The 55916-nt window shown below is 74.0% G+C and carries 52 protein-coding genes (2 of these 52 only partly in view); 17 read left to right on the forward strand and 35 right to left on the reverse strand.

Translation table 11 applies throughout. The annotated features are described in order from the left end of the window. The 6 genes from pheS to infC form a co-directional block, all read right to left on the reverse strand. Positions 1-542, reverse strand: the 5' portion of a protein-coding gene (pheS, locus tag ACZ6NC_RS13240) for a phenylalanine--tRNA ligase subunit alpha (protein WP_465732016.1). It extends 580 nt beyond the left edge of the window; only the first 542 of its 1122 coding nucleotides appear in the window; the start codon lies at positions 540-542; its stop codon lies off the left edge, out of view. 289 nt (positions 543-831) lie between these two features. After that, positions 832-1935: a sensor histidine kinase gene (locus tag ACZ6NC_RS13245; RefSeq protein ID WP_465732018.1), complete on the reverse strand. Its 1104-nt coding sequence runs from the start codon at positions 1933-1935 to the stop codon at positions 832-834. A 51-nt stretch (positions 1936-1986) separates the two neighbouring features. Beyond that, positions 1987-2862 (reverse strand): TrmH family RNA methyltransferase, encoded by an 876-nt coding sequence (locus ACZ6NC_RS13250; RefSeq protein ID WP_465732020.1) that lies wholly within the window; start codon positions 2860-2862, stop codon positions 1987-1989. Positions 2863-3005: 143 nt separating this feature from the next. Continuing rightward, positions 3006-3401: a 50S ribosomal protein L20 gene (rplT, locus tag ACZ6NC_RS13255; protein ID WP_030055649.1), complete on the reverse strand. Its 396-nt coding sequence runs from the start codon at positions 3399-3401 to the stop codon at positions 3006-3008. Positions 3402-3510: 109 nt separating this feature from the next. Then, complete coding sequence (gene rpmI / locus ACZ6NC_RS13260) at positions 3511-3705, reverse strand: 50S ribosomal protein L35 (RefSeq protein ID WP_148647646.1); 195 nt, start codon at positions 3703-3705, stop codon at positions 3511-3513. 140 nt (positions 3706-3845) lie between these two features. Then, positions 3846-4571: a translation initiation factor IF-3 gene (infC, locus tag ACZ6NC_RS13265; RefSeq protein WP_465732127.1), complete on the reverse strand. Its 726-nt coding sequence runs from the start codon at positions 4569-4571 to the stop codon at positions 3846-3848. A 480-nt stretch (positions 4572-5051) separates the two neighbouring features. On the opposite strand from infC, the gene ACZ6NC_RS13270 reads away from it, so the two are divergent. After that, entirely contained in the window at positions 5052-5429 is a 378-nt protein-coding gene (locus ACZ6NC_RS13270; protein WP_209415201.1) for a DUF1844 domain-containing protein, read from the forward strand. A gap of 58 nt (positions 5430-5487) precedes the next feature. On the opposite strand, the gene ACZ6NC_RS13275 is transcribed toward ACZ6NC_RS13270, so the two are convergent. Further along, positions 5488-6231: an SseB family protein gene (locus ACZ6NC_RS13275; RefSeq protein ID WP_465732022.1), complete on the reverse strand. Its 744-nt coding sequence runs from the start codon at positions 6229-6231 to the stop codon at positions 5488-5490. A 99-nt stretch (positions 6232-6330) separates the two neighbouring features. On the opposite strand from ACZ6NC_RS13275, the gene ACZ6NC_RS13280 reads away from it, so the two are divergent. The 3 genes from ACZ6NC_RS13280 (at position 6331) to ACZ6NC_RS13290 (ending at position 9268) form a co-directional block, all read left to right on the forward strand. Beyond that, a complete protein-coding gene (locus ACZ6NC_RS13280) occupies positions 6331-7563 on the forward strand; it encodes an amino acid deaminase/aldolase (protein WP_465732024.1) in 1233 nt (410 codons plus the stop codon). Positions 7564-7676: 113 nt separating this feature from the next. Continuing rightward, positions 7677-8099 (forward strand): hypothetical protein, encoded by a 423-nt coding sequence (locus ACZ6NC_RS13285; protein WP_465732026.1) that lies wholly within the window; start codon positions 7677-7679, stop codon positions 8097-8099. 251 nt (positions 8100-8350) lie between these two features. Then, positions 8351-9268, forward strand: a complete 918-nt coding sequence (locus ACZ6NC_RS13290; protein WP_465732028.1) for a lytic polysaccharide monooxygenase auxiliary activity family 9 protein — start codon at positions 8351-8353, stop codon at positions 9266-9268. A 179-nt stretch (positions 9269-9447) separates the two neighbouring features. Here the strand turns inward: ACZ6NC_RS13290 and ACZ6NC_RS13295 are convergent, their stop codons facing one another. The 4 genes from ACZ6NC_RS13295 to ACZ6NC_RS13310 all read right to left on the reverse strand — a co-directional run bounded on the left by ACZ6NC_RS13295 (position 9448) and on the right by ACZ6NC_RS13310 (position 14280). Further along, positions 9448-10572 (reverse strand): DUF2510 domain-containing protein, encoded by a 1125-nt coding sequence (locus tag ACZ6NC_RS13295; RefSeq protein ID WP_465732030.1) that lies wholly within the window; start codon positions 10570-10572, stop codon positions 9448-9450. A gap of 98 nt (positions 10573-10670) precedes the next feature. After that, positions 10671-11477: a 3-oxoacyl-ACP reductase gene (locus ACZ6NC_RS13300; RefSeq protein WP_465732032.1), complete on the reverse strand. Its 807-nt coding sequence runs from the start codon at positions 11475-11477 to the stop codon at positions 10671-10673. An 8-nt stretch (positions 11478-11485) separates the two neighbouring features. After that, a complete protein-coding gene (locus tag ACZ6NC_RS13305) occupies positions 11486-12877 on the reverse strand; it encodes an aldehyde dehydrogenase family protein (protein WP_465732034.1) in 1392 nt (463 codons plus the stop codon). Next, positions 12874-14280, reverse strand: coding sequence for a glutamine synthetase family protein (locus ACZ6NC_RS13310; RefSeq protein WP_465732036.1), 1407 nt, complete (start codon positions 14278-14280; stop codon positions 12874-12876). Before ACZ6NC_RS13310 ends, ACZ6NC_RS13305 begins: the two co-directional genes overlap by 4 nt. Before the next feature lie 196 nt (positions 14281-14476). Between ACZ6NC_RS13310 and ACZ6NC_RS13315 the strand changes: the two genes are divergently transcribed. Then, complete coding sequence (locus ACZ6NC_RS13315; RefSeq protein WP_465732038.1) at positions 14477-15223, forward strand: gamma-glutamyl-gamma-aminobutyrate hydrolase family protein; 747 nt, start codon at positions 14477-14479, stop codon at positions 15221-15223. 97 nt (positions 15224-15320) lie between these two features. Here the strand turns inward: ACZ6NC_RS13315 and ACZ6NC_RS13320 are convergent, their stop codons facing one another. The 7 genes from ACZ6NC_RS13320 to chrA form a co-directional block, all read right to left on the reverse strand. Then, entirely contained in the window at positions 15321-16142 is an 822-nt protein-coding gene (locus ACZ6NC_RS13320; protein WP_465732040.1) for an SGNH/GDSL hydrolase family protein, read from the reverse strand. Positions 16143-16266: 124 nt separating this feature from the next. Then, on the reverse strand, positions 16267-17490 hold the full coding sequence (locus ACZ6NC_RS13325) for a beta-ketoacyl-[acyl-carrier-protein] synthase family protein (RefSeq protein ID WP_465732042.1): 1224 nt from the start codon (positions 17488-17490) through the stop codon (positions 16267-16269). After that, positions 17487-17729 carry an acyl carrier protein gene (locus ACZ6NC_RS13330; RefSeq protein WP_465732044.1) on the reverse strand — a complete coding sequence of 81 codons (243 nt, stop codon included), beginning with the start codon at positions 17727-17729 and terminating at the stop codon, positions 17487-17489. The genes ACZ6NC_RS13325 and ACZ6NC_RS13330 overlap by 4 nt, the downstream gene beginning before the upstream one ends. A 49-nt stretch (positions 17730-17778) precedes the next feature. After that, positions 17779-19245, reverse strand: coding sequence for an MFS transporter (locus tag ACZ6NC_RS13335; protein WP_465732046.1), 1467 nt, complete (start codon positions 19243-19245; stop codon positions 17779-17781). 9 nt (positions 19246-19254) lie between these two features. Next, entirely contained in the window at positions 19255-20160 is a 906-nt protein-coding gene (locus ACZ6NC_RS13340) for a class I SAM-dependent methyltransferase (protein ID WP_465732048.1), read from the reverse strand. Positions 20161-20194: 34 nt separating this feature from the next. Further along, a complete protein-coding gene (locus ACZ6NC_RS13345) occupies positions 20195-21202 on the reverse strand; it encodes an acyl-ACP desaturase (RefSeq protein ID WP_465732050.1) in 1008 nt (335 codons plus the stop codon). Positions 21203-21403: 201 nt separating this feature from the next. Continuing rightward, entirely contained in the window at positions 21404-22585 is a 1182-nt protein-coding gene (chrA, locus tag ACZ6NC_RS13350) for a chromate efflux transporter (protein WP_465732052.1), read from the reverse strand. 173 nt (positions 22586-22758) lie between these two features. On the opposite strand from chrA, the gene ACZ6NC_RS13355 reads away from it, so the two are divergent. After that, positions 22759-23808, forward strand: a complete 1050-nt coding sequence (locus ACZ6NC_RS13355) for a cation diffusion facilitator family transporter (protein ID WP_465732054.1) — start codon at positions 22759-22761, stop codon at positions 23806-23808. A gap of 65 nt (positions 23809-23873) precedes the next feature. Then, positions 23874-24773, forward strand: coding sequence for a 5'-3' exonuclease (locus ACZ6NC_RS13360; protein ID WP_465732129.1), 900 nt, complete (start codon positions 23874-23876; stop codon positions 24771-24773). Between the two features lie 84 nt (positions 24774-24857). Here ACZ6NC_RS13360 and ACZ6NC_RS13365 read toward each other — a convergent pair whose 3' ends face one another. Further along, the gene (locus tag ACZ6NC_RS13365; RefSeq protein ID WP_465732131.1) at positions 24858-27713 is read right to left on the reverse strand and encodes a DEAD/DEAH box helicase; all 2856 of its coding nucleotides are present in this window, start codon (positions 27711-27713) and stop codon (positions 24858-24860) included. 269 nt (positions 27714-27982) lie between these two features. Between ACZ6NC_RS13365 and ACZ6NC_RS13370 the strand changes: the two genes are divergently transcribed. Continuing rightward, positions 27983-28357 (forward strand): hypothetical protein, encoded by a 375-nt coding sequence (locus ACZ6NC_RS13370; protein WP_465732056.1) that lies wholly within the window; start codon positions 27983-27985, stop codon positions 28355-28357. A 28-nt stretch (positions 28358-28385) separates the two neighbouring features. Beyond that, positions 28386-28718, forward strand: a complete 333-nt coding sequence (locus tag ACZ6NC_RS13375) for an ArsR/SmtB family transcription factor (protein ID WP_465732058.1) — start codon at positions 28386-28388, stop codon at positions 28716-28718. Between the two features lie 6 nt (positions 28719-28724). On the opposite strand, the gene ACZ6NC_RS13380 is transcribed toward ACZ6NC_RS13375, so the two are convergent. Beyond that, a complete protein-coding gene (locus ACZ6NC_RS13380) occupies positions 28725-29903 on the reverse strand; it encodes an aminotransferase class V-fold PLP-dependent enzyme (RefSeq protein ID WP_465732060.1) in 1179 nt (392 codons plus the stop codon). A 107-nt stretch (positions 29904-30010) separates the two neighbouring features. Between ACZ6NC_RS13380 and ACZ6NC_RS13385 the strand changes: the two genes are divergently transcribed. The 3 genes from ACZ6NC_RS13385 to ACZ6NC_RS13395 all read left to right on the forward strand — a co-directional run bounded on the left by ACZ6NC_RS13385 (position 30011) and on the right by ACZ6NC_RS13395 (position 35100). Continuing rightward, positions 30011-32080: a S9 family peptidase gene (locus ACZ6NC_RS13385; protein ID WP_465732062.1), complete on the forward strand. Its 2070-nt coding sequence runs from the start codon at positions 30011-30013 to the stop codon at positions 32078-32080. 88 nt (positions 32081-32168) lie between these two features. Next, complete coding sequence (locus ACZ6NC_RS13390) at positions 32169-32546, forward strand: YrdB family protein (RefSeq protein WP_465732064.1); 378 nt, start codon at positions 32169-32171, stop codon at positions 32544-32546. 181 nt (positions 32547-32727) lie between these two features. Then, positions 32728-35100: an immune inhibitor A domain-containing protein gene (locus ACZ6NC_RS13395; protein ID WP_465732066.1), complete on the forward strand. Its 2373-nt coding sequence runs from the start codon at positions 32728-32730 to the stop codon at positions 35098-35100. Positions 35101-35523: 423 nt separating this feature from the next. Here ACZ6NC_RS13395 and ACZ6NC_RS13400 read toward each other — a convergent pair whose 3' ends face one another. Genes ACZ6NC_RS13400 through ACZ6NC_RS13420 form a run of 5 tightly spaced genes read right to left on the reverse strand, consistent with a single transcriptional unit; the run spans position 35524 to position 41318 of the window. Further along, positions 35524-36534 (reverse strand): ABC transporter ATP-binding protein, encoded by a 1011-nt coding sequence (locus ACZ6NC_RS13400; RefSeq protein WP_465732068.1) that lies wholly within the window; start codon positions 36532-36534, stop codon positions 35524-35526. Beyond that, positions 36531-37607, reverse strand: coding sequence for an ABC transporter ATP-binding protein (locus ACZ6NC_RS13405; RefSeq protein ID WP_465732070.1), 1077 nt, complete (start codon positions 37605-37607; stop codon positions 36531-36533). The genes ACZ6NC_RS13400 and ACZ6NC_RS13405 overlap by 4 nt, the downstream gene beginning before the upstream one ends. Positions 37608-37610: 3 nt before the next feature. Then, positions 37611-38597, reverse strand: coding sequence for an ABC transporter permease (locus ACZ6NC_RS13410; protein ID WP_465732072.1), 987 nt, complete (start codon positions 38595-38597; stop codon positions 37611-37613). Continuing rightward, on the reverse strand, positions 38594-39553 hold the full coding sequence (locus ACZ6NC_RS13415) for an ABC transporter permease (protein ID WP_465732073.1): 960 nt from the start codon (positions 39551-39553) through the stop codon (positions 38594-38596). Before ACZ6NC_RS13415 ends, ACZ6NC_RS13410 begins: the two co-directional genes overlap by 4 nt. A 13-nt stretch (positions 39554-39566) precedes the next feature. Then, on the reverse strand, positions 39567-41318 hold the full coding sequence (locus ACZ6NC_RS13420) for an ABC transporter substrate-binding protein (protein ID WP_465732075.1): 1752 nt from the start codon (positions 41316-41318) through the stop codon (positions 39567-39569). Between the two features lie 214 nt (positions 41319-41532). Here ACZ6NC_RS13420 and ACZ6NC_RS13425 point away from each other — a divergent pair, with 214 nt between their 5' ends. Together ACZ6NC_RS13425 and ACZ6NC_RS13430 are read left to right on the forward strand one after the other, a co-directional pair. Then, the gene (locus ACZ6NC_RS13425) at positions 41533-43011 is read left to right on the forward strand and encodes an aminopeptidase P family protein (protein ID WP_465732077.1); all 1479 of its coding nucleotides are present in this window, start codon (positions 41533-41535) and stop codon (positions 43009-43011) included. Positions 43012-43185: 174 nt separating this feature from the next. Continuing rightward, the gene (locus ACZ6NC_RS13430) at positions 43186-43587 is read left to right on the forward strand and encodes a MerR family transcriptional regulator (protein WP_465732079.1); all 402 of its coding nucleotides are present in this window, start codon (positions 43186-43188) and stop codon (positions 43585-43587) included. Here the strand turns inward: ACZ6NC_RS13430 and ACZ6NC_RS13435 are convergent. The 3 genes from ACZ6NC_RS13435 to ACZ6NC_RS13445 form a co-directional block, all read right to left on the reverse strand. After that, positions 43556-44596 carry a nitronate monooxygenase gene (locus tag ACZ6NC_RS13435; RefSeq protein WP_465732081.1) on the reverse strand — a complete coding sequence of 347 codons (1041 nt, stop codon included), beginning with the start codon at positions 44594-44596 and terminating at the stop codon, positions 43556-43558. The two genes, ACZ6NC_RS13430 and ACZ6NC_RS13435, sit on opposite strands and share 32 nt — an antisense overlap. Before the next feature lie 61 nt (positions 44597-44657). Further along, positions 44658-45308 carry a response regulator transcription factor gene (locus ACZ6NC_RS13440; protein ID WP_465732083.1) on the reverse strand — a complete coding sequence of 217 codons (651 nt, stop codon included), beginning with the start codon at positions 45306-45308 and terminating at the stop codon, positions 44658-44660. Positions 45309-45321: 13 nt separating this feature from the next. After that, positions 45322-46584, reverse strand: a complete 1263-nt coding sequence (locus ACZ6NC_RS13445; RefSeq protein ID WP_465732085.1) for a sensor histidine kinase — start codon at positions 46582-46584, stop codon at positions 45322-45324. Positions 46585-46750: 166 nt separating this feature from the next. Here ACZ6NC_RS13445 and ACZ6NC_RS13450 point away from each other — a divergent pair, with 166 nt between their 5' ends. Both ACZ6NC_RS13450 and ACZ6NC_RS13455 read left to right on the forward strand, forming a co-directional pair. After that, complete coding sequence (locus ACZ6NC_RS13450) at positions 46751-47827, forward strand: ABC transporter permease (protein WP_465732087.1); 1077 nt, start codon at positions 46751-46753, stop codon at positions 47825-47827. Beyond that, entirely contained in the window at positions 47824-48504 is a 681-nt protein-coding gene (locus ACZ6NC_RS13455) for an ABC transporter ATP-binding protein (protein WP_465732089.1), read from the forward strand. Before ACZ6NC_RS13450 ends, ACZ6NC_RS13455 begins: the two co-directional genes overlap by 4 nt. A gap of 1 nt (position 48505) precedes the next feature. On the opposite strand, the gene ACZ6NC_RS13460 is transcribed toward ACZ6NC_RS13455, so the two are convergent. The 3 genes from ACZ6NC_RS13460 to ACZ6NC_RS13470 form a co-directional block, all read right to left on the reverse strand. Continuing rightward, positions 48506-48643 carry a hypothetical protein gene (locus ACZ6NC_RS13460; protein ID WP_465732091.1) on the reverse strand — a complete coding sequence of 46 codons (138 nt, stop codon included), beginning with the start codon at positions 48641-48643 and terminating at the stop codon, positions 48506-48508. Between the two features lie 312 nt (positions 48644-48955). Further along, positions 48956-49669 carry a GntR family transcriptional regulator gene (locus ACZ6NC_RS13465; RefSeq protein WP_465732093.1) on the reverse strand — a complete coding sequence of 238 codons (714 nt, stop codon included), beginning with the start codon at positions 49667-49669 and terminating at the stop codon, positions 48956-48958. 175 nt (positions 49670-49844) lie between these two features. Next, positions 49845-50729 carry an NAD(P)-dependent oxidoreductase gene (locus ACZ6NC_RS13470; protein ID WP_465732095.1) on the reverse strand — a complete coding sequence of 295 codons (885 nt, stop codon included), beginning with the start codon at positions 50727-50729 and terminating at the stop codon, positions 49845-49847. A gap of 100 nt (positions 50730-50829) precedes the next feature. On the opposite strand from ACZ6NC_RS13470, the gene ACZ6NC_RS13475 reads away from it, so the two are divergent. Next, a complete protein-coding gene (locus tag ACZ6NC_RS13475; protein WP_465732097.1) occupies positions 50830-51408 on the forward strand; it encodes a TetR/AcrR family transcriptional regulator in 579 nt (192 codons plus the stop codon). Positions 51409-51478: 70 nt separating this feature from the next. On the opposite strand, the gene ACZ6NC_RS13480 is transcribed toward ACZ6NC_RS13475, so the two are convergent. The 4 genes from ACZ6NC_RS13480 to ACZ6NC_RS13495 all read right to left on the reverse strand — a co-directional run. Continuing rightward, positions 51479-52396 carry an ornithine cyclodeaminase family protein gene (locus ACZ6NC_RS13480; RefSeq protein WP_465732133.1) on the reverse strand — a complete coding sequence of 306 codons (918 nt, stop codon included), beginning with the start codon at positions 52394-52396 and terminating at the stop codon, positions 51479-51481. A gap of 140 nt (positions 52397-52536) precedes the next feature. Next, positions 52537-53565 (reverse strand): proline racemase family protein, encoded by a 1029-nt coding sequence (locus ACZ6NC_RS13485; protein WP_465732099.1) that lies wholly within the window; start codon positions 53563-53565, stop codon positions 52537-52539. Next, the gene (locus tag ACZ6NC_RS13490) at positions 53565-54929 is read right to left on the reverse strand and encodes an aldehyde dehydrogenase family protein (protein ID WP_465732101.1); all 1365 of its coding nucleotides are present in this window, start codon (positions 54927-54929) and stop codon (positions 53565-53567) included. The genes ACZ6NC_RS13485 and ACZ6NC_RS13490 overlap by 1 nt, the downstream gene beginning before the upstream one ends. Before the next feature lie 44 nt (positions 54930-54973). Next, on the reverse strand, positions 54974-55916 hold the 3' portion of the coding sequence (locus tag ACZ6NC_RS13495) for a proline racemase family protein (RefSeq protein ID WP_465732103.1). The gene runs 62 nt beyond the window's last position; only the last 943 of its 1005 coding nucleotides appear in the window; the start codon falls outside the window, past its right edge; the stop codon is at positions 54974-54976.

Consider the following 55916-nt stretch of genomic DNA (forward strand, 5'->3'; position numbering starts at 1 on the left):
TCCGGGGCCTGGACGAAGAAGGTGTCCTGCATCGAGCGGGCGGGGTGGTCCGGGCCCAGGTTGAGGGCGTCGAAGTTGAGCCACTCGGCCTCGACCTCGGGGCCCTCGGCGACCTCGTAGCCCATGGCGACGAAGGTGTCCTCGATGCGCTCGGCCAGCGTGGTCAGCGGGTGCCGGGCGCCGCGCGGCGCGCGGTCGTAGGGCAGCGTGACGTCCACCGCCTCCTCGACCAGCACGCGGGCGTCGCGCTCAGCCTCCAGCTCGGCCTGGCGCTTGGCGAGCGCCTGGTTGACGGCGCCGCGGGCCTGCCCGATCAGCTTGCCGGCGGCGGCCTTGGCGTGCGGGGGCAGGGCGCCGATCTCGCGGTTGGCGAGGGAGAGCGCGGAGCGGTCGCCGGTGTGGGCGACCTTGGCCTGCTTCAGCTCGTCGAGGGAGGTGGCGGCGGCGAAGGCCTGGACGGCCTCGTCCCGGGCCTGCTCCACCACCTCGGGCTTGAGGGCCTCGACCTCGACCGGGTCGTACGACTTGTTGGGTGCCGACATCTCTATCTTTCCCGTGCTCCTGCTCGTCCGTGCTCAGGTAAGGGGGGCTCGCTCCCTCCGTGCCCGCCAACGGGCCGGAGGGGCCCAGCGCGTCACCCGGCGTGGCCGGGGCGCGGGCAGCCCCCGCCTCGGTACTCGGGGAGGTTGTCCGCGGCACGGCCGCGCAGGGCGTTGCGCAACGCCAAAGGTCGAGTGTAGTCGCAGCGCGTAGCGCGACCGTCGTGAAGCCCGCCCGGGGGCCGCCTCACGGCATGCTCGGAGCATGCCGTGCTTTTCGTCCATGGTCTTTTCAGAGCATGAAGTCGGGCACCCCGGCGGGCAGGATAAATCGGAACCGGGCGCCGCCGCCGGGCGCGCGGTCGACGCGGATCGAGCCGCCATGGGCCTCCACGATGCCCTTGACGATATAGAGGCCCAGGCCCGTGCCGCCGCGCTTGGAGCCGCGCCAGAAGCGGGTGAAGACGCGCGGCATCGACTCCTCGGGGATGCCTGTTCCTTCGTCGCTCACGGTGACTGCGGTGCCTTCCACGGTGCGGGGCGGGGTGCCGGAGCGCTCCCAGACGGGTGCCTCGACGACCTCCTTGGCCGGTGCCACCTCGATCGTGACAGTTCCCTCGCCGTGACGCACCGCATTTTCCAGCAGGTTGGCCAGCACCTGGTCGACCTTGTCCGGGTCGGCCCAGAGCACGGTGAGCGACTCGCTGATCCGGATGTCGAAGCGGTCCTCGGGGATGCCGGTGGCGACCTTGCGCTCCACGTGCCGGCGCACCGCCGCGGCCAGGTCGACGACCTGCTTGCGCAGCTCCAGCCGGCCGGCGTCGATGCGGGAGATGTCCAGCAGCTCGGCGATCAGCCGGGTGACCCGGTCGGCGTCCGCGTCCACGGTCTCCAGCATCAGCCGCTTCTGCCCGTCGGTGAACCGCTCCCACTTGGCCAGCAGGGTCGCGGTGAACCCCTTGACGCTGGTGAGCGGTGAGCGCAGCTCGTGCGCGACGGTGGCGATCAGCTCGGCGTGGCTGCGCTCCGTGCGGCGGCGGGCCTCGGTGCCGCGCAGGGCGATCACCAGCCGCTGGAGCGGCCCCTGCGGGCGCTCCCGCACGTACCGGGCGGAGACCAGCACCTCACGGCCGCCGGGCAGCAGCAGGTTGCGCTCCGGCTGGCTGGTGCGGACCACCAGGCCGCCGTACGGGTCGGTCAGCTGCCACCAGCGGCGGCCGTCGAGGTCCTCCAGCGGGAGGGCGTCCTCCAACGGGCTGCCGAGCGCGGCCTCCGGGCGGATGCCGGTCAGCCGGGCGGCGGCCCGGTTGAAGCAGACCACCCGGCCCAGCGCGTCGGCGACCACCAGGCCGTCCGGAAGGTCGTCCGGATCGAGCTCTGGCCCGCTGCCGACCATGGGTGTCCTCCCCGATTACCCACCGTGTCTTTCCCCCCACCGAGGCAGACCCTAGCGCTCCTGGCCCTGTGCGCGACACCCTCCGGGCGAGCGCTGCGCCCGCGCGGAGGCATAGAGGCAGACGGCGGCGGCCGTGGCCAGGTTGAGGCTCTCGGCGTGTCCGTGGATCGGTACGCGCACCACTTCGTCGGTGAGTGCGCGGGTCTCCTCCGGGAGCCCCCACGCCTCGTTGCCGAACACCCACGCGCCGGGCGCGCCCAGGGTGCCCTCGTCCAGCTCCTGGTCGAGGTCGCGCTCCCCCGCGCCGTCGGCGGCGAGCACCCGCACGCCGGCCTCCCGCAGCCTGCCGACCGCCTCCTCGACCGGCACACCGACGGCGACCGGGAGGTGGAACAGGCTGCCGACGGAGGCCCGGACGGCCTTCGGGTTGTACAGGTCCACCGAGGCGTCGGTGAGCACCACGGCGTCCGCGCCGGCCGCGTCGGCGGTGCGCAGCACGGTGCCGGCGTTGCCGGGGTCGCGGACGTGGGCGAGCACCGCGACCAGCTTCGGGCGGGCCTTGAGCACCTCGGCGAACGGGGTGTCGATGAAGCGGCAGAGCGCCACGATGCCCTGCGGGGTCACGGTGTCGCAGATCTCCGCGATGACCTCGTCGGTGGCGGTGAGCACCGGCAGGCCCTCGGCCAGGGTGGCCTCGACGATGCCGGCGTGCCGCTCGGCGGCCTCCGGGGTGACGTACACCTCGACCACGGCGTGCTCGGCCGTGCCCGGCAGCTTCCCGAAGGCGACGGCCTCGCGGACGGCCTGCGGGCCCTCGGCGAGGAAGCGACGCTCCTTGGTGCGCTGGTTCCGCTTGGCGAGCCGGCGGGCGGCGACGACGCGCGGCGAGCGCAGGGAGGTGAGCAGGGGGGTGTCGGTGGTCGGCATGGTCTCGTCTCTGTGGCGGGGAGCCGGTGGCGTGCGGGGTGCCCGGGGGTTGACGACGGGGGGCAGAACGACGGAGAACGCAAAACCGGACCCGCAGGAGGTGCCTGCGGGTCCGGTCGGTGCGACTGCCGATCCAGGAGGGATCAGGCGGCGTCGGCGGCGGCCTTCGGGGCGTTCACGTCGGCCGGCAGCGCCTTCTGCGCGACCTCGACCAGCGACGCGAAGGCGCCCGGGTCGTTCACCGCGAGGTCGGCCAGCATCTTGCGGTCGATCTCGACGCTGGCGGCCTTCAGGCCCTGCACGAAGCGGTTGTAGGTGATGCCGTTGGCACGGGCCGCAGCGTTGATGCGCTGGATCCACAGCTGACGGAAGTCGCCCTTGCGCTTCTTGCGGTCGTTGAAGTTGTAGACCAGCGAGTGGGTGACCTGCTCCTTGGCCTTGCGGTACAGGCGCGAGCGCTGGCCACGGTAGCCGCTGGCGCGCTCCAGGATGACCCGGCGCTTCTTGTGGGCGTTGACTGCCCGCTTGACGCGTGCCACTTGATTACTCCTTGGGTTGGACCACGGACTACTTCACGCGGTCCGTCATTCGAATGGGTCGGGAAGGATCAGCTGCCCCGCTCACGGCTCGCGCCGGGCGGGAGAGCGATCACTTGCCGAGAAGCTTCTTGATCTTCTTGGCGTCAGCGGGGGCCAGCACGACGGTCCCGGCCAGCTTGCGGGTCAGCGTCGAGGGCTTGTGCTCCAGGAGGTGGCGGCGGCCGGCGCGCTCGCGCAGCACCTTGCCAGAGCCACTGATCTTGAAGCGCTTGCTGGCGCCACTGTGCGTCTTCTGCTTCGGCATTTCGCCGTATCTCCTCGTCGGTCCGTCCACGCCCGCGCGGTGTTGGCCGCGCGGGCGTGAAGGATGGATCTGCGGTGACCGGGCGGGACGCCCAGTCACCCTTGGTGGCCGGTCTCCCGGGCCGCCCTGGCCGTTCAGGCTCAGGCGTCCTGGGAGGCCTCGGCCGGCTGCTCGACCTCGGCGGCGTCCTCGACGTCGGCCTCGTCGGCCTCCGCCTCGGCCTCGGCCGCGGCGTTCTCGGCCTCAAGCGCTGCGTCCTCGTCGACCTCGGCGTCGTCGGGGCCGGTGGTCCGGCCCTGACGCTCGGCCTTGCGGGCGTCGGCGAGCGCGCGGGCCTCGGCCATCGCCTCGGTCTTCTTCTTGTGCGGGCCGAGAACCATGATCATGTTCCGGCCGTCCTGCTTGGCCGAGGACTCCACGAAGCCCAGGTCCTGGACGTCGTTCGCCAGCCGCTGCAGCAGTCGGAAGCCCAGCTCGGGGCGGGACTGCTCACGACCGCGGAACATGATCGTGATCTTGACCTTGTCGCCCTGCTTGAGGAACCGGACGACGTGACCCTTCTTGGTGTCATAGTCGTGCGGGTCGATCTTCGGCCGGAGCTTCATCTCCTTGATGACCGTGTGCGCCTGGTTCTTGCGCGCCTCACGGGCCTTCATGGCCGACTCGTACTTGAACTTGCCGTAGTCCATGAGCTTGCACACCGGCGGCCGGGCGGTCGCCGCGACCTCGACCAGGTCGAGGTCGTACTCCTGCGCGAGCTCCAGCGCCTTGGCAAGCGGCACGATGCCGACCTGCTCGCCGCTGGGACCGACGAGTCGCACCTCGGGGACGCGAATCCGGTCGTTGATGCGGGGCTCGGTGCTGATGGGGCCTCCTCGGTTGCACCTTCTGCGATGCGGCCGTCGGACGGCGGTCGCACGTAGTGGACTCGACCACTGGGCGGGGCTTCATTCGTGCTGCGCTGCCTGACTTGCTGGTAGGCACTGCATGCACCGCGACACGAAAAAAGCCCCGCTCGGTACAAGCGGGGCTCCACACAACCGGGGGCGGCATCCGGTGAGGGACGCTGCGGGCGACTCGGCGCCTGGGCGCCGAACGCGGACCGGACCCGTCGACCGCGAGGCCGATCAGGTGGGAGACTTTCGCGGTTGCCCTCTCGGGCCTCCTGGGTGGAGCCTCCTCTTGCTGGCCGGGCGCCCTCAAGGGCTCCTGGCCGGTCAGTCTGGAAGCTTACCAGGTTGTCCCCTCCGAGGAGACATCCGCCTGCCGACGGGCGACAGGCCGGCTCCTGGCCGCCCCTTGTACGCTCCCTCTGTACGGACACCGGCACGACGGAAGAGCCCCCCTTGAGCAGCGAGCCCACCCAGAACCCCGCCGCGGACGACGAGGCGATCGGTTTCGACGACCTCACCCGGGACATCGCCGAGGTCCCGGCCGTCGAGGTGATCACCACCGTCGCGGTGCACCTGATGAGCGCCGCCGCCGTGAAGTGCGGACTGGCCGAGGGCGGCGAGGCGGACAAGGACCTCGACGAGGCACGCAAGCTGATCACCGCGCTGGCCGGGCTGGTCACCGCCGGCGCCCCCGAGATCAGCAACTTCCACGCCGCCCCGCTGCGCGACGGCCTCAAGTCGCTCCAGCTGGCCTTCCGCGAGGCGTCCCTCGTCCCGGACGCGCCGGGCGCGGGCCCGGGCGAGAAGTTCACCGGGCCGGTCTACGCCTGAGCCCCCCGGACACGGCGGTGCCCCCTCGGATCACGGATCCGGGGGGGCACCTGCGCGTTCAGCGCCGGTGGAGCGGCTCGCCCGGCAGCTCGGCGTCGGCGGGCAGCACCGCCAGGCTCAGGCCCCGGTCGAGCCGGACCCGGAGCACCGGGTCGGCGGCCACGGCCTGCCCCACCCGCTGCGCGGCCGCCTGCACGCCCGCCTCGTCCAGCTCCGGGTCGAACACCACCGCGAGCAGCCCGTCGCCGTCCTGGTAAGGCGCCAGCAGACCGCTCACCACCTGCGGCTCGGCCGCCAGCAGCGCCCGGACCGCCTCCCGCACCTCGGGGTCGCGCACCGGCGGCAGGTACGGCCGGTTCTCGGCCAGCGCGCGCAGCCGGGCACCGGACAGCTGGAACGTCACCGGGCCGGCCGGGTCGACCAGCAGGGTGTCGGCCCGCTCCGAGAAGGCGACCATCGCGGCCTGCGGCGCGGCGACGGGCGCCGGTCGGGCGTCGGCGCGCCAGCGGGCCATCGTCTCCATCGAGGTGAAGGCCGGCAGGGCGCGGCGGCCGTCGGCGGCCTCGATGACCGGGACGGCCATGTCGCTGGTCTTCTCGTGCTTGTGCCCGTGCTCGTCCACCTCCACCTCGCCGAGGACGGCAACGATCGGGACCATCAGCCGGGTCGGCGCCAGCGCCGCGAGCACCTCCGGTTCGGCCGTGCGGTCCTGCGACCAGCGCGCGAGCGCCGCGGCGAGCGCGGGGTCGGCGGTGCCGTCGTCGGCGGCGAATCCTGGGTTCGGGATGTTCTTGCGGTCCACCCGGCCGACCCTATGCCACCTCACACCCGCCGCCCGTCCCGGCAATCGGGAACGTCGCGCCCCTACCCGCCGGTAGTGGCGGTGTGGCAAGGTGCGGCCATGGCCACGCTCGAAGCTGCTGCCCGTACCGCGCCCGCCCCCTCGCCGGCGGCCGACCGCGCCCGGTACGACCGGGCCACCGCCCACCTCGACGGCCCGGTGGCCGTCGTCGACCTGGCGGCCTTCGACGCCAACGCCGCCGACCTGGTGCGCCGCGCGGCCGGCAAGCCGGTCCGGGTGGCCAGCAAGTCGGTACGCTGCCGGGCCCTGCTGGAGCGGGTGCTGGCCACGGACGGCTTCGCCGGGGTGATGAGCTACACCCTCGCCGAGTCGCTCTGGCTGGCCCGCGCCGGAGTGCGCGACGTCCTGCTCGCCTACCCCTCCGCCGACCGGGCCGGCTTCGCCGAGCTGACCGCCGACCCGGAGCTGGCCGCCACCGTCACCGTGCTGCTGGACGACCCGGCCCAGCTGGACCTGATCGACGCGGCCCGGGGCGGCTCCGCCGAGGTGCGGGTCTGCCTGGAGCTGGACACCGCGCTGCACCTGCTCGGCGGGCGGGTCCGGGTCGGCGCCCGGCGCTCGCCGCTGCGCACGCCGGAGGCCCTGGGCGCCTTCGCCGAACTGGTCCAGCACCGCCGGGGGTTCCGGGTGGTCGGGCTGATGGCCTACGAGGGACACATCGCCGGCGTCGCCGACGACGTGCCGGGCAGGCCGGTGCGGTCGCGGGTGATCCGGCTGCTGCAGGCCAAGGCCCGGACCGAGCTGGCCGAGCGCCGCGCCGAGACGGTCCGGCGGCTGCGGCGGGTCGCCGACCTGGAGTTCGTCAACGGCGGCGGCACCGGCAGCGTCGAGTCGACCGTCGCCGAGCGGGCGGTCACCGAGGTGGCGGCCGGCTCCGGGCTGTACGTGCCGCGGCTGTTCGACCACTACCGCTCGTTCCAGGGCCGGCCGGCCGCGCTGTTCGGCCAACCGGTGGTGCGCAGGCCCGGGGTCGGCGTGGTGACGGTGCTCGGCGGCGGCTACCCGGCCTCCGGGGTGGCCGGACCGGACCGCTCGCCGGTCCCGTACCTGCCGCAGGGGCTGCGCTACGACCCGATGGAGGGCGCCGGCGAGGTGCAGACCCCGCTGCTCGGCTCCGCCGCCGACGACCTGCTGATCGGCGACCGGGTCTGGTTCCGGCACGCCAAGGCGGGCGAGCTGTGCGAGCGCTTCGCCGAACTGCACCTGATCGAGGGCGACGCGGTGGTGCGGACCGTCCCGACCTACCGGGGCGAGGCGAAGACGTTCCTCTGACTCCTCCGGCCCTTCACCCGCCGGGCGTGACCTGCGCGTTCCTCCCGCACCCGGGCGACCGTTGCTCTAGCGTGGTGCCCGGCAGGATCCGGAGCGAAGCAGAGGGGGCGGCGGTGGAGGCGGAGATCGCGCAGTTGGTGACGTCGGGGGCCGGCACGCTGGTGGGGCTGATGGCCACCGAGGCCTGGACGCAGGCCCGTTCGCGCCTGGTGGCGCTGTTCGGGCGGGGCCGGGACTCCCAGGAGGTGGCCGCCGAACTGGAGGAGATCCGGATCGAGGTGGTGCGGGCCGACGGAGACGCCGAGCTGGTCGCCGACCACGCCGCCGAGCTGCGCGGTCGGATCCGCCGCCTGGTCCGCCAGGATCCCGGGGCGGCGGCCGAACTCCGGGCCATCCTGGACGAGTTCCAGCCGCAGCTGCCCGCGCAGGCGCAGGGCAACCTGCACAACGAGATCAGCGGAGGATCACATGGCAACGTGGTGCTGGGGTACACGGTGAACGCGACCATCCACCAGCACGGCCGGCCACAGGACTGACCCCTGCCCCTCCCTTTCCCGAACCTTAAGAAGGCCCGATGGGATGCCTAACTCCGGCTTCCCGTCGGGCCTTTGGGCTGCTTGGAAGGCTACAGTCCGTCAAAAAGTGGGCCACAACGGGCTATTGCCAGCTGGTCTAGTCCAATCATACGCTCTGGCCAGGGGCCTGCGCGCCGGGTCGGCGGCCCCCGGGCAGACGTGTCCATCCCCCACACGATCGACCCGGAACACGGTCAAGGAGTCCCCACCCCATGTCCATCAAGCGAAGTGCCCTGTCCGTCGGCGTGATCGGCGCCGCGGTCCTCGCCGTGTCGGCCACCGCCACCGGCACCGCCGGCGCCCACGGCACGATGACCGGACCGGTCAGCCGGGTCGCCGCCTGCTACGCCGAAGGCCCGGAGACCCCCAAGTCCCAGATCTGCAAGGACCTCGTGGCGATGAGCGGCACCCAGCCGCTGTACGACTGGAACGAGGTCAACATCGCCAACGCGGACGGCCATCACCAGGCGCTGATCCCGGACGGCAAGCTCTGCTCGGCCAACCGGGACAAGTACAAGGCGCTCGACCTGCCGCGCGCCGACTGGCCCGCCACCCCGGTGAGTTCCGGCAAGCTCGACTTCAAGTTCCGCGTCACCGCGCCGCACCTCGGCACCCAGACCGTCTACATCACCAAGCAGAGCTGGGACCCGACCCAGCCGCTGAAGTGGTCCGACCTCGACCCGGCCCCGGTCGCGGTGGTGCCGACCAGCCGGACCGCGGCGGACAGCTACTACAACTACAGCGGCACGCTGCCGCAGCGCACCGGCCGCCAGCTGCTCTACATGGTCTGGCAGCGCAGCGACAGCCCCGAGGCCTTCTACAGCTGCTCCGACGTCGACTTCGGCAAGGCCGCCGCAGGGCAGCCGGTCTCGGCCCTGGCCGCGCAGGCGCCCGCCGCGCCGAGCGAGGACCAGATCGCCGCGGGCCAGTCCAAGTCCACCGTCGCCCACCACGGGCACGGCGGCAACGCCAACGAGCCGGCCGGCGCTGTCGTTCCGACCGCCAGCGCCGCCGTCGGCGGCTCGGCCACCGGCCCGCTGCTGCTCGCCGGGGCCGCGGCGATCGGCGTCGGCTGGGCCGGCATGGTGCTCCGGCGCCGTCGCTTCGAGGCTGTTCGACGCGACTCCTGACCGCCGGAAGCCGGCCCCGGACCGCCCACCAACCCCCCTCGCGGTCCGGGGCCGGCGATCCCCCTCGGCGGTCCGCCCCGTGCGGGCTGAACACGGCGCGGACCGAACTCGGGGGCGGACCGGACACGGCCCACCCGGAGGGTCCGGGCGGGCCGCCGTGCGTGAGCGGAGCAGCGCGGTCAGGTGGTACCGGTGCCGGTCCCGTCGTCCGGGCCGGCGCCGCCGCCCGGGAAGGCGGGCATCTTGCCGGTATAGTCGGCGATGCCCTTGACGATGGTGTCCATCACAGCGACGTCCGGTGCCTTGTCGGCGATGTCGAAGCCCAGGTGGACGGAGACCAGTGACTTGCCGTCGGCCGACGGGAAGACCACGGTCTCCACGTAGCCGTCGTTGCCCTTGACCGCGTCGACCTTCCAGCGGACCAGGTAGCCGTCCCGGCCGCCGACCTTGACCGCCTCCGACTTCAGCTCCTCATGGGAGTTGAGGTCGTTGTAGGAGTCCTTGGCCGCCTTCTCGATGTCGGCCTTGGCGGCCGCCTGGACGTCGGTGCCACCGCCGCTGATCCGGCCGGTGTTGGCGCCGCCGAGCGAGCAGGTGCCGCCGCCCTCGCAGGTGTACGAGCCCACGCTCAGCGCGGCGTAGCCGTCCTTGGTGGTGCCGCCCTCCCAGCCGGCGGGGACGGGCAGGGTGACCCGGTTCACCAGGTCGGCGGCGGTGCCGCTGCCCTTGCCGTTCCCCTTGCCGCCGTTCCCGTTGTTGCCGTTCCCGTTCCCGCCGCCCTTGCCGTCCCCGCTGCCGCCGCCGTTCCCCCCGCCGTTGCCGCCGGGGCCGCCGAAGTCGGGCAGGCCGCCCCAGGGGCCGTCCTCGCCGTACGGCGCCGGCCGCGCGGTGCGGTGCGAGGCCCGCTTCTCACCGTGGTCGTCCATCGCCAGGTAGGTGATGCCGGAGCCGGCGGCCAGCCCGAGCAGCGCGGCCACGGCCGTCGCGAGCACCAGCTTGGACGGCCTGCGCAGACGCTTCGGCGCCGGCGGCACGGGCGCGCCGTAGGCGGTGCCGAAGGGGGGCGGCTCGGGGTAGCGGACCGTCGGCCCGCTCCCCAGCACCTCCCCCTCCAGCACCTGGGTCCCGGCGGTCTCGTCCGGCCCCGGAGCCTGCGCCGCCGGGGGCTCCGGCGGCGGGGCGTCCGAGGGTGCGGGCCGGGTGCTGGCCGTCCAGCCCGTGCCGTCCCACCAGCGCTGCGGCCTCGGATCGCTGGTGATGTCCTTCGGGTCCGGGTACCACCCGGCGGGGATCTGCTCACTCACGACAGAGAATCTAAAGGCAGCCGGATAAACGCGATATCAGGGCGACCGCGAATTCCCGGCATTTTCGATGAGATTCCGGTGAGAACCCCGAGAACGGTCTACAGCGGCGTGACGTACGCCCCGGAGATCCCGCCGTCGACCAGGAACTCGCTCGCCGTGATGAAGGAGGAGTCGTCGCTGGCCAGGAAGGCGACCGCGGCGGCGATCTCCTCCGGGCGGGCGAACCGGCCGAGCGGGATGTGCACCAGCCGGCGGGCCGCCCGCTCCGGGTCCTTGGCGAACAGCTCCCGCAGCAGCGGGGTGTCCACGGGCCCGGGCGAGAGCGCGTTGACCCGGATGCCCTCGCGGGCGAACTGCACGCCCAGCTCCCGCGACATCGCCAGCACCCCGCCCTTGGAGGCGGTGTAGGAGATCTGCGAGGTGGCCGCGCCCATCCGGGCCACGAAGCTGGCGGTGTTGATGATCGAGCCGCGCCCGTGCCGCCGCATGTACGGCAGCGCCGCCTTGCAGCAGAGGTAGACGGAGGTCAGGTTGACCTCCTGGACCTTGCGCCAGGCGTCCAGCCCGGTGGTCAGGATGGAGTCGTCCTCCGGCGGCGAGATGCCCGCGTTGTTGAAGGCGACGTCCACGCTGCCGTACGTCTCGTAGGCCTCGTCGAAGAGCGCCTCGACCATGTACGGGTCGGTGACGTCGGTGTGCACGAAGAGACCGCCGACGTCCTTGGCGGCCGCCTTGCCGGTCGCCTCGTCGAGGTCGGCGCAGACCACCTTCGCGCCCTCCGAGGAGAGCCGGCGGGCGGCGGCCAGGCCGATGCCGCTGCCCGCGCCGGTGACCACGGCGGTACGGCCGGCCAGGCGGCGGCAGACCGGGCCGGCCTGCTCCGGCTTCGGGGCCTTCTCGGTCATGACGGCTCCTACTCCTCGCTCCGGATGAAGACGTTCTTGGTCTCGGTGAAGTGCCTCAGCGCGTCCGGCCCCAGCTCGCGGCCGATCCCGGACTCGCCGAAGCCCCCGAACGGCGTCCAGTACCGCACCGAGGAGTGCGAGTTGACCGACAGGTTGCCCGCCGCGACGCCCCGGGCCAGCCGCAGCGCCCGGCCGAGGTCGCGGGTCCAGATGGAGCCGGAGAGGCCGTAGCGGGTGGCGTTGGCCAGGCGCAGGGCGTCCGCCTCGCCGTCGAAGGGCAGCACCACGGCGACCGGGCCGAAGATCTCCTCGGTCACGACCGGTGCGTCGGCCTCCGCGGGCGCCAGCACCGTCGGCGGGTACCAGAAGCCGGGGCCGTCGGGCACCGGGCCGCGGGCCAGCACCGGCAGGTCGGGGGTGACGTAGGAGGCGACCCGGCGGACCTGGGCGGCGGAGATCAGCGGGCCGAGCTCTGTCCGCGGATCGGCCGGATCGCCGGTGCGGACGGCCTCGACGGCGGGCAGCAGGTGAGCCAGGAAGTCGTCGTAGGCCTCGCGCTGGACCAGGATCCGGCTGCGGGCGCAGCAGTCCTGGCCGCTGTTGTCGAGGAAGGACATCGGGTCGGCGGCACCGGCGAGGTCGGCGTCGGCGAAGACGATGTTGGGGCTCTTGCCGCCGAGTTCGAGGGTGACCCGCTTGGCGCGGGCGGCGCAGCGGGCGGCCACCTCCTTGCCGACCACGGTGGAGCCGGTGAAGACGATCTTGCGGACGGCGGGGTGGTCGACCAGGGCCCGTCCGGTGGTGCCGCCGGCGCCGGGGACGACCTGGAACAGGCCCTCGGGCAGCCCTGCGGCGAGGGCGAGTTCGGCCAGCCGCAGCGCGGTGAGCGGGGTGGCCTCGGCGGGTTTGAGCAGCACCGCGTTGCCCGCGGCGAGGGCGGGGGCGAAGCCCCAGGCGGCGACCGGCATCGGGAAGTTCCACGGGGCGATCACGCCGACGACGCCGACCGGCTCGTGGAAGGTGACGTCCAGGCCGCCGGCCACCGGGATCTGCCGGCCGGTCAGCCGCTCCACTCCCCCGGCGGCGTACTCCAGCAGGTCGCGGACGTTGCCGGCCTCCCAGCGGGCGTTGCCGACGGTGTGGCCGGCCTCGGTCACCTCCAGGGCGGCGAGCTCGTGCACGTGCGCGTCGACCTGGTCGGCGAACCGCCGCAGCAGCCGGGCCCGTTCGCCCGGGGCGAGGGCGGCCCAGCCCTGCTGGGCCTTGACCGCGCGCTGGACGGCGGCGTCGAGCCGCTCGGGGGTGGTGTCGGGGACGTCGGCGATCGGCTCGCCGGTGGCGGGGTTGCGGACGGTGCTGGTGGCGGGCTCGCCGGTGCCGGTCGTGTGCACGGTGGTCACATCCGCTCGAAGGATCGGTAGCGTTCCCAGTCGGTGACGGCGCCGTCGTAGGCGGCCTGCTCGACCCGGGCCATGTGCAGGTAGTGCTCGACCACGTCGGGGCCGAAGGCCTCCCGGGCGAGCTCGCTCTCCGCCCAGAGGTCGGCGGCCTCGCGCAGCGAGCCGGGCACCCGGGCGTACTCGTCGACGGAGTAGGCGTTGCCGAGGCAGGGCGCGGGCAGGTCGAGCTTCTGCTGCAGGCCGTGCAGGCCGGCGGCGATCATGCCGGCCACCGCGAGGTACGGGTTGACGTCGCCGCCGGGCACCCGGTTCTCCATCCGCAGCCCCGGACCGCGCCCCACCACCCGGTACGCGCAGGTGCGGTTGTCCCGGCCCCAGGCGACGGCGGTCGGGGCGAACGAGCCGGGGCGGTACCGCTTGTAGGAGTTGATGTTGGGCGCGTAGAGCAGGCTGAACTCGCGCAGCGCGGTGAGCTGCCCGGCGAGGAAGTGCCGCATGGTGTCGGTCATCCGCCCGTCGCGCTCGGCGAAGGCCGGGACGCCGCCCGGGCCGGCCGAGGAGTCCCGCAGGTCGCGCAGCGAGAGGTGGATGTGGCAGCTGTTGCCCTCGCGCTCGTTGTACTTGGCCATGAAGGTGAGCGCGCAGCCCTGCTGGGCGGCGATCTCCTTGGCGCCCGTCTTGTAGACGCTGTGCTGGTCGCAGGTGGTGAGGGCGTCGGCGTAGCGGAAGGCGATCTCGTGCTGGCCGAGGTTGGCCTCGCCCTTGGCGGACTCCACGACGAGGCCGGCGCCGGCCATCTCCAGCCGGATCCGGGAGAGCAGCGGCTCGACCCGGGCCGTGCCGAGCATGGAGTAGTCGACGTTGTACTGGTTGGCCGGGGTCAGGCCGCGGTAGCCGCCCAGCCAGGCCTGTTCGTAGGTGTCGCGGAAGACCAGGAACTCCAGCTCGGTGCCGATGTCGGCGGCCAGCCCGTACTCGGCGAGCCGCTCGATCTGGCGGCGCAGCAGCTGCCGCGGCGCGGCGTCGACCGGGTGGCCGCCGTGCCGGGCGAGGTCGGCGGTGGCCTGGGCGGTGCCGGGCTGCCACGGGGTGAGCCGGAGGGTGGAGAGGTCGGGGCGCATCGCGAAGTCGCCGTAGCCGGTCTCCCAGGAGGAGAGGGCGTAACCGTCGACGGTGTTGAGGTCGACGTCGACGGCGAGCAGGTAGTCGCAGGCCTCGGCGCCCTGCTCGGCGACCTCGTCGAGGAAGAACCGGGCGGCGAAGCGTTTGCCCTGCAACCGGCCCTGCATGTCGGTGAAGGCGAGCGCGACGGTGTGGATCTCGCCGGCGTCGACCAGCGTGCGCAGCTCCTCAAGGGTGAGCGGCGCGCGCCGGGGCGCACCCGCGGCGGCGTTGTCAGGCATGCCGGAAACCTCCTGTTCGATCACTCAGCGAGAGCAAGCGGTCACAGCGAACCGTACGGCCTGCCATGGACGGGGCGAAAGAGGGCGGGCGGGTGTGGCGCGCCGAGAGAGGGCGTGTCTCGTGGGTCAGGCCGGATCCACGAGACACGCCCCTGATTGACGGGTTATCAGGAGTGACGGGAGGAGAATGCGCGCCATGGATCGCAGGCCTTTCATCGGCGTCAGCACCTATCTGGTGGACGCGAGTTGGAGCGACTGGCGGGACCGCCGGGTGGCGTTGGTGCCCGAACGGTACACCGCGTACGTACGGGATTCGGGCGGGGTCGCGGTGCTGCTGCCGCCGGACGCCTCCGAGCGCGCCCCGGAGGTGCTCGCCCGGCTGGACGCCCTCGTCATCGCGGGCGGGCCGGACATCGACCCGGGGTACTACGGGCAGCCGCGGCACCCCCTGACCGACGTGGACTCGCCGGAGCGCGACGTCTGGGAGTCGGCGCTGCTCCGGGCGGCGCTGGCGGCCGGCATGCCGCTGCTGGGGATCTGCCGGGGCATGCAGGTGCTGAACGTGGTCTGCGGCGGCACGCTGGTCCAGCACCTGCCGGACGTGGTCTGCCCGGACGTCCACGCCGGCACGCCCGGCAGGTACGGCGAGCACAGAATCCGGCCGGTGCCCGGCACGCTCCTCGGCGGGCTGCTGCCGGAGAGCGAGCTGACCGTGCCGACCTTCCACCACCAGGCCGTCGACCGGCTCGGCGACGGCCTGCGGGTGAGCGCGCACGCGCCCGACGGCACCGTGGAGGCGCTGGAGGGGCCGGGTTTCACGCTGGGTGTGCAGTGGCACCCCGAACAGGGCGAGGACCTGCGGGTGATGCAGGCCCTCGTCCGGGCGGCGACGGCGGCCCGCACGGTGCCGCTGGAGGCGGTCGGCGCGGCCGCGCTGGGCTGACGGGGCCGCGAGCTGCCCGGCGCGGCCCTCCCCCGCACGAGCCCCGTGCCTGGGGCGGGGGTGGAGCGTGCGGGCGGGCGACGGCGCCCGGTGCCGCTCAGGCGGTGACGGGGTCGGTCCGGCCCAGCCGGTGAGCCGCCGTCACCAGGCTGGGAAGCATCCGGGCGGCGTGTTCGGCATAGCCCTGCGGCGACGGGTGGACGCCGTCGGGGCCGAGGAGTTCGTCGGCGCGGTCGCGGAACCCGGCACCGGAGGACGGCGCCGGCACCGCGCCCACCCGCTCGGCGGCGCGGCTCTGCAGACGGGCCAGCCGACGCGACCTTCGGCCGCCCGCCCAGCGGGCCGGGGCCCGGAAGCCGGGCCCGTGGCCGGGGTCGGGGCAGGGCACCACGACCGGCTGCCAGCCGGACTCGCCCAGCGCCCGCAGCAGGTGTGCGAACCGGCGGGCGGAGCGGCCCAGCGGCAGCGGGAGCAGGACGTCGTTGCCGCCGACGATCAGGACCGCGATCCCGGGGCCGAGCCGCGCGGCCCGGGCCACCTGCCGCCGGACGTCCGTCGTGGTGGCGCCCACCCGGGCGAGGACACGCAGGTCCACCGGCCGGTCGAGGTGCTCGCCGAGCGCCTGGGCGAGCCGGGCGCCGAGGGTCTCCTCGCCGCGGCCGGCGCCGAGGCTCTGGGCCAGCGAGTCGCCGAGCATCAGGAGGGTGAGCGGCCGGTCGTCGGCGGGCGCGGTGGGCGCGTACCGGCCGTCGGCGGGCGGGACGGACCAGTCGGTGGGCGGGCGGTGCATCAGCAGGCGGCTGTAGAGCCGGGCGGCGGCGAGCCGGGCCCGGCCGAGCGGCCCGCCGGGGCGGCGCGGGCGGGCGGCGCCGGTGGCACGGGTTCCGGGAGGGGCGGTCGGGGCGGAGCCGGTGGGCATGGCGGTACTCCTGGTCGGGGGCGGGGCGGGGGGACAGCGGGCAGCGGGCAACGGCCGCCCCGCGGCCGGGCACGAGCCCGCGGGGCGGCCGGTCGGCCGGCGGCCGGACGGCGGTCAGGCGGCGTCAGGCGGCGGTCAGGACGACCGCCGCGTTCTGGCCGCCGAAGCCGCAGGAGACCGAGACCGCCGCCTGGAGGGCGGCCGGCCGGGGCAGCTTGGTGACCACGTCGAGGTCGATCCGCTCGTCCGGCCGGTCGAGGTTGGCGGTCGGCGGGATCAGCCCGTGCTGCAGGGCCAGGACGGTCAGCGCCGCCTCGATCGCGCCGGCCGCACCCATGGTGTGGCCGATCACGCTCTTGTTGGCGGTGACCGGCGGCGGGTGGTGGAAGACCCGCCGCAGCGCCGCCGCCTCGGCCGGGTCGTTCAGTGCGGTGCCGGTGCCGTGCGCGTTGACGTGCCCGATCTCGTACGGCGCCAGCCCGGCGTCGGCGAGCGCGGTGTCGAGCGCGCGGGCGAGACCGTCGCCCTCCGGGTGGGGGGCGGTGAAGTGGTAGGCGTCGGTGGCGGAGCCGTGACCCGCCAGGTAGGCGCGCGGGCGGACTCCGCGCGCCCGGGCGTGGTCCACGCGCTCCAGGACCAGGACGCCCGCGCCCTCGCCGAGCACGAAGCCGTCCCGGTCGGCGTCGAACGGGCGGGAGGCGCCGGCCGGGTCGTGCCGGCGCCGCGAGAGGGCGCCCAGCCGGTCGAAGGCCGTCGCCACGATCGGGAAGCGCGGGCTGTCCGTGCCGCCGGCCAGCACGAGGTCGCAGGTGCCGGCCCGGATCAGGTCGCAGGCCAGGGCGAGGGCGGTGGTCCCGGAGGCGCAGGCGGTACTGGTGACCAGGCTGGGGCCGCGCGCCCCGAGGTCCAGGCTGACCTCGCCGGCCGCCATGTTGGGGATGCTGCGCGGCACCATCAGCGGGGAGACCCGGTCGGCCCGGCCCTGCTCCAGCCGGGCGTACTCCGTCCGGTGGGTCTGCACGCTGGTGGCGCTCACCCCGAGGACGACGCCGACCCGGCCGCCGTCCCACCCGGCCGGATCGAGCCGGGCGTCGGCGACCGCCTCGCGGGCGGCTAGGACGGCCAGTTGGGCGAAACGGTCGAGCCGGCGGGCCAGCCGGCCGCCGAGCAGCCCGGAGGCGTTGTACTCGTCCACCGGGCAGGAGAAGTCGACGTTCAGCCCGGCGAGCCAGGGGTCGGGCCGGGCGGTCGGCTCGCCGCCGAGGAAGTGCTCCCAGGTGGCCGGCGCCCCGAACCCGGCCGGGGTGACCAGCCCGAGCCCGCTGACGGCCACCGCGCGTCCGCTCAACTGACCGCACCCGCCGCAAGGTTGGCGTCGGCGAAGGCGGCCAGCCCACCCAGGGTGCCGTCCGGCCGGATGTCGGTGACGGTGACGCCGATCCGCTCCTCCACCAGCAGCGACAGCTCGACCAGGGCGAGACTGTCGAGCTGGAGCTCGGCCAGGGTGGCGTCGGGGCGGACGAGGTCGGCGGGGACGTCGAACTCCTCGACCAGGCAGTCGCGGAGGGTCTCGTAGCTGGCAGACATGTGGGGAATCCTTTCGGGGCGGAACGACAGGAGGGGAGGCGACGGCCGGTCAGCCGTCCAGATCCGGCACCAGAGCCGGGACGGTGAGCGCCGCGGGCGACGCGGCGACGGCGACGGGCACGCGCCCGGGCAGCCGGAGCCAGGCCAGCAGGACGCCGAGCAGCGCGACGGCCCCGCCGGCCCAGGAGGCGTCGGCCAGCCCGTCGGTGAAGGCGGCACGTGGGTCCGGACCGGGGTGCGCGTCGCCCACCGCGGTGGCCAGGACGGAGCCGAGCACGGCCACTCCGAGCGTCGAACCGACCTGCCGGGTGGCGTCGTTGAGGGCGGAGCCGACCCCGGCCATGGCCGCCGGCACCGCGCTCATCACCAGTTCGGTGGCGACCGGCGCCAGCAGCCCGGCGCCGAGGCCGGAGACGCCCTCGAAGGCCAGCACCGGCGCGTCCGCCGCCCCGGGGCCCAGCCGGCCCAGTTGGACGAAGCCGGCGGCGATCAGCAGCAGCCCGCCGGCCACCGGGACGCGGGCGCCCAGCCGGCGGGCGACCATCGGGCCGAGCACCGCGCCCACGGCGAGGCCGAGCGAGAGCGGGACCATCCGCTGCCCGGCCTCCCAGGCGGAGAAGCCGCGCACCTGCTGGAGGTAGAGGGTGAGCAGGAACATCGCGCCGAACATGGCGAAGGACATCATCGCCAGGCAGAGCGTGGCCGGCCAGACCGGTCCGCCGCGCAGCAGCCGCACCGGCACCATCGGCGCCGCGCAGCGCAGTTGCCACACCGTGAACCCGGTGAGCAGCAGCGCCGCCACCGCGAAGGCGGCGAGCACCCCGGCGCTGGTCCAGCCGCGCCCGGGCGCCTCGATGAAGGCCCAGACCAGCGCCAGCAGCCCGCCGCAGGAGAGCAGGGCGCCGGGGCGGTCCAGCCGCCGCGGGTCGGGGTCGCGGGACTCCGGCAGCACCGGGACGGCCGCCAGGATCGCGGCCACCACCGGGACGTTGAGCCAGAACGCGGCCTGCCAGCCGTACTGCTCGACCAGCCGGCCGCCGGCGACCGGGCCGAACAGCGCGCCGACGCCGGCCACCGCCGCCCAGACGCCGATCGCCCGCCGCCGGTCGGCCCGGTCGGGCAGGACGTGCACGATGGTGGAGAGCGTGGCGGGCATGAAGAGCGCCGCGCCCAGCCCCATCACGCAGCGGGCGGCGACCAGCCGGGCGGGCCCGTCGCCGGTGGCGCCGGCCACCGAGGCGAGCGCGCAGAGCGCCAGGCCGGCGGCGAACGCCCGGCGGCGGCCGTAGCGGTCGCCGAGTGCGCCCGCGGCGAGCACGCAGCCGCCGAGCGCGAGCGCGTAGCCGTCGACGATCCACTGGGTCTCGGCCAGGGTCGGGCCGAGTTCGGCCCGCAGGCCGGGGACGGCCACGTTGAGGACGGTGAAGTCCAGTCCGAGCAGGAAGAGCGCGGCGCAGACGACGGCCACCGCCGCCCATGCCCGCCGCCTGGTCACCGGTGCGGCTTCGTGCTGCACGCGCCGGCCTCAGACCGGCAGCCGCAGCGGCTCGTCACGCCGCACGAAGCCGAACCGGTACAGGGTGGCCGCGCCGCGCAGGAACGTCACTTCGCAGGCCCGGAGGTAGCGGCGGTAGCGGCGGAAACCGTCCTCTCCGACCAGGCGCTCGGCCTCCGCCCGGGCCCGCAGCAGCCGGGCCGACCAGGCGGCGAGGGTGCGGGCGTAGTCCTCGGCCGAGGCGCGGACCACGGCGACGGAGAAGTACGGGTCACAGGCGGTGGCGATCTCGTCCAGCCTGGGCAGTACCGCGCCGGGGAAGATGTCGGCGGCCACGAAGGAGCCGACCGGGCCGTCCCCGCCGGCCACGCCGTCGTAGGCGATGGTCTGCAGCGACATCCGGGCGGCGGGGCGCAGCCAGTCATGGCAGCGCTCGAAGTAGGCGCGGTAGGCGGCGACCCGCCCGTCGCGGCTCATGCCGGCGGTGGCGAAGTGCTCGAACGCGCCGACCGAGACGATGCCGTCGTACGGCCGCTCGGGGCGGTGGCCGTCCCAGCTCTCCAGCCGGACGTCGACGCCGGGCAGGCCGAGGCCCGCGACGTGGGCGTGCTGGGCTCGGGAGAGGGTGAGCCCGGTGCCCTCGGCCACCCGCCGCTCGCCGGCCGCGTGCGCCAGCAGGCCGCCCCAGCCGCAGCCGACGTCCAGCAGGCGCAGGCCCGCGCCGGGGGCGGCGCCGGCCAGGTCGAGGTGGAGGTCGAGCTTGGCCCGCTGAGCCCGGGGCAGCGCGGTGGTGTCGGGCTCGTCGCGGTCGATGCCGTCCCAGACGGCCGCCGAGTAGCTCAGCGTCTCGTCCAGCCAGAGCGCGTAGAAGTCGTTGCCGAGGTCGTAGTGGAACTCGATGTCGGCGGCGCTGGTGCCGGTGGTGGTGAGGGTCATGCTGCTCCTGTGGTCGGCCGGTCGGGGGTGCGGCTTACGCATGCTCGGGGGCGGTGCCGGGGGCAGGGGCGGGAGCGGGTTCGGGGGTGCCCGCCGGGGTGTGCCCGGCCCGGCGGGCACGGACGGCGAGCGCCTGGGCGCGGCGTTCGACGAACCGGGCGGCGCGGGTGTCCAGCCCGGCCAGGTGGACGGCGAGCCGGTCCCGGGCCTGCTCGCCGGCGGGCCCGAGGCCGGTCAGCTCGAAGACCTTCAGCGAGCGCAGCAACGGCACCAGCACCTCGTCGTGGTGGACCCGCAGGTCGTAGACGCCGGCCACCGCGACCTCGGCCGCCATCCGGGTGAAGCCGGGCATGCCCTGGCCGGGCATCGCAAAGTCGCGGACGGCGGCGTCGAGCACGGTGAGGACGGGGTCGGGGTCGATCTCCAGGGCGGCGCGCAGCAGTTCGCGGTAGAAGACCATGTGCAGGTTCTCGTCCTGGGCGACCCGGGCGAGCAGCCGTTCGCAGACCGGGTCGCCGCTGAGCCGCCCGGTGTTGCGGTGGCTCACCCGGGTGGCCAGCTCCTGCACGGAGACGTAGGCGACCAGCTCGAGCACGCCGGCGGGCTGCGGGACGGCGCCGGTGCCGACCTGCGCCATCCTGGCGCGCTCCAGCGCGACCGGGTCGACGGCGCGGGCGGCGTGCAGGTAGGCGCGGATGGAGGCGGCGTGCCGGTCCTCCTCGGCGGTCCAGCGGTGCAGCCAGGCACCCCAGGCGCCGTCGCGGGAGGTCCGCGCGGCGATCGTCCAGTGGTAGCCGGGCAGGTTGTCCTCGGTGAGCAGGTTGACCACCAGGGCGGAGCGCACGGCGGGGCTCAGCGCGGACTGCCCGGGCCGCCACGGCTCGCCGCCGAGCGGGCCGTCGAAGTCCCGGCCGAGGCTCCACGGCACGTACTGGTGCGGGAACCACTCGCGCGCCGCATTGATGTGACGATTCATCAAGTCTTCGGCGGTCGACTCGAGTTCGGCGAGCCAGCGGACGGCTTCCGCCGTGGCGATCTTCACGGATGGTGATCATTGCGGGACCGTGAGCGATCATGCAAGCCGGCATCACCCGATCGGGGCAGGCGCACCGCCGAGCTGACGCCGACCGGCCGTATGCAGAGGGCGGCGCGCCCACGACAGGGTGCACCCACGACAGGGCGGCGCCCGGACGGCGGCGGAGCGGCGTCAGGCCGGCGGCGGAGCGACGCCCGGACGGCGGCGTCAGGCCGGCGGCAGGCCCGCCAGGGTGGCGAGCGCGCCGGCCGCGCCGGCCGCGAGCAGGGCGGGCACCACGCCCCGGCGGGCGACGGCCAGCCAGAGCAGCGCGACCGCCAGCACCCCCCACTGCCAGCCGTACCCGAGCGCGGCGGCGAGCGGCACGGCGGAGCCGGCGATGGCGCCGATCACCGCCGGCCCGGCGCCGGTGAGGAAGTCCTGCACCCGCTGGTCGGCCCGGAGCCGGTCGAAGTGCCGACCGCCGAGGATCACGAAGAGGAAGGACGGCGCGAAGGCGACGGCCGCCGCCAGCAGCCCGCCGCCGACCCCGGCGGCCGCGTAGCCGACGACCGCGACGGTCTGCACGACCGGGCCGGGGGTGACCTGGCCGAGGGCGACGGCGTTGAGGAACTGTCCGTCCGTCATCCAGTGGTAGCGGTGGACCGCGTCGTCCTGCATCAACGGGATGATCACGAAGCCGCCCCCGTAGGAGAGCGCCCCCACCTTGAACGCCACCCAGGCCAGTGCACCGAGCCCGCCGAGCGCGGGCAGGACGGGCAGCACGGCGGCCACCGGCAGCGCGGCGCGGCGGCCGTGGCGCCGGTCGCGCTCGCGGCCGCCCGTTCCGGCGCGGACGGCGATCTCGGTCAGCCCGGCGGCGACCAGCACCAGCACCAGCCACGGCCCGGTGAGGATCGCGGCGGCCGCGCCCGCCAGCGCGTACCCGGCCCAGCGGGCCCGGGCGGCCCGCCCCCGGCCGGCCCGGGTGAAGCTGCCGGGGACCAGCGAGGTGGCGGCCTGCACCGCGACCGCCGGGACGGCCGCACCGGCGCCCGCCGCCGCGCCGAGCACCCAGAGCGGCGGGTCGCCGGCCAGGAAGAGCACCGAGAGGGCGAGGATCAGCGCCAGCCCGGGCGCGATGAAGCAGGCGCCGCCGACCAGCGCGCCGGGCGTGCCGCGCAGCCGCCACGCGGTGAGGATCGCCAGCTGGGTGGAGGCCGGGCCGGGCAGCAGGTTGGTGGCCGCGATGGCGTCCTCGAACTCGTCCGGCTCCAGCCACCTGCGCTGCTCCACACAGAGCCGGCGCAGCAGCAGGATGTGCGCGGGCGGCCCGCCGAAGCCGAGCGCCCCGATCCGGCCCCACTCCCTGGCGATCGCCCCGAGGCCGACCGGTCCGGTCCGTTCCATGCTGCGTCTCCCCTGCTCAGTGGCGGCGCGACGATACCGGACGGGGGTTACCGCGCGGCAATGACAACGGCTTCCAGTGCAGCCTTTGGATCTTCGTCCGATCTGAGGTTCACTTCGGGTGCAGGGCGGTCGCACCCCTGCCCCCACCCCCGTATGTCCAGGAGAGGACTTCGATGGCCGGGCACGAGCACTCCCACGATGATCATGCGCATGACCACGGGCACTCCCACCGAGGCGGTGGCCACGGCCACGGCGGCCACTCGCACGGCGTCGCCGCCGACGCCGACCGCCGCTGGCTGGTGAGCGCGCTCGCGCTGATCGTGGTGTTCATGGCCGGCGAGGTCGTGGTCGGCTTCGCCGCCCAGTCGCTGGCGCTGATCTCCGACGCCGCGCACATGCTCACCGACGCCGCCTCGATCGTCCTCGCCCTGGTCGCGATGCGGCTGGCCGCCCGGCCCGCCCGCGGCGGATACACCTACGGGCTCAAGCGGGCCGAGATCCTCTCCGCGCAGGCCAACGGCGTCACGCTGCTGGTGCTGTCGGCCTGGCTCGGCTACGAGGCGATCGCCCGGCTGCTCGACCCGCCGGAGGTGACCGGCTCACTGGTACTGGTCACCGCGCTGGCCGGGATCGTGGTCAACCTGGCCGCCGCCTGGTGCATGTCCAAGGCCAACCGCAGCTCGCTCAACGTCGAGGGCGCCTTCCAGCACGTGGTCACCGACCTGTACGCGTTCATCGCCACCGCCGTCGCCGGTGCGATCATGCTGACCACCGGCTTCGTCCAGGCCGACGCGATCGCCTCGCTGATCGTCGTGGCGCTGATGCTGAAGGCCGGCATCGGCCTGGTCCGGGACTCCGGGCGGATCTTCCTGGAGGCCGCCCCGGCCGGCATCGACCCGGACGCGGTCGCGGACCAGCTGGTCGCCCAGCCGCTGGTCGAGGAGATCCACGACCTGCACATCTGGGAGATCACCTCGGGCCAGCCGGCCCTGTCGGCGCACATCCTGGTCACCCCCGGCGGCGACTGCCACGCCGTCCGCCGCGAGCTCCAGCGCCGGCTGGCCGACGAGTACGCGATCACCCACAGCACGCTCCAGGTCGACCACGTCGGCGAGGACGAGGCGGGTGCGCTGCTCCAGATCACCACCCCGGGCGATCTGACCCCGGAGCACTGCGCCGACGCCCACGGCCCGGTCCACCGCGCCGGTCCGCACGAGCACTGAGGCGGACGTTCCGCCCGGCTGTCGGCCCCGTACGGCATGATCGGAGGGTGACCGCACCGCGACTGATGCTGCTCGACTCCGCCAGCCTGTACTTCCGGGCCTACTACGGCGTACCGGACTCCCTGCGTTCCCCGCAGGGCGAGCCGGTCAACGCCGTCCGCGGCCTGCTGGACTTCATCGCCCGGCTGGTCCAGGACCACCGGCCCGACCAGTTGGTCGCCTGCATGGACGCCGACTGGCGCCCGCAGTGGCGGGTGGACCTCGTCCCCTCCTACAAGACGCATCGGGTCGCCGAGGCGGCCGAGGACGGCGAGGAGGAGGTGCCGGACACGCTGGCCCCGCAGGTCCCGGTGATCGAGCAGGTGCTGGACGCGCTCGGCATCGCCCGGGTCGGCTCCCCCGGCTACGAGGCGGACGACGTGATCGGCACCCTCACCGCGCGGGCGAAGGGCCCGGTGCAGATCGTCACCGGCGACCGCGACCTCTTCCAGCTGGTCGACGACGCCCGCGGGATCACCGTGCTCTACCCCGTCAAGGGCATGGGCAACCTCCAGGTCACCGACGACGCGCTGCTGCTGGAGAAGTACGGCGTGCGCGGCGCCCAGTACGCCGACATGGCCGCCCTGCGCGGGGACCCGAGCGACGGCCTGCCCGGCGTCAAGGGCATCGGCGAGAAGACCGCGGCCCAGCTGATCAACGAGTACGGGGACCTCGCGGCGATCCGGGCCGCCGCGCTCGACATCGCCTCGAAGCTCACCCCGGCCCGCCGGCGCAACATCGTCGAGGGCGCCGCCTACCTGGACGTGGCGCCGACCGTGGTGCGGGTCGCCCCCGACGCGCCGATGCCGGAGTTCGACCCGGCGCTGCCGCACGAGCCGCTGGATCCGATGACCCTGGAGGAGCTCTCCACCCGCTGGGGCCTCGGCACCTCGCTGGACCGGGTGCTCGCCGTCCTCGCCGGCTGAGACACGCGCGGAAGGGCCCGCCCGGGCGATCCCGGGCGGGCCCTTCGTCCGTACGGCTACGTCCGTACGACCACGTCCGTACGGCTAGCCGACCGAGGAGTAGGCGATGATGCCGCGGCGCAGCCCGTCCACCGCCTTGCGGGCGGTCTTGCGCAGCTCGACGTCCTCGCCGGCCGCGTCCTGGATCTGGCCGAGCACGTCGATCAGCTGCTTCGTCCAGCGGACGAAGTCACCGGCCGGCATGTCGGCGTCGCGCAGCACCTGGTCCAGGCTGTGGCCGAGCGCCCAGCGGTAGGCGGCCCAGGCGAAGCCGAGGTCGGGCTCGCGCTGGCCGACGCCCTCGGCGGTGTTGATCCGGTGCTGCTCCTCCAGGGCGTCCAGGTGGCCCCAGATCCGCACCATCTGGCCGAGCGCGTCCTTGGCGGCGCCCTCGGGCACCCGGGGGGCGGCGGCGTCGTCGGACTGCCGGGCCTCGTAGACCAGCGCCGAGGCGCAGGCGGCCAGCTCGGCGGCGGCCAGGCCGCTCCAGACGCCTTCGCGGATGCACTCGGAGGCGAGCAGGTCCAGCTCGCCGTAGAGCCGGCCGAGCCGCTTGCCGTCGGCGGTGACGGTGTCGCCGCTCAGGTAGCCGAGGTCGGTGAGCAGACCGCAGACCCGGTCGAAGGTGCGGGCGATGGTGTGGGTGCGGGAGCGCATCCGGCGCTCCAGCTGCTCGGTGTCGCGGTGCAGCCGGTGGTAGCGCTCGGCCCAGCGGGCGTGGTCCTCGCGCTCGTCGCAGCCGTGGCAGGGGTGCTGGCGCAGGGTGGCGCGCAGCCGGGTGATCTCGGGGTCGTCGGCGGCGGCCGCCCGGCCCTTGCGGAACCGCTCGGGCTCCAGGTGGCCGGCCTTGGTGCGCAGCGCGGAGGCGAGGTCGCGGCGGGACTGCGGGCTGCGCGGGTTGAAGGACTTGGGGATGCGCAGCCGCTCGATCGCGGCGACCGGGTGCGGGAAGTCGATCATCGCGAGCCGCTTGACCTGCCGCTCGGCGGTGAGCACCACCGGGCGCGGGCCGTCCTGGAAGTCCGGGTGGCGGGTGGCGCCCCGGCCGTTGCGGCTGACTGGCGGCAGGCCCGGGTCGAGGACGAGGGCGAGGCCGGCGAACTTGCCGGTGGGAACGTGGATGACGTCGCCCGGCTTGAGGTGCTCGATGGACTCGACGGCTGCGGCCCGGCGCTGGCTGGTGCCCTCGCGGGCGAGCTCGTTCTCGCGGTCCTTGAGCTCGCGGCGCAGGTTCATGTACTCGTCGAAGTCGCCGAGGTGGCAGGTCATCGACTCGCGGTAGCCCTCCAGCCCCTCTTCGTTGCGCTGGACCTGGCGGGCGATGCCGACCACCGAGCGGTCCGCCTGGAACTGCGCGAACGACGTCTCCAGCAGTTCGCGGGAGCGGTGCCGGCCGAACTGGGAGACCAGGTTGACGGCCATGTTGTAGGACGGCCGGAACGAGGACTTCAGCGGGTAGGTGCGGGTGCCGGCCAGGCCGGCCAGCGCCTCCGGGTCGAGGCCGCGCTGCCAGAGCACCACGGCGTGGCCCTCGATGTCGATGCCGCGCCGCCCGGCCCGGCCGGTGAGCTGGGTGTACTCGCCGGGGGTGATGTCGGCGTGCTGCTCGCCGTTCCACTTGACCAGCTTCTCCATGACCACCGAGCGGGCGGGCATGTTGATGCCGAGCGCCAGGGTCTCGGTCGCGAAGACGGCCTTGACGAGGCCCTTCACGAAGAGCTCCTCGACCACCTCCTTGAACCGGGGCAGCATCCCCGCGTGGTGGGCGGCGATGCCGCGCTCCAGCCCGTCCAGCCACTCGAAGTAGCCGAGGACGTGGAGGTCCTCGTCGGGGATGTCGGCGCAGCGCTCCTGGACGATGTCGCGTACCCGGGCGCGGTCCTCCTCCTTGTTGAGCCGCAGGCCGGAGGAGAGGCACTGCTGGACGGCGGCCTCGCAGCCGGCCCGGCTGAAGATGAAGGTGATCGCGGGCAGCAGGCCCTCGGAGTCGAGGCGGTCGATGACGTCGACGCGGCCCGGCGTCCAGACCCGGCCGGGGCGGCCGTTGGGCATGGAACGGCCGCGGCCGCGGCCGAACTTGTCCCGCGGGTTGCGGTCCAGCTCGGAGCGGGCGAGGCGGACCAGTTCGGGGTTGACCGCCTTGGCCGGGTTGCGCGGGGCGTCCTTGGGGCGGCCGTCGCGGTCCGGGTTGGCGAACAGGTCGTACATCCGGTTGCCGGCCATCACGTGCTGCCAGAGCGGCACGGGGCGGTTCTCGGAGACGATCACGCGGGTGCCGCCGCGCACGGTGTCCAGCCAGTCGCCGAACTCCTCGGCGTTGGAGACGGTGGCGGAGAGCGAGACCAGGGTGACGGACTCGGGGAGGTGGATGATGACCTCCTCCCAGACGGCGCCGCGGAAGCGGTCGGCGAGGTAGTGCACCTCGTCCATGACCACGTAGCCGAGGCCGTCCAGGGTGCTGGAGCCCGCGTAGAGCATGTTGCGCAGCACCTCGGTGGTCATCACCACCACGGGCGCGTCGCCGTTGACCGTGTTGTCGCCGGTGAGCAGGCCGACCTTGGCGGCGCCGTAGCGCTTGACCAGGTCCCCGTACTTCTGGTTGGAGAGCGCCTTGATCGGCGTCGTGTAGAAGCACTTCCGCCCGGCCTGGAGGGCGAGGTGGACGGCGAACTCGCCGACGATCGTCTTGCCGGAGCCGGTGGGCGCGGCGACCAGGACGCCTTCACCGGCCTCCAGGGCCTGGCAGGCCTCCAGCTGGAAGTCGTCCAGCGGGAAGTCGTAGAGCTGCTGGAAGCCGTACAGGGCCGTGGCCTGCTCCTTGGCCCGGCGGCGGAAGGCCGCGTACGCCTCGGCGGGGTTGAGCTCCCGGTCTTCGGGGTGCTCGGGCAGAGGGGTGTTCATCGCCGTCCGGGTGTGGTTGGTGTGATCTCGCATCTCAGCGAGAGGTTACCCGGGAGGACTGACATCGATAGCACCGTTTTTCCACGGGCCCGAATCAGTTCTCTCTCACATCCATAGTTGCAAATGTCTTCAAGTAGCCGCGAAGTGGTCACACAGCGTCCTGATTCGAACATCTCCGGTCATCTGCGGTGGAACCCGGCCTGGCCTCCCTACATTCGCTTCCACAGCCACCACTCACGGGAGTCCCCCGGCTACAGGAGGAGAAGACGATGGCGAACCTGGAGACCTCGCTCAAGGAGGCCATGGCCATCGACGGTGCGATCGGCATCGCCCTGGTCGACTACGGCAGCGGCATGGCGCTCGGCACCCTCGGCGACGGCGGCGAGCTGGACCTCAACGTCGCCGCCGCCGGCAACACCGACGTGGTCCGGGCCAAGATGCGGGCCATGGAGCTGCTCAACCTCCACGACAACGACATCGAGGACATCCTGGTCACCCTGACCAGCCAGTACCACCTGCTCCGGCCGCTCACCATGCCGAACGGCCGGGGGCTCTTCCTCTTTCTCGCGCTCAACCGCGGCCGCGCCAACCTGGCGATGGCCAGGCACCAGCTGAAGCGGATCGAGGTCGCGCTGGAGATCTGAACAGACCGGTACCAGAGAAGGGGGCGCTGTGGGGGTCGCGCTGTACCAGGCCAAGGCCGAGTTCTTCCGGATGCTCGGCCACCCGGTCCGGATCCGGGTCCTGGAGCTGCTGCAGGCCGGGCCGACGCCCGTCCGGGACCTGCTGGCCGAGCTGGAGATCGAACCGTCCAACCTCTCCCAACAGCTCGCCGTCCTGCGCCGGTCCGGCATCGTCACCGCCAGCCGCGAGGGCAGCACGGTGGTCTACGCACTGGCCGGCGCCGAGGTCGCCGACCTGCTCAGGACCGCCCGGCGGATCCTGACCGGGCTGATCGACGACCGGAACGTGCTCCTCGCCGAACTGCGCGCCGCCTCCGACTGACCGCGCTCACCCCCCTCGCGACAGCAGCTCCGCCAGGCCCGCCGCCAGCGTCCCGTACTCGTGCGGCCGGTTGTACACCTGCGCGCTGATCCGCAGCACCCCGCCACCCGGCCAGGGGCGCACCACCGTCCGGACGGCGTGCCGCCGCCACAGCTGCGCCATCACCGCCACCGCCGCCTCGTCGGTCTCGCCCCGACCCGGGGGCAGGCGCAGCGCGCGCATCGCCACGCCCGCGGTGGCCGGCAGCGGTTCCAGGCCGAGGCGGTCGGCCAGTACGGCCCCGCCGTGGGCGGCGAGTTCCTCGTTGTGCCGGCGCACCTGCCCGACGCCGAGCTCGCGCAGCAGCCCGAAGCCTGCCGGGGCGGCCAGCCAGGGCGTGTAGTCGTAGGTGCCGCGCCATTCGACGCCGGCCGGGAAGCCGCGGTGGTGCTCCCAGGAGAGGGCCAGCGGGCGGACCTTCCCGGTCCACTCGGGGCGGACGGCGAGGACGCCGGTGGCGCGCGGGGCGAAGGCCCACTTGTGCAGGTTGCCGAACCAGAAGTCGGCGTCCGGCTCGACCGGTGCGGGCAGCATGCCGGGGGCGTGGGCGCCGTCCACCACGGTGGTGACGCCGCGTGCGCGCAGGGCGGCGAGCAGGCCGGGCCCGGCGATCCGGCGGGCGGTCGGCGAGGTGAGCTGGTCGAGCACGGCGAGCACCGTGCGGCCGGTGGCGGCGGCGAGGACGGCGTCGCGGACGGCGGCCTCGTCCGGGGTGTCCAGCGGCAGCCGGACGGTGTGCACCTCGGCGCCGGTCTCCTCGGCGCGTCTGCGGACGGCCCGGGTGACGGCGCCGTAGCCGTGGTCGGTGACCAGGATGCGGTCGCCGGGCGCCAGCGGGACGCTCTCCAGCGCCACCGCCACCGCCTCGGTGACGTTGGCGACCAGGGCGAGCCGGGCCGGGTCGGTGCCCAGCTCGGCGGCGAGCGTGGTGCGGGCGGCGGCGACCCGCCGGGGCAGGTCGGCGAAGAAGCCGTCCGGGTCGCGTTCCTGCTCCGCCCGGAGCCGCTCCTGCTCCTGCTGCACCGGGATGGGGACCGTGCCGTAGGAGCCGTGGTTGAGGTGGGCCACGCCGGGATCCAGGGTGAACAGCCGGTCCGTACCGGGCAGCGGCGCCGGGGGCTCGACGGTCCGCGGGTCCTCGATCACTTCGCCTCCAGGGTGGGGTCCTGTTCTGCCGGGACAGCATAGTGGTGTGTGACATTTCACATGTCGTACTACTGGTCCGGGCAGCGCCGCACGGAGAACATCGGGCCGTGACCATCACCGACCCCTTCCTCTCCCTCAGCGCCCGCACGGGCCGCTTCGGCTTCGGCGCTCCGCGTGCGATCGTCCTCAGCGAGGACGGCAACCGGCTGCTGCTGCTCCGCTCCACCGGCGCCGAGGACCAGGTCGACCGGCTCCACCTGCTCGACCTGGCCACCGGCGAGGAGCGGCTCGTCGCCGACCCCGCCGCGCTCGCCCCCGGCCGCACCGGCGACCCGGCGGACCTCCCGGCCGTCGAACGCCGGCTGCGCGAGCGGATCCGGCTCACCGCCGCCGGCATCGGCTCCTACGCCGCCACCGCCGACCTCGCCGTCGCCGTCCTCACCCTGGACGGGCGGCTCTTCCGCGCCGACACCACCGCCGGCACCTGCGCCGAACTCCCCACCGCCGGGCCCGCCTTCGACCCGCGCCCCGACCCGGCCGGCCACCGCGTCGCCTACGTCGCCGACGACGCCCTGTACGTCACGCCCGGCCTCACGCCGCTCAGCCCCGCCGACGGCGCCCGCTGGGGCGTCAGCGAGTTCGCCGCCGCCGAGGAGCTCGGCCGCGCCCGCGGCCACTGGTGGCGCCCGGACGGCAGCGCCCTGCTCGCCGCCCGGGTGGACGAATCCTCCCTGCCCCGGCGGTACTTCGCCGACCCGGCCCGCCCGGACGAGCAGCCGGAGGACTTCGCCTACCCGCAGGCCGGCGGCCCCAACGCGGACGTCCAGCTCTGGGTACTCGGCCTGGACGGCGGCCGCGTGCGGCTCCGCTGGGACGACACCGCGTTCCCGTACCTCTGCGCCGTCGAGTGGGCGGGCAGCGGCGAGGTGCTGCTCACCGTCGCCGACCGGCTCCAGCAGCACGTCCTGCTGCTCACCGCCGACCCGGCCACCGGCGCCACCACCGAACTCTCCCGCACCAGCGACGCGTTCTGGGTCGACGACCTGCCCGGCACGCCCGCCCGGCTGCCCGACGGGCGGCTGCTCACCGTCCACGACACCCCCGAGGCGCGCGGCCTGGCCCTGGACGGCAAGCCGCTGGACACCACCGGGCTGCAGATCCGCCGCGTGGTCGGCCGGCTGCGCGGGCGGCTGCTCTGCGAGAGTGGCGAGGGCGACCCGTTCGACCAGCACGTCCACCTGGTCGACCCGGACGGCGGCCGGCCCGAGCGGCTCAGCGCCGGCCCCGGCGTCCACGCCGCGCTCGCCGCCGACGAGACCCTGCTGCTCACCTCCGCCGGGCCGGACGGCGTCCGCCGGACGGTGCGCCACGCCGACGGCGAAGTCGAACTCGCCGACCTCTCCGCCGCACTGCCCTACCGTGTCCTGCCGCAGCGCGCCCGGGTCACCGAACTCGCCCTGCCCACCGCCGTGGTGTACCCGCGCGACCACGTGCCCGGCCGGCGGCTGCCCGTCCTGCTGGACGTCTACGGCGGTCCCGGCTTCCAGGCGGTGGCCAACGAGCCGCGCCGCTGGCAGCTCCGCCAGTGGTGGGCCGACCAGGGCTTCGCCGTGGTCACCACCGACAACCGGGGCACCCCGTTCGTGACACCCGCCTTCACCCGGGCGATCTTCCGCCGGTTCTCGCAGGTCGCCCTGGACGACCAGGTGGCCGCCCTGCACGCGCTCGCCGCCGACCACCCCGACCTCGACCTCGACCGGGTCGGCGTCCGCGGCTGGTCCTACGGCGGCTACTTCGCGGCGCTGGCCGTACTGCGCCGCCCGGACGTCTTCCACGCCGCCTGCGCGGGCGCCCCGCCCACCGACTTCCGCCGGTACGACACCGCCTACACCGAGCGCTACCTGGGCCTGCCGCAGCAGAACCCCGAGGGGTACGCCGCCGACGACCTGATCCCCGACGCACCGTCACTCACCAGGCCGCTGCTGCTGATCCACGGCCTGGCCGACGACAACGTGCACCCCTCGCACACCCTGCGGCTCTCCCAGGCGCTCACCCGGGCCGGCCGGCCGCACAGCGTGCTGCCGCTGCCCGGCGTCACCCACATGACCCCGGGCGGCGTGCAGGAGCAGATCACCCAGGCCGAACTCGCCTTCCTGCGCGCCTCCTTGTCGGGGTGATCCGTTGTGGCGGGCGCCGGTGCCTGCCAGACTCCCGCCGGGACCGGCGTCCACCCGGGCGCCGGACCGGACGGGGAGGATCAGACGGATGAGAATCAGCAGACCGGGCCCGGTCTCGCAGCGGCAGTGGACCCCGGTGACCGTGGTCAACGGCGGGCTCGCCTTCGCGCTGGAACTGGGGCTGCTCGCGGCGCTCTGCTACTGGGGCTTCAGGACCGGCTCCGGCCCGCTCACCCGGGCCCTGCTCGGGCTGGGCGCGCCGGCCCTCGCGGCGGTCACCTGGGGGCTGTTCCTGGCCGCGGGCGACCCGACCGTACGGCTGCCGCTGGCCGCGGAGATCGCCCTCAAGCTGGCGGTCTTCGCGGTCGGCGCGCTGGCGCTGAACGCCGCCGGCCGCCCCACCCTGGGGCTGGTGTTCGGGGTCCTGGCACTGATCAGCGTGGCCGTGGAGTACACCACGGGCTGACCGGCCGCCAACCCACCGGCGCCGCACGACCGCTCGGGTCGTGCGGCGCTCTGCGTTCCGCCCCCGTCCGGCGTCTTCCGTGTGACCCATGACATGTGAAATATTACCTGCGCTCCACGACCGTCGGCCTTCCCCCCGACCGTTGCCCCCGACCACCCACCGTCCGGAAAGGACCGGTCAGTTGCGCAGACTGTCCGCGGCACTCGCGGCCGCGCTCACCACGAGCGCGATAGCGGCCACCCTCCTCGGCACCCCCGCCCAGGCCGCACCCCCCTCCCCCGCCACCACCGCCGCCGTCGCCGCCCAGGCCGCCGAAGAGGGCGGCGCCGAGGCCCCGCCCGGCCCGCTCGCCCCGCAGGAGCGCGAGCGCCAGTCGCTGCGCACCAAGGCGCTGGAGCAGCTCAACAAGGGCTCCGTGGCCAAGACTTCGGAGAAGCGCGCGCCCGCCAAGGTGAAGATCGGCAACGACTACGTCCAGCTCGCGCAGCAGCGCAAGGACAAGGTCTTCGTCATCCTCGCCCAGTTCGGCGACCAGGTGGACAACACCACCCAGCACAACGGCCAGCCCCGTTACGGCGGAACGCCCGGCCCGCGGCACAACACCATCCCGCAGCCCGGCAGGAGCGACAACCACACGCTCTGGAACGCCGACTTCGGCCGCGACTACTACCAGCAGATGTTCTTCGACGACACGCCCGGCGCGGTCTCGATGCGCAACTACTACCGCACCCAGTCCTCCGGCCGGTACGACGTCGACGGCACCGTCAGCGACTGGGTCACCGTGCCGTACAACGAGGCCCGTTACGGCAGCAACAAGGGCCCGCAGGGGTCCGGCGCCTGGACCCAGGCCCAGGAGTTCGTCCGGGACGCCGTCAAGGCCTGGTACGACGGCGAGATCGCCAAGGGCCGGACGGCCGCGGACGTGAAGGCCGAGCTGGCCCAGTACGACGTCTACGACCGCTACGACCACGACAAGGACGGCGAGTTCAGCCAGCCCGACGGCTACCTCGACAACGTCGTCGTGGTGCACGCGGGCGTCGACGAGACCTGGGGCGGCGGCGCCCAGGGCGCCGACGCGCTGTGGGCGCACCGCAGTTGGGCGTTCCCGGACCCGGCCGGCCAGACCGGCCCGGCGGGCAACAAGATCGGCGGCGCGCCGGTCGGCGACACCGGCCTGTACGTCTACGACTACGTGCAGGGCGGCGAGAACAGCGGAGTCGGCCTGTTCTCCCACGAGTTCGGCCACAACCTCGGCCTGCCCGACCTGTACAGCACCAGCGGCGGCGACAACAGCGTCAACTTCTGGTCACTGATGTCCTCCGGCTCCTACCTGGGCAAGGGCAAGAACACCACCGGCGGCTACCCCGGCGACCTCGACGCCTGGAGCAAGCTGCAGTTCGGCTGGCTCAACTACGACGAGGCGCAGGCCGCCACCCGCTCCAGCCACGCCCTCGGGGTCAGCGGCTACAACACCGACCAGGCCCAGGCCGTACTGGTGCACCTGCCGGACGGCACCACCGACACCGACCTGGCCGACCCGTACCAGGGCGGCAGGCACTGGTGGAGCGACACCGGCGACAACCTGGACAACGCACTGGCCCGCGACGTCGACCTGCGCACGGTGAGCGGCCCGGTCACGCTGACCGCCGCCACCTGGTACGACATCGAGCAGGACTACGACTTCCTGACCGTCGAGGCCTCCACCGACGCGGGCCGGACGTGGAAGGCGCTCAACGGCACCGTCGACGGCGCGCCGATCGGCAACACCACCGCCAACACGCCGGGCCTGACCGGCACTTCGGGCGCCTACCGGCAGCTGTCGATCCCGCTGGACGGGTACGCCGGGCAGCAGGTGCGGCTGCGCTTCCACGTCACCTCCGACAACAACACGCACGGCCGGGGCGTCCTGGTCGACGCCGTCCGGATCGCCGCCGGCGCCACCGAGCTGTTCGCCGACGGCGCCGAGGACGGCACCGCCGGCTGGACGGCCACCGGTTTCACCGTCGTCACCGGCCGCACCGCCGTCAAGCAGCACCCGCGCGCCTACCTGGTGGAGAACCGCCGGTACGCCGGCTACGGCGCCTTCCTGAAGACCGGGCCGTACAACTTCGGGTACACCGGCGTCGACAACAAGAAGGACATCGTCGACAACTACCCGTACCAGGAGGGCGTGCTGGTCTGGCTCTGGGACACCGGGTACGGCGACAACAACACCAAGGACCACCCGGGCGGCGGTCTGATCCTGCCGGTCGACGCGCACCCGACGCCGATCCGGTTCGCCGACGGCTCGCTGGTCAACGGCCGCGCGCAGACCTACGACGCGACCTTCTCGCTGAAGCCGACCACCGCGTTCACCCTGCACAAGGGCGGCGTCCCGGTGCGGATCGGCGCCGAGCCGGCCGTCCCGGCGTTCAACGACCACACCGGCGTCTACTCCGACCCGGCCACCCCGCAGCTCACGGTGAAGGTGCCGGACACCAACACGAAGATCGAGGTGGTCCGCGAGGCCCAGGGCGGCCGGATCACCACCGTCCGGGTGGGCCCGGCCTCCTGAGCAAGGCCCCCGGCAGCGCGAAGGCCGTGGCCCCCGGATCCGTCCGGGGGCCACGGCCTTCGGTCTTCCCCCACGGGACGGGGCGTGCGGGGCCCCGCGCCCCCGACCCGTCAGGCCCGTACCCTCCCCGCCCCACCAGCCCCCACCAGCCCGCACCAGGACCCCGGACCTGCACTGCAGACCCCGGACCACGGACCACGGACCCTGAAACCACGGCCCCCGCACCACAGGCCCCGGACCGCGGAAGGCCCGTACCCTCGCTCGGGTACGGGCCTTCGAAGTGCTGGAACCCGGTCGGGCGCGGCCCTCAAGAGGTTCCCCGCCGCGCCCGACCGGGGGTCGGAGAGGGGCCCGTCGACGGGCCCCGGGATGGAGCCGTACCGCCCGGCGTGGGGGAGACGGGGCGGTACGGCGACTGGTGCGTCAGGCCTCAGGGAAGTGGCAGGCCGCCTGCCTGGCACCCGGCCCGGCGATCTGCAGCAGCGGCCGTTCCGTCCGGCAGACCTCCTGCGCCTTCGGGCAGCGCGGGTGGAAGGTGCAGCCCGACGGCGGATTGGCGGGGCTCGGCGGGTCGCCGAGCAGCACGATCCGCTCGCGCGCCCGCTCGGCCGCCGGGTCCGGCAGCGGCACGGCGGAGAGCAGGGCCCGGGTGTACGGGTGGGCCGGGTTGCCGTACACCTCCTCCTTGGCGCCGATCTCGACGATCCGGCCGAGGTACATCACCGCGACCCGGTCGCAGACCCGCTTGACCACCGAGAGGTCGTGCGCGATGAACACGTACGCCAGGCCCAGCTCGTCCTGGAGCCGCTCCATCAGGTTGACCACCTGGGCCTGGATCGAGACGTCCAGCGCGGAGACCGGCTCGTCGGCGATCACCAGCCGGGGCGAGGTGGCCAGCGAGCGGGCGATGCCGATCCGCTGCGCCTGGCCGCCGGAGAACTCGTGCGGGTAGCGGTCGAGGTGTTCGGGGATCAGCCCGACCAGCTCCATCAGCTCGGCGGCCCGCTTCCGTGCCTCGGCGGCGCCCGAGCCCTGGACCAGCAGCGGTTCGGAGATGATCCGGGACACCGTCTGGCGGGGGTTGAGCGAGGAGTACGGGTCCTGGAAGACCATCTGAAGGTGCCGCCGGTGCGGCCGCAACTGGGTCTGCGACAGGCCGCCGATCTCGGTGCCGTCGAAGGTGACGGTGCCCGAGGTCGGGTCGAGCAGGCGGACGATCATGCGCCCGGTGGTGGACTTGCCGCAGCCGGACTCGCCGACCAGGCCGAGCGTCTCGCCCTTGCCGACGTCGAAGCTGACCCCGTCCACGGCCCGGACCGGGGCGCCGGCCCGGCCGGCGCGGCCGCGCTTGCCGGCGAAGGTCTTCACCAAGTCCCGTACCGACAGCAGTGGTTCGGACGGCTTGGCGGCGGCCGGGGACGGCTGGGCGGTCATGAACGGGCTCCTTGCGGCACCAGCGGCAGGTGGCAGGCGGCCTGGTGGCCGGGGGCGAGCGGGCCGAGTGCGGGGCGCTCGGCCCGGCAGCGGGCGTGCTCCTCGGCGGTGGCCGCGGTGGTGCGGGCGCAGCGCGGGGCGAAGGAGCAGCCGGGGGCGGGGGCGATCAGCGACGGCGGGCTGCCGGGGATGGCCCGCAGCGGGGCGTCGTCGGTGTCGTCGAGGCGGGGCAGCGAGTCGAGCAGCCCGCGGGTGTACGGGTGCGCGGGGGCGCCGAACAGCCTGTCCACGGGGGCCTGTTCGGCGGCCCGCCCGCCGTACATCACCAGGACCTCGTGGGCGACCCGGGCGACCACGCCGAGGTCGTGGGTGATCATGACGACGCCGAGGCCGCGGTCCTGCTGGATCCGGGCGATCAGGTCGAGGATCTGGGCCTGGACGGTGACGTCGAGGGCGGTGGTGGGTTCGTCGGCGATGAGCATGTCGGGTTCGCAGGCGAGTGCCATGGCGATCATCACGCGCTGGCGCATGCCGCCGGAGAACTGGTGCGGGTACTCGTCGACCCGGCGGGCGGGTTCGGGGATGCCGACCTCGCCGAGCATCTGGACGGCGCGCTCGCGGCCGGCCTTGCGGGAGGCCTTGAAGTGCACCCGGTAGTGCTCGGCGATCTGCTCGCCGACGGTGTAGAAGGGGTGCAGGCTGGAGAGCGGGTCCTGGAAGATCATGGCGATCCGCCGGCCCCGGACGGTGCCCAACTGCCGCTCCCCCAGCCCGTTCAGCTCCTGACCGGCGAGCCGGATCGAGCCGGTGACGGTGGCGCCGCGGTGCAGGCCCATCACGGCGAGCGAGGTGACGGACTTGCCGCTGCCGGACTCGCCGACCAGGCCGAGGGTCTGCCCGGCCGCGACGGTGAAGGAGATGCCGTCGACGGCCCGGACGGTGCCGCGCGGGGTGTCGAAGGTGACGCCGAGGTCCTCGACCTCCAGCAGGGCTCCGGCGCCCGGCCCGCCCCGCCCGGCCGGTGCTTCGCGGGACGCGCCCCCGACATTGATGAGCTCGCTTCGCTCACTCATGTGTCAGTACCTCACTCTCGGGTCGACGTAGGCGTAGAGCAGGTCGACCAGCAGGTTCGCCGCGACGATGAAGAAGGCCGCGAGCAGGGTGACGCCGAGGATGACGGGCTGGTCGGACCGGCTCAGCGCGTCGTAGAAGAGCCGGCCGACGCCGGGCAGGCCGAAGATGGACTCGGTGATGACGGCGCCGGCCAGCAGGCCGCCGAGGTCGATGCCGAAGATGGTGAGGATCGGCGTCATCCCGGCGCGCAGCCCGTGTTTGACGGTGACGGTGCGGGCGGGCAGGCCCTTGGCGCGGGCGGTGCGGATGTACGGCTCGGCCATGGTCTCGATCATCGAGTTGCGGCTCTGCCGGGCGTACATGGCCGCGTACAGCAGGGCCAGCGCGGTCCAGGGCAGCAGCAGGTTGGAGGCCCAGTCGACCGGGCCCTCGGTGAACTGGTGGTACGCCGGGTAGGGCAGCAGTCCGGCGGTCCGGACGACGCCCCAGATCAGCATGATCGAGGTGAAGTAGACCGGCAGCGAGGCGGTGCCGACCGAGAGCACCATCAGGGTCCGGTCGGTGATGCCGCCCTTGCGCAGCGCCGAGGTGACGCCGGCGCCGAGGCCGAGGACCAGCCAGAGCACGGCTGCGCCGAGGGCGAGCGAGACGGAGACCGGCAGGCGGTCGGTCAGGAGGTCCCAGACCGGCAGCCCGTACTCGTACGAGTAGCCGAGGCACGGGAATCCGCAGTGCAGGGCGCTGGGGCCGCTGCCGTAGTCGCGGCCGGCGAAGATGCCGGCCAGGTAGCTGCCGAACTGTTGCCAGACCGGCGCGTCCAGGCCCATCGCCGCCTTGACGTCGGCGAGCCGCTCGGGGCTGCAGGTCTTGCCGCAGGCGGCCGCTGCCGGGTCGTTGGGCAGCAGGTAGAAGATGGTGAAGGTGATGGCGCAGATGGCGAGCAGGATGCCCGCCACGCCGAGCAGCCGGCGGCCGAGGTAGAGGATCACGACCGGCCTCCCCGGGGGTCGAGGATGTCGCGCAGCGCGTCGCCGAGCAGGGTGAAGGCGAGCACGGCGAGGAACAGGAAGACCGTCGGGATGAGGAAGTACGTCGGGTCGGTCTCGTAGTGGAGGATGCTCTCGGCGATCATCTGCCCCCAGGACGCGGTGGGCGGGCGGACGCCCACGCCGAGGTAGCTGAGCGCGGCCTCGGTGGCGATCATGCCGGGGATGAGCAGGGTGGTGTAGGCGATGACCGGGCCGGAGACGTTCGGCAGGATCTCCCGGGTGAGGATCCGCCAGGACCGGGCGCCGCCGACCTTGGCGGCCTCGACGTACTCGCGGTGTTTGAGCGAGAGGGTCTGGCCGCGGACGACCCGGGCGATGCCGGGCCAGGTGAACAGGCCGATGACCAGGGTGATCAGCAGGATCCGGTTGACGTCCTTGGCCACCGACATCATCGCGATCATGAAGATCAGCGAGGGGAAGGACATGGTGAGGTCCATCAGCCGGGACAGCACCGCGTCGGTCCGGCCGCCGAAGTAGCCGGCGGCGATGCCGGCCAGGGTGCCGGTGATCACGACGACGGCGGTCGCGGTGAACGCGATCAGCAGCGAGACCTGCCCGCCGTGCAGGACGCGGGCGAACAGGTCGCGCCCGGTGATCGGTTCGACGCCCAGCCAGTGCCGGGCGCTGATACCGCCGAAGTCGCCCTTGGGCAGCCCGCCCAGGTACGGGTCGATGGCGCGCTTGTCGAACTCCTCGGGGGACCAGCCGCCGAGCGAGCTCAGCGGGCCGGCCAGGGCGGCCGCCAGCACCAGCACGGCGACCGTGATCAGGCCGAACCGGGCCGGGCCCTTGGCCCACAGCTGGTCCCAGACCAGCCGCCAGGGCCCGCGCCCGGTGGCCTTCGCGGGGCCCGCCGCCGTGGCCTCCACGGCGGCGGGCTCAGTGGTTGCACTCATCGGTGGCGGTCCCTCAGCCCTGGCTCTTCGAGGGGTCCTTGAGGCCGACCACGGCCATGTCGATCATGCCGGCGTAGCCGGAGTTGCCGAACACGCCGGCCACGTTGGTGCCGGCCAGCAGCGGGCGGCGCTGCCACATCAGCGGAACGGCCGGGGCCTTCTTCACGAGGTCCTCGTCGAGCTGCTTCCAGGCGGCGTTGGCCTCGGCCAGGTCCGTCATGGCCGCGATCTGGTCCATCCGGTCCATCGTGGCCTGGTCCCGGAACTGGCTGTAGTTGCCCTGGTTGCCCTTCTCCTTGATGGTGCGGCCGTCGAAGAGGAACGGCAGGAAGGTGGCGCCGGACGGGTAGTCCGGGCACCAGCCGTTGATCGTCAGCTCGGGGGCGTTCTTGGTGTCGCCGACGGTGTCGGCGAAGGCGGACGCGTCGACGGTGTTGACGGTGACCTGGACGCCGGCCTTGGCCAGCGACTGCTGGATCGCCTCGCCGCGGGTCTTGTCACCGAGGGAGACGGTCAGCGAGACCTTGAGGTCGGTCTTCCCGGCCGCCTTGAGCAGGTCCTTGGCCTTCGCCTGGTCGCCGGCGGCCGGGATCTTCAGCGGGTCGGCCTTGGCGCCGCCGGTCAGCGCGGGCGGCAGGAAGGAGGTGGCGACGTCGGCCATCGCCGGGCCGCCGAACGCGGTGACCTGGGCTTCGCGGTCGACGGCGTACATCATCGCCTCGCGCACCTTCGGGTCGTCGAAGGGCGCCTTGGCCGTGTTCAGGTACAGCATGTCCGTACAGCCGGTCTGCTCGGCCACCATGCGGGACTTGACGTCCGCCTTGGGCAGCACCTTGGCGACGGACTCGTGCTGCATCCACGGCATCTCGACGGTGGAGGCGTCGGCGCCCTCGCTGGCGATGATCCGGTCGTCGGCCTGGCCGCCCTTGAGGCCCTGGGTGACGACGATCCTGTCCGGGTACGCCTTGCGGACCGTGTCGGTGGCCTGGTCCCAGTTGGTGTTGCGGACCAGGACGAGCTGCTTGCCGCGATCGTAGGTGTCGATCTTGTACGGCCCGGAGGAGAACGGCCGCGAGTCGTACTGGGTGCCCTTCTCCTGGGTCTGCGGCACCGGGGAGAAGGTCGGCAGGGTGGCGGTGTAGGAGAACTCGGCGACCGGGCGCTTCAGGTGGAAGACGATGGTCTTGTCGTCCGGGGTCTCGATGCTGGGCAGGTGCTCACCCGTCAGCGGGCCCTTGTAGTTCTCGCCGCCGGCCAGGTACTGGACCGCGTAGTCGGGGCCGCCGGTGAGGTCCGGGGAGAAGGACCGCTCGACGTTGTACTTGATGTCGGCGGACTTGATCGGGCTGCCGTCCTCGTACTTCAACCCGTCGCGCAGGGTGAAGGTCCAGGTCTTGCCGCCGTCGGAGGCCTTGCCGAGGTCGGTGGCGAGGTCCGGGACGATCTCGCTGCCGGCGGCGCCCGGCTCGGCCTTGAAGGTGACCAGGGTGCGGTAGATCAGGCGGGTGCCGAAGTCCATGTGCGGCAGGACCCAGTTGCGGGCGGGGTCGAGGTGGGCGAAGTCCTGGTTGGTGAGGACGGTGAGCGTGCCGCCCTTGACCGGGGTGCCGCCGATGATCGAACCGGACTCCGCGCCCGGGCCCTTGGTGCTCGTGGCCGTGCTGTCGCCGCCGGTGTCGCTCTTGTCGTTCTTGCAGGCCCCGAGGCCGAGGGTGAGTGTGGCTGCGAGGGCCGCCGCGAGGGCGGCGTGGGTGCGCCTGGTCATGTGCAACTCCGCAGTGGGGGGCCCGCCGTAGGCCCGTGGTCCGGCCCCGGGGCTGGTCCGGGGCCCGGCCGGGGAGGGCGACCTCAGGGGGTCTAGCCGCTCCGCGGTGTGACCCGTAACATAGTAATGTGAAATTGCACTGCACAAGAGGTGGCGCGCCCCGTTACCGAGCTGTGTCCGTGCAACCCCCCGGCCCCGCTTAGGAGAACACCCGGTGACCCTCCGTCAGACCGGCCTCAACACCGGCAGCCACGACCTGCCCGTCTCCCCCGCCCTCGACGCCTTCATGGGCACCTCCTGGGCCCCCAGTCCGCTCCCCGCCGACCAGCGCGTCCCCGGATACGCCGCGCTCCCCGGCCGCCACGCCCGCCTCTCCGCCGCCTTCCCCGGCGAACGGCTGATCGTCCCCGCCGGCGAACTCAAGGTCCGCAGCAACGACACCGACTACCGGTTCCGCCCGCACAGCGCCTACGCCTGGCTCACCGGCCTCACCGGCGAGGACCAGGTCGGCCACGTCCTCGTCCTCGAACCGGCCGGCCCCGAGGGCCACGAGCCCGTCCTCTACCTGCGCCCGCGCTCCCCCCGCGGCGGCGACCCCGTCCGCGGCGCCGAGTTCTACCGCGACCGCCGCTACGGCGAGTTCTGGGTCGGCCGCCGCCCCGACCTCGCCGAGGCCTCCCGGCTCACCGGCCTCGCCACCGGGCACCTCGACGACCTCGACAAGCTGCTCACCGGCCCGCAGCCCGCCGGCACCCGGGTCCTCGCCGGCATCGCCCCCTCCCTCGACGCCGCCACCGGCCGCCCCGGCTCCCCGCAGCTCGCCGAGGGCGACGCCGCACTCGCCGCGGTGCTCTCCGAACTCCGCCTCGTCAAGGACGCCTGGGAGGTCGAACAGCTCCAACTCTCCGTCGACCACACCGTCCTGGGCTTCCAGGACGTCGTCCGCGCCCTGCCCGACGCCTTGCGCCACCACCGCGGCGAGCGCTGGATCGAGGGCATCTTCAACCTCCGCGCCCGCGCCGAGGGCAACGGCACCGGCTACGAGACCATCGCCGCCTCCGGTGCCCACGCCTGCGTCCTGCACTGGATCCGCAACGACGGCCCGCTCGACCCCGACGCCCTGCTGCTGCTCGACGCCGGCGTCGAGACCGACACCCTCTACACCGCCGACATCACCCGCACCCTCCCGCTCTCCGGCACCTTCACCGCCGTCCAGCGACAGGCCTACGAACTGGTCCTCGCCGCCCAGGACGCCGGCATCGCCGCCCTGCGCCCCGGCGCCCGCTTCCGCGACTTCCACCACGCCGCCATGCGCGTCATCGCCGAAGGCCTGGCCGACTGGGGCATCCTGCGCGTCCCCGCCGAACAGGCGCTCGCCGAGGACAGCGGCCTCTACCGCCGCTACACCCTCTGCGGCACCGGCCACATGCTCGGCCTCGACGTCCACGACTGCGCCAAGGCCCGCGCCGAGACCTACCTCGACGGCGTCCTCGAAGAGGGCCACGTCCTCACCGTCGAGCCCGGTCTCTACCTCCAGCCCGACGACGAGACCCTCCCGCTCGAACTCCGCGGCCTCGGCATCCGCATCGAGGACGACCTCGTCATCACCGCCGACGGCGCCCGCCTCATGTCCGGCGCCCTCCCCCGCACCGTCCCCGCCCTCGAATCCTGGATGTCCGCCCTCCTCGCCTGAGGCCCGCCGACACCGGGTGCGGAGGCACCGGGCGCGGGGGCGCCGGCTGGGGGCTCGGATTCAGGCGACCTTGATCGTCCGGCCCCCCGCCGCACGGTGACCTCCACCTCGCCGCCGATCGCGGCGGCGTAGGCGCCCGAGGTGTGCGCTCCGGGCGATGGGATGATCATCGGCATGAGTGCATCCGGAGTCGAGTTGATGACGCCCGCGGAGGCGGTCGAACGGTCCGGGTTCAGCCTGGACACGCTGCGGTACTACGAGAAGATCGGGCTGTTGGACGCGGTGCGGCGGGCGCGGACCGGCCACCGGCGGTTCAGCGAGGACGACCTGGCCTGGCTCGCGATGCTGCGGTGCCTGCGGGACACCGGGATGCCGATCGCGGGCATGCTGCGCTTCACCGAACTGGCGCGCGGCGGGGACGGGACGGTGGCGGAGCGGCTCGCCGTGCTGGAGGAGCACGACGCGCAGGTGGAGGAGCAGATCGCCCACCTGCGGCGGCAGCAGCACCACATCCGGGCGAAGATCGGTTACTACCGGTCCGTGCTCAGCGACGAGCCCGCTCCCACAGCTCCTTGACGATCTCCGCGGCCGGCCCTGGGCGAGCCGCCCGGTGCCCGGTGCCGGCCCACAGGTGCATCGCCGCGGTGTCCGCCCGCGCGGTCGCTGCTGCGCGCAGCGGCTGGGTGAGGTGGTGCACCTCGGGGTAGGCGGCCGGCGCGTACGGCTCGAACCGGTCGATGAACGCGTTGCGCAGGCCGCGGGCGGGCCGGCCGGTGAAGGCACGGGTCACCACCGTGCCGGGCAGTTCGGCCAGCGCCGCGCGGTGCGGCGCCGACGCGCCGGACTCGTCGGCCCGCAGCAATGCCGTCCCCAGCTGGACGGCCACCGCCCCGGCCCGCAGCGCGGCCGCGATCGCCGCCCCGTCGGCCAGTCCGCCCGCCGCGATCAGCGGCAGCGCCGTCACCGCCCGCACGGCGGCCAGCAGTTCGAGCAGCGGGACGTCCCCCGGCCGGTCCGCCACCCGGTGGGTGGCCCGGTGGCCGCCCGCCTCCGGGCCCTGCACGCAGAGCGCGTCCATCCCGGCCGCCTCGGCGCGCCGGGCCTCCTCGGGCGTGGTGACGGTGCCGACCTGGCAGGTACCGGCCGCCCGCAGGGCCCGCGCCTCCTCGGGCGCCGGCAGGCCGAAGGTGTACGACACCACGGGGACGGGCACCGGCCGGGCCAGCAGCGCGGCGATCTTGGCGTCCCAGTCGTCGCGGTCCGGCGCGATCGCCCCGGGCAGCCGGACACCCCAGCGCTCGGCCTCCGGCAGCAGGCGCTCCCGGTACGCGGCGACGGCCCGCGGGTCGCCGGGCTCGGCGGGCTCGGCGGGCACGAAGAGGTTCACGCCGAACGGGCGGTCCGTCAACTCCCGGACGCGCTCGATCTGTCCGGCCATCGCGTCGGCGCTCCGGTACCCGGCCGCGAGGAACCCGAGCCCGCCGGCCCCGTTCACCGCGGCCACCAGCTCCGGCGTGGACGCCCCGCCCGCCATGGGCGCGGCGATGACGGGAACGGCGAGCTCGTCGAGGCGGACGGCGGCCATGCGGGGTTCCTCCACTCCACGCAACGGTTCGGGCCCGTCCAACCCTACGCCCGCCCGCTCCTCACACCCCCCGGCGGATCAGCCCCCGCCCGCGCGCCTCCCGCACCGCCGCCGTACGCGAGTCCACGCCCAACTTCGTGTAGATGTGCACCAGGTGCGACTTCACCGTCGCCTGGCTCAGGTGCAGCCGCTGGCTGACCTGCTGGTTGGTCAGCCCGTCCGCGACCAGCCCCAGCACCTCCGTCTCCCGTGCGCTGAGCGCCGCCGACGGCGTCCGCATCCGCTCCAGCAGCCGGTCCGCCACCGTCGCGGCGAGCGCCGTGCGCCCCGCCGCCGCCGAGCGGACGGCCCGGGCCAGCTCCTCGGGCGGCGCGTCCTTCAGCAGGTACCCGGTGGCCCCGGCCTCCAGCGCGGGGAGGGTGTCGGCGTCGGTGTCGTACGTGGTGACGACGAGCACCCGCGGCGCCCCGGCCCCCCGGGCGGTGATCGCGGCGGTGGCCTGGGCACCGTTCATCGCCGAGCCGGGCCCGAACTGGAGGTCCATCAGCACCACGTCGACCTCGGCCTCCTCGGCGAGCTGCACGGCCTGTTCGGCGGTGGCGGCCTCGGCGACGATGGCGAAGTCCGGTTCGCTCTCCAGGACGGCCCGCAGCCCGGCCCGGACCACCGGGTGGTCGTCGGCCAGCAGCAGTCGGATCACCTGATCACTCACGCACATTCCTCGGTCACGTAGGTTCCTCACTCGAAGCACTCGAAGCACTCGAAGCACCCGGGACGCCCGGGGCCGCGGGCACCGGCAGCAGCACGGCGAGGGCCGTCCCCTCCCCCGGCGCGGACTCGACCGTGAAGGTACCGCCCAGCGCCCGCGCCCTGGCCCGCATCGACGGCAGCCCGAAGCCGCCGTCCCCGCCGGCCCCGCCCGTACCCGCGCCCGCGGCGACCGCCGCCGGGTCGAACCCGGTCCCGTCGTCGAACACGTCCAGCGCCACCTCGCCCTCCATGTAGCTGAGCGTCACCTCGGCGTGCGAGGCCTGGGCGTGCCGCACCGCGTTGCCGAGTGCGGACTGCGCGATCCGCAGCAGCGCGACCTCCTGCGGCACCGGCAGCTGCACCCGGTCGCCGGAGACGTGCAGGCGGACGGAGAGGCCGCTGTGCGCCGTGGTGGTGGCGCAGAGCCGTTCCAGGGCGACCGGCAGCGAAGCGCCCTCCAGGTCCGCGGGGGTGAGCGCACGGACGAAGCGCCGCGCCTCGGCGAGGTTGTCCTGGGCTGCCTGCCGGGCCTGTTCGACGTAGCCGGCGGCGGCCTCGGTCCGCTCGGGCAGGGCCCGCTGGGCGGCGCGCAGCAGCAGCTGGATGCTGGAGAGGCTCTGCGCGAGGGTGTCGTGGATCTCCCGGGCGAGCCGTTCACGCTCGGCGAGCACGCCGGCCGCGTGGTGGGCGGCGGCGGCGTCGGCGCGGGCGGCGGTGAGCTCGTCGATGAGCCGGCGCCGCTCCTCGCTCTCCCGGTAGAGCGCCTGGTAGCCGAGGACGGTGGCGGTGGCGACGGCCGCGCCGAGCGCGGGCCCGATGGCGGCGGCCAGGCTGAACGTCTGCTGGTGCCAGGACCACGCCGCGATCGCCGTGCCCGCCGTGAGCCCGACCGCCACGAGCCCGCCCCGGCGGCCGAGCAGGTGCAGCTCCAGGAAGTACAGCGGGAAGGCCAGCCAGACCCCGTCCTGAGTGGCGACCAGCACACCCACCCAGGTGACGCCGAGCAGCGCCAGCCAGAGCGCGGCGGCCCGCCGGGACCGCCGGACGGCGCCGACCAGCGGCCCGGCCGTGTAGACGGCGGCCATCGCGACGGCCGCGGCGGTGACCGCGGCCGGGTCGCCGTCCCGGCCGGCCACGGCCCGGGCGACGGCGAGCGCGAGCAGGCCCGCCACCAGCAGGTGCAGGCAGACCTGGAGTACGCGGGCGACGGGGGTGGTGCGGAGTCGTTCGGTCGCCATCCGTCCAGCCTAGGATCCGCGACGCCCGCCGGGCATCAATCAAAAGGTTGAACTCCGCTTCTGCCCTTCGATGCCGGGGATCCAATCCCCCGGGCGATGCCCGCCCACCCCCTCCTCCGCGACCGTGGTGAGCGTCGCACAAGAAGTCGAGCAGAGAGGCCGGACCGTGTTCGTCGCCTGGAGGGACCTGGGGTTCGCCAAGGGGCGGTTCGCCCTGATGGGAACCGTGATCGTGCTGATCACCGTGCTGGTCGGCCTGCTGTCGGGCCTGACGGCCGGGCTGGGCCGGCAGAACACCTCGGCGATCACCGGCCTGCCCGCCGACCACCTGGTCTTCTCGAAGCCGGCCGACGGTCAGAAGCTCTCCTTCACCGACTCGCAGGTCACGCCCGAGCAGTGGCAGGGCTGGGCGCAGCAGCCGGGCGTCACGGCCGCGCAGCCGCTCGGCATCACCACCACCAAGGCCGCCGCCGGGCAGCGCACCGCCGCGCTCTCCGCCTTCGGCGTGCCGGACGGCTCCGGGCTGGCCCCGCAGGGCTCCCTGATCGCCCCCGGGCAGGCCGTGCTCTCCGAGACCGCCGCCGAGAACCTGGGCGGCCTGCGCCCCGGTGCGAGTTTCACCCTGGCGGGCCGCCCGCTCCGGGTGGCCGCGGTGTCCGGCGACGCCTCCTACAGCCACACCCCGGTCGTCTGGACCAGCCTCACCGACTGGCAGCGGTTCGCCCCGGGCGGCGCCGGACACGCCACCGTGATCGCCCTGTCCACGGCCTCCGGCGCCGGCCTCGCCGCCGGCGACGCCCGCTTCGGCACCGAGACCCGCGGCCGCGACGACGCGCTCGCCGCGATCGGCTCCTACACCTCGGAGAACGGCTCGCTGCAGCTGATGCGCGGCTTCCTGTTCGCCATCTCGGCGCTGGTGATCGGCGCCTTCTTCACCGTCTGGACGATCCAGCGCAGCGGTGACATCGCCGTCCTGAAGGCGCTCGGCGCCTCCACCCGCTACCTGCTGCGGGACGCGCTCGGCCAGGCCGTGCTGCTGCTGGTCCTCGGGACCGCCGTGGGCACCGCGATCGCGGCCGGCGCCGGGGCGCTGATCGGCTCCGCGGTGCCGTTCGTGCTGGACGCGCCGACCGTCCTCCTCCCGGCCGCCGTGATGATCGCGCTCGGCGCGGTCGGCGCCGCCCTGTCCATCCGCCGGATCACCTCCGTCGACCCGCTGACCGCCCTGGGGAGCGCCCGATGACCTTGCACCTCGACCGCATCACCCTCACCTATCAGGACGGCGACGGCCGGCTGACCGCCCTGGACGAGGTCTCGCTCACCGTCCCCGAGGGCTCGATCACCGCGGTGGTCGGACCGTCCGGCTCCGGCAAGTCCAGCCTGCTCGCGGTCGCCGCGACCCTGATCACCCCGGACAGCGGCCGGGTGGTGGTGGACGGCGTCGAGACCACCGGGCTGAACCGCGCCGAGCTCACCGCCCTGCGCCGGCACCGGATCGGCATCGTCTTCCAGCAGGCCAACCTGCTGCCCTCGCTCACCGCCGCCGAACAGCTCCAGGTGATGGCCCACCTCGACGGCCGCTCCCCGCGCGCGGCCCTCCCCCGGGCCCTCGAACTCCTGGACGCCGTGGGCCTGCGCGAGCAGGCCGACCGCCGCCCGCACCAGCTCTCCGGCGGTCAGCGCCAGCGCGTCAACATCGCCCGTGCCCTGATGAACGACCCCACCGTCCTGCTGATCGACGAGCCCACCAGCGCCCTCGACCACGACCGCGGCGCCGCCGTCATCGACCTCATCACCGAGCTCACCCACCGCCGCGCCACCGCCACCGTCCTGGTCACCCACGACCGCACCCACCTGACGGCGGTGGACCAGGTCGCCGAGGTCCACGACGGAAGGCTGACCGTCCCGGCAGCGGCGTGACCTACATCTTCACGTTGAGCACGTCGTCCACCGAGAGCGTCACCGACGCCCCGATCGACTCCGGCAGCGTGAACGACTGGCCGGGGTGGTGGACGGCGTGCACCCGGTACTCGCCGTCCTGCGGCTCGGTGAGCACCATGACCCGCTGGTCGTCCGGTCCACGATCACGTAGACGGGGAGTCCGGCGGAGGCGTAGGCGGTGGGCTTCCGCTTGAGGTCGTCGCTGGGTTGGAGGAGGTCACCTCCAACACGAGACGGAAGACCGCAGGGTCGTAGCAGTTGGACTCGATCCGGTGATCTTCGATGTCAGCGTCGGCGATCACCAGGTCGGGAACGGCGTAGTCCGATGGCCCGTCCGGTAGCCAGATGCCGACGTTCTGCAGAACCTCGTAGAACCGAGCCGCCTTCAGGCGCCCGATCTTCGGCCTTCACCCGAACGTGTGCCGGTGCCCTACCGCGCCCGCAGCCTCAGCGCCGGGCGGGCCTCGTCCTCCGTCTCCTCCTGCCCGGCCGCCCAGAGCGAGCGGACGTGGCCGAGGTGGCGGGACATGCAGGCCTCGGCGGCCTCGGCGTCGCCGGAGAGCATGAGGTCGAGCAGTTCGACGTGCTCCTCGGCGGAGGAGACGAGTTCGCCGCGCTGGTCGAGGCGGTTGAGGCCGTAGAGGCGGGAGCGCTTGCGCAGGTCGCCGACGACCTCGACCAGGTGGGCGTTGCCGGCGAGGCCGAGAAGGTCGAGGTGGAACTGGCGGTCGGCCTCCAGGTAGCCGATCAGGTCGTGCTTGCGGGCGGCGGCGACGATGGCCTCGGCCTGCGGGCGCAGCGCCTCCAGTTGCTCGGCGGTGGCGGTGCGGGTGACCCGCCCGATGGTGGGGATCTCGATGAGGGCGCGGATCTCGGTGTACTCGTCGAGGTCGCGCTCGGTCAGCTCGGTGACCCGGAAGCCCTTGTTGCGGACGGCCTCGACCAGGCCCTCACGAGCGAGGTCGAGCATGGCCTCGCGGACGGGGGTGGCGGAGACGCCGAAGTCGGCGGCGAGGGCGGGCGCGGAGTAGACCACGCCGGGGCGCAGCTCGCCGGAGATCAGGGCGGCGCGGAGGGCGTGGGCGACCTGGTCGCGCAGCCGCTCCTGGACGGAGATCAGGGTGCGGGGTTTCAGGTCGGACATGGTGTTCCTCCGGGTGGTTGCAGAACACCAGCGTACAATGTCACGTTACGTTGAGTGTGCAACATTCCGTGATTCGGACGATCCGTCAGCAGACCACGATCTCGACGGAGCCCATCGTGACAGCGGCCGCCGGCCGTGACAACGGCCGGCGGCACACTCCACGGCAACGATCCCGCTACGCCTTCCGGAGCAGCCCGATCAGGCTGGTGGCGCTGGACGCCCCGTGCCCGGCGGCCACCCCGCGCCGAAAGATGTCGGCCAGCAGCGCGGGGAGCGCGCCGTCCACCCCGGAGGCCTCCACCGTGTCCCGGACGTGCTCGACGCTGGCGAGCCCCATGGCGAGCCGGTCCACGTCGCCCTCGTGGTGGCCGGCCGCGATCCGGGGCGCGTAGAACGCGAGGAAGCCGGGCATCGAGGCGGCCGTCGAGGACGCGTAGGGCAGGAAATCCTCCGCCGAGATGCCGTTCGCCTCGGCGACGGCGGTGGCGTGCAGGTAGCCGGCCAGCGAGGTCCAGAAGAGGTCCATCTGGATCTGGTAGTACAGCTGGGCCAGCCCGGGGTCGTCGCCACGGTAGTCGGCGCCGGTCAGCACCTCCAGGGTGGCCCGGTGCCGCCGGAACAGCTCCACCGGCCCGCTGTAGAAGGTGGACGACTCGGCCTTGCCGATGCCCGAGGGCGGCACCTGCACCCCGCCGGTGAGGTGGCCGGCCCCCAGTGCGGCGAGCCGGCGGGCGGCCTCGCGGGCTCGTTCCGGGGTGTCCGAGCTGAGGTTGACGATCACCTTCCCGGCGAGCGCGCCCCCGGCGGCGGCGAGGACGTCGAACACCGCGTCGTAGTCGGTGAGGCTGAGCACCACCACCTCGTTGGCGGCGACGGCGGCCTCGGCGCTGGGCGCCAGGACGGCGCCGCGGGCGACCAGTGCGCCGGCCCGGGCGGCGGTCCGGTTCCAGACCGTGACGGCGTGGCCGGCGTCCAGGTAGGCGCCGGCCATCGCCTGCCCCATCGGGCCGAGGCCGATCACGGTGACGGGCTGCTTGAAGTCCTGCTGCGAGTCGGACATGGGAATTCCCCTCCGCTAGAACGAACGCTCTATCCAGGAGGAGAAGCTAACACAGCTCTGGAACGAACGCTCTATTCAGCAGGTCGGCTAGACTCACCGCGTGAAGACGACGACCACCGGCACCCGCGAGCGGATCGTCCGGGCCACCTCCCGACTGCTGCAGCGCCAGGGGTACGAGGGCACCGGAATCAAGCAGATCTCCCGCGAGGCGGAGGCCACCCTCGGCTCCGTCTACCACTTCTTCCCGGGCGGCAAGCAGGAGTTGGCGGCCGAGGCGATCCGCCACGGCGACCAGGAGTTCGCCGACCTGCTCCGCGCGGGGCTGGACACGTCGGAGGACCCGGCCGAGGCGATCACCGCCTGCACCCGGCTGCTGGCCGAGGCCCTGCGCGAGTCCGAATGGCAGGACGGCTGCCCGATCACCAGCACCGCCCTGGAGACGGTCGGCCGCGCCCCGGTGATCGAGCAGGCCGTCGTCGAGGCGTTCGCCCACTGGCGCGCCATCGTGGAGGAGAAGCTGCACACCGCCGGGCTCGGCGCCGCCGACTCGCGCGAGCTGGCAGCCACCGTCATCAGCACCCTGGAGGGCGCCGAACTGGCCGCCCAGATCGCCCGCAGCGAGGAGCCGCTGCACACCAGCGGCAAGCACCTGGCCCGCCTGATCGCGACCTACCGGTAGCCGGAAACGCCGAAAGCGGCCGGCGTGGCCGGGGATCCCTTCCCGCCACGCCGGCCGCAGCTCCGGCCACTCAGCAGCCGCGCCGGTGCATCTCCGCCGCGACCGCGAGGTCCTCCCAGGCCATGCCGACGCTCTTGAAGAACCGCGGCCGGTCACTCGGCACCGGCACCTCCCCGCGCACCAACTCGGCCAGGTTCCAGAGCACATCGGCCCCGGTGACCCCCGCCAGCAGCAGGTCCCCCGCCTCCCGCAGCGCGGCGGCCCGCGCCTCGACGTACAGCTCCGCCCGGCCGACCAGCGCCGCGTCCACCTCGCACGCGTCCGGCTCGTGCGAGCCGACCGCCGCCACGACGGCATGGCCGGGCACCAGCGCGCCGTCGAACAGCGGGGTGCGCGCGGTGGTGCAGCAGACCACCACATCGGCCCCGGCCACCGCGGCTGGCGTCCCCACCTGCGCCGACAGCCCGCGCGTACGCGCGTACGCGGCCAGCGCCCCGGCGGGCGCCGCGCTGCGGGCCACCACCGTGACCCTGGTCAGCGGCCGGACGGCGAGCAGCGCGTCCAGATGCCCGTACGCCTGCGGGCCGGCGCCGAACAGCACCAGGTGCGCGGCGTCCGGCGCGGCCAGCCGGCGCAGTGCGACGGCGGTGACAGCGGGCGTGCGCAGGGCGGTGAGCGCGGCGCCGTCCAGCAGCGCGACCGGCTGGAGCGTCGGGCCGTCCAGCAGCAGGTAGCTCCCGGTGATCCGGGGCAGGCCGGCGGCGGGGTTGGCCGGGGCCACTCCGGCGATCTTCACCCCGGCGTACTCGGCGGAGGCGGCCGGCATCAGCAGCAGTTCCCCGGCCGGCACCGGCACCGCCGACCGCGCGGGCGCGGCCTCCGGGTCCAGCCCCTCCAGCAGCACCCGCTCGATCGCATCGGCCGCCTGTGCCACCGTCAGGGCGGGCACCGGCCCGGCAGCGCCCGGCCGGCCCTCCGCCCCCGGCAGAGCCTCGGCACCCGGTACGCGGACGGCCGGCGAGCAGGCCTCACGCGGATGAGCGCCCGGCGCGACGCGCTGGAGCGGCGCAGCGGCCGCGCCGGGCAGCGTGAGGGCGGGCGTTCTCGCGGCCTCGCTCCGGTCGCCGGTCACAGCAGGAACCCCGTCCCCAGTGCGTCGTCCGCCTCCAGCACGAAGCTGTGCTCGCCGGTGCGGTGGGCGGTGCCGGTGACCTCGGTGACCACGCCCCCGTCGGTCGGGTCGCCGCCCGGGAGCACCCGGCCGCCGAACACCGTTCCGACCACCGACTCGTGCCGCAACTCCTCGCCCGGCGCGAGCCGGCCCTCGGCGGCGAGGACGGCGAGCCGGGCCGAGGTGCCGGAGCCGCACGGCGAGCGGTCGATCTGGCCGTCGGCGAAGACGGTGACGTTGCGCTGGCTCAGCCCCCCGTCGACGGTGGGCAGTTCGTCGTACAGGATGACCCCGTAGACGCCGGAGAGCAGCCGGTCCGCCGGGTGCTCGACGGCCGGCGAGCCCGCCAGGGCGGCCCGGATCTCCCGGCCGGCGGCGGTGAGTTCGGGCAGCAGGCCGGGTTCGACGGCGAGGCCCAGCGCGGCGGCCGGCATCGAGACGTAGCAGGCGCCCGCGTGCGCGACGGCGACCTCGACGGTGCCGTACGAGGTGGACACCGGCAGCTTGAGCGCGGTGACGACGGCCGGCACGTTGCGGAAGGTCACCCCGGTGGTCCGGCCGCCCGCCCGGTGGACCAGGGCGGTGACCCGCCCGGACGGGACGTCGATCCGTACCCGGGCCACCCCGTCGTCCGGGGCGGGGACCAGCCCGGAGTCCACCGCCCAGGCGCCGAGCGCGATGGTGCCGTGGCCGCAGGCGGTCGAGTAGCCGTCCTTGTGCCAGAAGAGCACGCCGAGGTGCGCCTCGTCGTCGTCCGGCGGCACCAGGAACCCGCCGTACATCCCGGCGTGCCCGCGCGGCTCCCGGGTGAGCAGCTGCCGCACCCGGTCGAGGGCGCTCGGCCGGGGCGCGGTGGCGGAGCCGCCCGCGCCGAGCGCGATGGCCCGGCGCTCGGCGACGCTGTCACCGGGGATGCCGGGCGCGCCGCCGACCACGATCCGGAACGGCTCGCCGGCCGTGTGGTAGTCCACCGTCCGTACGAGCATCACGCGCCACCGGCCGGCAGCAGGGTGACGGTGCGGCCCTGGGTGTAGAAGTCCAGCGCCGCCTGGCCCTGCTCCCGGGCGCCGTGGCTGGCACCCTTGGCGCCGCCGAACGGCAGGTGGAAGTCGACGCCGCTGGACGGCGCGTTGACCCGGATCATGCCCGCGTCGAGCCGGTCGGCCGCGGCGAGCGCGACGTCCAGGCTGCGGGTGTGTACCGAGGCCGACAGCGTGTACGGGGTGTCGTTGGCGAGCGCGATCGCCTCGTCCAGGTCGGCCGCGGCGTGCAGCACGGCGATCGGGCCGAAGAACTCCTCGCGCCGCAGCGGGTGGTCGGCCGGCACCTCGGCAACCAGGGTCGGGTCGAGGTACCAGCCGGTCCGGTCCGGCACGCCGCCACCGGCCAGCACCTCGGCGCCGGCCTCCCGGGCCGAGGCGACGGCCGCGGTGATCTCGTCCCTGGTGGCGGAGTTGATGACCGGCCCGCAGGCCGTGTCGTCGACCTTCGCGAGGGCCTTGACCAGCGCCTCGCTCAGCGGCTCGTAGGCCTCGCCGACGGCGATCACCCGGCTCGTGGCGGTGCACTTCTGCCCGGCGTAGCCGGCGATCGCGGAGGCCAGGTGGGCGGCGGCCTGGTCCATGTCGGCGTCCGGGAGGACCAGCGCCGCGTTCAGCCCGCCGAGCTCGGCCTGGACCGGGATGCCGCGCTCGGTGGCGGTGCGGACCACCTGCCGGCCGACCCCGGTGGAGCCGGTGAACGAGACCACGTCCGCGGCACCGACCAGCTCCCCACCCTCCGTGCCGCCGCCCGGCAGCACGGTGAACACGTCCTCCGGCAGCCCGGCCGCGGCCACCAGCTCGGCCAGCCGCAGCGCGCAGCCGATCGCCTCCGAGGACGGCTTGAGCACCACGGAGTTGCCGACGGCCAGCGCCGGGGCGGCCTTCCACGTCGGGATCGCCAACGGGAAGTTCCAGGGCGTGATCAGCCCGGCCACCCCGTACGGGCGGCGGCGGGTGAGCAGCAGGCCCTCGCCGGCGGCCGTCTCGTGGACGGCGCCGGACGCCGCGAACGGCGCCTGCGCGTAGTAGCGCCAGATGGCGACGGTACGGGCGACCTCGCCGCGCGCCTCGGCGAGCGGCTTGCCGACCTCGCGGACGACCAGCGCGGCCAGCTCCTCGGCGTGCGCCTCGACCGCCTCGGCGATCCGGGTGAGCGCGGCGGAGCGCGCGCCGGCACCGGAGGCGAGCCAGCCGGGCTGCGCGGCCCGGGCACGGCCGACGGTTGCCCGGACGGCTTCGGCACCGGGCTTGGGAACCTCGGCGACGAGGTCCGCGGGGTCGGCGGGGTTGTACGAACGGATCGTCACGGCAAGCAGTCCTTCGGGGGGTGGTTCGGCGGGGAGCGGCGGGCTCAGAGCAGGAACCCGGCCGGGAACGGGTCGCTCGGGTCGAGGAAGTACTGGGCGGTGCCGGTGATCCAGGCCCGCCCGGTCACGGTGGGGACGACGGCGGGCCGTCCGGCCACCTCGGTCTCCTCGACCAGGCGGCCGGTGAAGGTCGTCCCGATGAAGGAGTCGTTGCGGAAGTCCCGCCCCAGCGGCAGCTCGCCGCGCGCGTGCAGCTGGGCCATCCGCGCGGAGGTGCCGGTGCCGCACGGCGAGCGGTCGAACCAGCCGGGGTGGATGGCCATCGCGTGCCGGGAGTGCTCGGCAGTGGAGCCGGGGGCGAGCAGCTGGACGTGGTGGCAGCTGTGGATGGACGGGTCCTCCGGGTGCACCGGACGGTCGGGGCCGGTGTTGATCGCGTCCATCAGGGCCAGCCCGGCGTCCAGGATCTCCTGCTTGCGCTCGCGCTCGAAGGGCAGGCCGAACTCGGCGAGCGGCAGGATGGCGTAGAAGTTGCCGCCGTAGGCGAGGTCGTAGCCGACCGTGCCGTAGCCGGGCACCTCGATCTTGCGGTCCAGGGCGACCGAGTAGGAGGGCACGTTGCGGATGGTCACCGCGGTGGCGGCGCCGTCCTCGACCCGCACCTCGGCGATGACCAGCCCTGCGGGGGTGTCCAGCCGGACGGTGGTGACCGGCTCGACCACCGTCACCATGCCGGTCTCGACCAGCACGGTGGCGACGCCGATGGTGCCGTGGCCGCACATCGGCAGCAGCCCGGACACCTCGATGTAGAGCACGCCGAAGTCGGCGTCCGGCCGGGTCGGCGGCTGGAGGATCGCCCCGCTCATGGCGGCGTGGCCGCGCGGCTCGTACATCAGCAGGGTGCGGAAGTGGTCCAGGTGCTGCTGGAAGTGCACCCGGCGCTCGGCCATGGTGGCACCGGGGATGATGCCGAACCCGCCGGTGACG

It is taken from the genome of Kitasatospora sp. NPDC041988, assembly GCF_055588525.1.

What these genes read in the sequence shown, in the direction of transcription:
- ACZ6NC_RS13390 (WP_465732064.1), top strand. Translation starts at nt 32,169, where the DNA reads ATGAGAATCAGCAGACCGGGCCCGGTCTCGCAGCGGCAGTGGACCCCG.
- ACZ6NC_RS13250 (WP_465732020.1), bottom strand. Translation starts at nt 2,862, where the DNA reads ATGCCGACCACCGACACCCCCCTGCTCACCTCCCTGCGCTCGCCGCGC.
- ACZ6NC_RS13290 (WP_465732028.1), top strand. Translation starts at nt 8,351, where the DNA reads ATGTCCATCAAGCGAAGTGCCCTGTCCGTCGGCGTGATCGGCGCCGCG.
- ACZ6NC_RS13310 (WP_465732036.1), bottom strand. Translation starts at nt 14,280, where the DNA reads ATGCCTGACAACGCCGCCGCGGGTGCGCCCCGGCGCGCGCCGCTCACC.
- ACZ6NC_RS13465 (WP_465732093.1), bottom strand. Translation starts at nt 49,669, where the DNA reads ATGTCCGACCTGAAACCCCGCACCCTGATCTCCGTCCAGGAGCGGCTG.
- ACZ6NC_RS13415 (WP_465732073.1), bottom strand. Translation starts at nt 39,553, where the DNA reads ATGAGTGCAACCACTGAGCCCGCCGCCGTGGAGGCCACGGCGGCGGGC.
- ACZ6NC_RS13470 (WP_465732095.1), bottom strand. Translation starts at nt 50,729, where the DNA reads ATGTCCGACTCGCAGCAGGACTTCAAGCAGCCCGTCACCGTGATCGGC.
- ACZ6NC_RS13430 (WP_465732079.1), top strand. Translation starts at nt 43,186, where the DNA reads ATGAGTGCATCCGGAGTCGAGTTGATGACGCCCGCGGAGGCGGTCGAA.
- ACZ6NC_RS13280 (WP_465732024.1), top strand. Translation starts at nt 6,331, where the DNA reads ATGGCCACGCTCGAAGCTGCTGCCCGTACCGCGCCCGCCCCCTCGCCG.
- ACZ6NC_RS13360 (WP_465732129.1), top strand. Translation starts at nt 23,874, where the DNA reads ATGCTGCTCGACTCCGCCAGCCTGTACTTCCGGGCCTACTACGGCGTA.
- ACZ6NC_RS13445 (WP_465732085.1), bottom strand. Translation starts at nt 46,584, where the DNA reads ATGGCGACCGAACGACTCCGCACCACCCCCGTCGCCCGCGTACTCCAG.
- ACZ6NC_RS13245 (WP_465732018.1), bottom strand. Translation starts at nt 1,935, where the DNA reads ATGGTCGGCAGCGGGCCAGAGCTCGATCCGGACGACCTTCCGGACGGC.
- ACZ6NC_RS13370 (WP_465732056.1), top strand. Translation starts at nt 27,983, where the DNA reads ATGGCGAACCTGGAGACCTCGCTCAAGGAGGCCATGGCCATCGACGGT.
- ACZ6NC_RS13460 (WP_465732091.1), bottom strand. Translation starts at nt 48,643, where the DNA reads ATGGTGCTCACCGAGCCGCAGGACGGCGAGTACCGGGTGCACGCCGTC.
- ACZ6NC_RS13435 (WP_465732081.1), bottom strand. Translation starts at nt 44,596, where the DNA reads ATGGCCGCCGTCCGCCTCGACGAGCTCGCCGTTCCCGTCATCGCCGCG.
- ACZ6NC_RS13300 (WP_465732032.1), bottom strand. Translation starts at nt 11,477, where the DNA reads ATGACCGAGAAGGCCCCGAAGCCGGAGCAGGCCGGCCCGGTCTGCCGC.
- ACZ6NC_RS13420 (WP_465732075.1), bottom strand. Translation starts at nt 41,318, where the DNA reads ATGACCAGGCGCACCCACGCCGCCCTCGCGGCGGCCCTCGCAGCCACA.
- rpmI (WP_148647646.1), bottom strand. Translation starts at nt 3,705, where the DNA reads ATGCCGAAGCAGAAGACGCACAGTGGCGCCAGCAAGCGCTTCAAGATC.
- chrA (WP_465732052.1), bottom strand. Translation starts at nt 22,585, where the DNA reads ATGGAACGGACCGGACCGGTCGGCCTCGGGGCGATCGCCAGGGAGTGG.
- ACZ6NC_RS13355 (WP_465732054.1), top strand. Translation starts at nt 22,759, where the DNA reads ATGGCCGGGCACGAGCACTCCCACGATGATCATGCGCATGACCACGGG.
- ACZ6NC_RS13340 (WP_465732048.1), bottom strand. Translation starts at nt 20,160, where the DNA reads ATGACCCTCACCACCACCGGCACCAGCGCCGCCGACATCGAGTTCCAC.
- ACZ6NC_RS13455 (WP_465732089.1), top strand. Translation starts at nt 47,824, where the DNA reads ATGACCTTGCACCTCGACCGCATCACCCTCACCTATCAGGACGGCGAC.
- ACZ6NC_RS13405 (WP_465732070.1), bottom strand. Translation starts at nt 37,607, where the DNA reads ATGAGTGAGCGAAGCGAGCTCATCAATGTCGGGGGCGCGTCCCGCGAA.
- ACZ6NC_RS13330 (WP_465732044.1), bottom strand. Translation starts at nt 17,729, where the DNA reads ATGTCTGCCAGCTACGAGACCCTCCGCGACTGCCTGGTCGAGGAGTTC.
- ACZ6NC_RS13320 (WP_465732040.1), bottom strand. Translation starts at nt 16,142, where the DNA reads ATGCCCACCGGCTCCGCCCCGACCGCCCCTCCCGGAACCCGTGCCACC.
- ACZ6NC_RS13315 (WP_465732038.1), top strand. Translation starts at nt 14,477, where the DNA reads ATGGATCGCAGGCCTTTCATCGGCGTCAGCACCTATCTGGTGGACGCG.
- ACZ6NC_RS13485 (WP_465732099.1), bottom strand. Translation starts at nt 53,565, where the DNA reads ATGCTCGTACGGACGGTGGACTACCACACGGCCGGCGAGCCGTTCCGG.
- ACZ6NC_RS13400 (WP_465732068.1), bottom strand. Translation starts at nt 36,534, where the DNA reads ATGACCGCCCAGCCGTCCCCGGCCGCCGCCAAGCCGTCCGAACCACTG.
- ACZ6NC_RS13365 (WP_465732131.1), bottom strand. Translation starts at nt 27,713, where the DNA reads ATGAACACCCCTCTGCCCGAGCACCCCGAAGACCGGGAGCTCAACCCC.